Source organism: Bartonella sp. MR63HLJHH (assembly GCF_042194155.1).
GTDB classification, from domain to species: Bacteria; Pseudomonadota; Alphaproteobacteria; order Rhizobiales; family Rhizobiaceae; genus Bartonella; species Bartonella grahamii.
Genome location: NZ_JBHIMN010000003.1, coordinates 173,015 through 219,552 on the forward strand (window position 1 = coordinate 173,015; position 46,538 = coordinate 219,552).

Annotated in this window: 36 protein-coding genes; 14 read left to right on the forward strand and 22 right to left on the reverse strand. The window is 36.9% G+C overall.

Going from position 1 to position 46,538, the window contains the following annotated elements; genetic code table 11:
* Positions 1 to 59 precede the first annotated feature (59 nt).
* Positions 60 to 992, forward strand: a complete 933-nt coding sequence (locus ACFIKQ_RS03285; protein WP_375635718.1) for a ribose-phosphate pyrophosphokinase — start codon at positions 60 to 62, stop codon at positions 990 to 992.
* Here the strand turns inward: ACFIKQ_RS03285 and ACFIKQ_RS03290 are convergent.
* Complete coding sequence (locus tag ACFIKQ_RS03290; RefSeq protein WP_375655915.1) at positions 989 to 2,488, reverse strand: helicase HerA domain-containing protein; 1,500 nt, start codon at positions 2,486 to 2,488, stop codon at positions 989 to 991. The genes ACFIKQ_RS03285 and ACFIKQ_RS03290 overlap by 4 nt on opposite strands.
* Before the next feature lie 292 nt (positions 2,489 to 2,780).
* Between ACFIKQ_RS03290 and ACFIKQ_RS03295 the strand changes: the two genes are divergently transcribed.
* Both ACFIKQ_RS03295 and pth read left to right on the forward strand, forming a co-directional pair.
* Entirely contained in the window at positions 2,781 to 3,410 is a 630-nt protein-coding gene (locus ACFIKQ_RS03295) for a 50S ribosomal protein L25/general stress protein Ctc (RefSeq protein ID WP_012754886.1), read from the forward strand.
* Positions 3,411 to 3,486: 76 nt separating this feature from the next.
* Complete coding sequence (gene pth / locus ACFIKQ_RS03300; protein WP_375655917.1) at positions 3,487 to 4,068, forward strand: aminoacyl-tRNA hydrolase; 582 nt, start codon at positions 3,487 to 3,489, stop codon at positions 4,066 to 4,068.
* Positions 4,069 to 4,234: 166 nt separating this feature from the next.
* Here pth and ACFIKQ_RS03305 read toward each other — a convergent pair whose 3' ends face one another.
* Positions 4,235 to 4,978 (reverse strand): L,D-transpeptidase, encoded by a 744-nt coding sequence (locus ACFIKQ_RS03305; protein WP_375635721.1) that lies wholly within the window; start codon positions 4,976 to 4,978, stop codon positions 4,235 to 4,237.
* Between the two features lie 267 nt (positions 4,979 to 5,245).
* Between ACFIKQ_RS03305 and ychF the strand changes: the two genes are divergently transcribed.
* Positions 5,246 to 6,349 carry a redox-regulated ATPase YchF gene (ychF, locus tag ACFIKQ_RS03310; protein ID WP_012754883.1) on the forward strand — a complete coding sequence of 368 codons (1,104 nt, stop codon included), beginning with the start codon at positions 5,246 to 5,248 and terminating at the stop codon, positions 6,347 to 6,349.
* A 158-nt stretch (positions 6,350 to 6,507) separates the two neighbouring features.
* On the opposite strand, the gene ACFIKQ_RS03315 is transcribed toward ychF, so the two are convergent.
* The 4 genes from ACFIKQ_RS03315 to petA all read right to left on the reverse strand — a co-directional run bounded on the left by ACFIKQ_RS03315 (position 6,508) and on the right by petA (position 9,747).
* Positions 6,508 to 6,948 carry a PRC-barrel domain-containing protein gene (locus ACFIKQ_RS03315; protein ID WP_012754882.1) on the reverse strand — a complete coding sequence of 147 codons (441 nt, stop codon included), beginning with the start codon at positions 6,946 to 6,948 and terminating at the stop codon, positions 6,508 to 6,510.
* A 102-nt stretch (positions 6,949 to 7,050) separates the two neighbouring features.
* A complete protein-coding gene (locus ACFIKQ_RS03320; protein ID WP_375644864.1) occupies positions 7,051 to 7,944 on the reverse strand; it encodes a cytochrome c1 in 894 nt (297 codons plus the stop codon).
* Complete coding sequence (locus ACFIKQ_RS03325) at positions 7,938 to 9,194, reverse strand: cytochrome bc complex cytochrome b subunit (protein ID WP_375655919.1); 1,257 nt, start codon at positions 9,192 to 9,194, stop codon at positions 7,938 to 7,940. Before ACFIKQ_RS03325 ends, ACFIKQ_RS03320 begins: the two co-directional genes overlap by 7 nt.
* A 4-nt stretch (positions 9,195 to 9,198) precedes the next feature.
* Positions 9,199 to 9,747: a ubiquinol-cytochrome c reductase iron-sulfur subunit gene (gene petA, locus ACFIKQ_RS03330; protein ID WP_375644862.1), complete on the reverse strand. Its 549-nt coding sequence runs from the start codon at positions 9,745 to 9,747 to the stop codon at positions 9,199 to 9,201.
* A 692-nt stretch (positions 9,748 to 10,439) separates the two neighbouring features.
* Between petA and ACFIKQ_RS03335 the strand changes: the two genes are divergently transcribed.
* A complete protein-coding gene (locus ACFIKQ_RS03335) occupies positions 10,440 to 10,916 on the forward strand; it encodes a tRNA (cytidine(34)-2'-O)-methyltransferase (protein WP_375635724.1) in 477 nt (158 codons plus the stop codon).
* 594 nt (positions 10,917 to 11,510) lie between these two features.
* On the opposite strand, the gene ACFIKQ_RS03340 is transcribed toward ACFIKQ_RS03335, so the two are convergent.
* The gene (locus ACFIKQ_RS03340; protein ID WP_375635725.1) at positions 11,511 to 12,764 is read right to left on the reverse strand and encodes a CCA tRNA nucleotidyltransferase; all 1,254 of its coding nucleotides are present in this window, start codon (positions 12,762 to 12,764) and stop codon (positions 11,511 to 11,513) included.
* Between the two features lie 249 nt (positions 12,765 to 13,013).
* On the opposite strand from ACFIKQ_RS03340, the gene ACFIKQ_RS03345 reads away from it, so the two are divergent.
* The 5 genes from ACFIKQ_RS03345 (at position 13,014) to ACFIKQ_RS03365 (ending at position 21,632) form a co-directional block, all read left to right on the forward strand.
* On the forward strand, positions 13,014 to 14,045 hold the full coding sequence (locus ACFIKQ_RS03345) for an AAA family ATPase (RefSeq protein WP_375635726.1): 1,032 nt from the start codon (positions 13,014 to 13,016) through the stop codon (positions 14,043 to 14,045).
* Positions 14,046 to 14,957 (forward strand): DUF58 domain-containing protein, encoded by a 912-nt coding sequence (locus tag ACFIKQ_RS03350; protein ID WP_375635727.1) that lies wholly within the window; start codon positions 14,046 to 14,048, stop codon positions 14,955 to 14,957.
* Positions 14,954 to 17,752, forward strand: a complete 2,799-nt coding sequence (locus ACFIKQ_RS03355) for a DUF4159 domain-containing protein (protein ID WP_375647055.1) — start codon at positions 14,954 to 14,956, stop codon at positions 17,750 to 17,752. Before ACFIKQ_RS03350 ends, ACFIKQ_RS03355 begins: the two co-directional genes overlap by 4 nt.
* Positions 17,749 to 19,845 (forward strand): glutamine amidotransferase, encoded by a 2,097-nt coding sequence (locus tag ACFIKQ_RS03360; protein WP_375635729.1) that lies wholly within the window; start codon positions 17,749 to 17,751, stop codon positions 19,843 to 19,845. Before ACFIKQ_RS03355 ends, ACFIKQ_RS03360 begins: the two co-directional genes overlap by 4 nt.
* A gap of 896 nt (positions 19,846 to 20,741) precedes the next feature.
* Positions 20,742 to 21,632 carry a metallophosphoesterase family protein gene (locus ACFIKQ_RS03365; protein WP_375635730.1) on the forward strand — a complete coding sequence of 297 codons (891 nt, stop codon included), beginning with the start codon at positions 20,742 to 20,744 and terminating at the stop codon, positions 21,630 to 21,632.
* Positions 21,633 to 22,956: 1,324 nt separating this feature from the next.
* Here ACFIKQ_RS03365 and ACFIKQ_RS03370 read toward each other — a convergent pair.
* The 12 genes from ACFIKQ_RS03370 to ACFIKQ_RS03425 form a co-directional block, all read right to left on the reverse strand.
* The gene (locus tag ACFIKQ_RS03370; protein WP_375635731.1) at positions 22,957 to 23,775 is read right to left on the reverse strand and encodes an outer membrane protein; all 819 of its coding nucleotides are present in this window, start codon (positions 23,773 to 23,775) and stop codon (positions 22,957 to 22,959) included.
* A gap of 708 nt (positions 23,776 to 24,483) precedes the next feature.
* On the reverse strand, positions 24,484 to 27,429 hold the full coding sequence (locus ACFIKQ_RS03375) for a bifunctional [glutamine synthetase] adenylyltransferase/[glutamine synthetase]-adenylyl-L-tyrosine phosphorylase (RefSeq protein WP_375635732.1): 2,946 nt from the start codon (positions 27,427 to 27,429) through the stop codon (positions 24,484 to 24,486).
* Positions 27,430 to 27,506: 77 nt separating this feature from the next.
* Positions 27,507 to 28,889, reverse strand: coding sequence for an ATP-binding protein (locus ACFIKQ_RS03380; RefSeq protein ID WP_375635733.1), 1,383 nt, complete (start codon positions 28,887 to 28,889; stop codon positions 27,507 to 27,509).
* Entirely contained in the window at positions 28,886 to 29,572 is a 687-nt protein-coding gene (locus ACFIKQ_RS03385) for a response regulator transcription factor (protein WP_012754868.1), read from the reverse strand. The genes ACFIKQ_RS03380 and ACFIKQ_RS03385 overlap by 4 nt, the downstream gene beginning before the upstream one ends.
* Positions 29,573 to 29,644: 72 nt before the next feature.
* Positions 29,645 to 31,156 carry a Do family serine endopeptidase gene (locus tag ACFIKQ_RS03390; RefSeq protein ID WP_375655921.1) on the reverse strand — a complete coding sequence of 504 codons (1,512 nt, stop codon included), beginning with the start codon at positions 31,154 to 31,156 and terminating at the stop codon, positions 29,645 to 29,647.
* A 170-nt stretch (positions 31,157 to 31,326) separates the two neighbouring features.
* Positions 31,327 to 31,794: a cytochrome c-type biogenesis protein CcmH gene (locus ACFIKQ_RS03395; RefSeq protein ID WP_375635735.1), complete on the reverse strand. Its 468-nt coding sequence runs from the start codon at positions 31,792 to 31,794 to the stop codon at positions 31,327 to 31,329.
* A gap of 1 nt (position 31,795) precedes the next feature.
* Positions 31,796 to 33,775, reverse strand: a complete 1,980-nt coding sequence (locus ACFIKQ_RS03400) for a heme lyase CcmF/NrfE family subunit (protein WP_375655923.1) — start codon at positions 33,773 to 33,775, stop codon at positions 31,796 to 31,798.
* Positions 33,776 to 33,782: 7 nt separating this feature from the next.
* Positions 33,783 to 34,262: a cytochrome c maturation protein CcmE gene (ccmE, locus tag ACFIKQ_RS03405; protein WP_375635737.1), complete on the reverse strand. Its 480-nt coding sequence runs from the start codon at positions 34,260 to 34,262 to the stop codon at positions 33,783 to 33,785.
* A 297-nt stretch (positions 34,263 to 34,559) separates the two neighbouring features.
* On the reverse strand, positions 34,560 to 35,333 hold the full coding sequence (locus ACFIKQ_RS03410) for a tetratricopeptide repeat protein (protein ID WP_375635738.1): 774 nt from the start codon (positions 35,331 to 35,333) through the stop codon (positions 34,560 to 34,562).
* A gap of 246 nt (positions 35,334 to 35,579) precedes the next feature.
* The gene (locus ACFIKQ_RS03415; protein ID WP_012754862.1) at positions 35,580 to 36,998 is read right to left on the reverse strand and encodes an ATP-binding protein; all 1,419 of its coding nucleotides are present in this window, start codon (positions 36,996 to 36,998) and stop codon (positions 35,580 to 35,582) included.
* Positions 36,998 to 37,663: a response regulator transcription factor gene (locus ACFIKQ_RS03420; RefSeq protein ID WP_012754861.1), complete on the reverse strand. Its 666-nt coding sequence runs from the start codon at positions 37,661 to 37,663 to the stop codon at positions 36,998 to 37,000. The genes ACFIKQ_RS03415 and ACFIKQ_RS03420 overlap by 1 nt, the downstream gene beginning before the upstream one ends.
* Positions 37,664 to 37,684: 21 nt before the next feature.
* The gene (locus ACFIKQ_RS03425; protein WP_375628179.1) at positions 37,685 to 37,921 is read right to left on the reverse strand and encodes a hypothetical protein; all 237 of its coding nucleotides are present in this window, start codon (positions 37,919 to 37,921) and stop codon (positions 37,685 to 37,687) included.
* Between the two features lie 348 nt (positions 37,922 to 38,269).
* Here ACFIKQ_RS03425 and ACFIKQ_RS03430 point away from each other — a divergent pair, with 348 nt between their 5' ends.
* The 4 genes from ACFIKQ_RS03430 to ACFIKQ_RS03445 all read left to right on the forward strand — a co-directional run bounded on the left by ACFIKQ_RS03430 (position 38,270) and on the right by ACFIKQ_RS03445 (position 42,881).
* On the forward strand, positions 38,270 to 40,420 hold the full coding sequence (locus ACFIKQ_RS03430; protein WP_375635740.1) for a transglycosylase domain-containing protein: 2,151 nt from the start codon (positions 38,270 to 38,272) through the stop codon (positions 40,418 to 40,420).
* 17 nt (positions 40,421 to 40,437) lie between these two features.
* Entirely contained in the window at positions 40,438 to 41,034 is a 597-nt protein-coding gene (locus ACFIKQ_RS03435) for a DUF1214 domain-containing protein (protein WP_375635836.1), read from the forward strand.
* Positions 41,027 to 41,566, forward strand: coding sequence for a hypothetical protein (locus ACFIKQ_RS03440; protein ID WP_375635741.1), 540 nt, complete (start codon positions 41,027 to 41,029; stop codon positions 41,564 to 41,566). Before ACFIKQ_RS03435 ends, ACFIKQ_RS03440 begins: the two co-directional genes overlap by 8 nt.
* A 529-nt stretch (positions 41,567 to 42,095) precedes the next feature.
* Positions 42,096 to 42,881 carry a DUF1499 domain-containing protein gene (locus ACFIKQ_RS03445; protein ID WP_375655925.1) on the forward strand — a complete coding sequence of 262 codons (786 nt, stop codon included), beginning with the start codon at positions 42,096 to 42,098 and terminating at the stop codon, positions 42,879 to 42,881.
* Between the two features lie 1,086 nt (positions 42,882 to 43,967).
* Here ACFIKQ_RS03445 and ACFIKQ_RS03450 read toward each other — a convergent pair.
* The 3 genes from ACFIKQ_RS03450 to ACFIKQ_RS03460 all read right to left on the reverse strand — a co-directional run bounded on the left by ACFIKQ_RS03450 (position 43,968) and on the right by ACFIKQ_RS03460 (position 46,279).
* Positions 43,968 to 44,159 (reverse strand): hypothetical protein, encoded by a 192-nt coding sequence (locus tag ACFIKQ_RS03450; protein ID WP_375655927.1) that lies wholly within the window; start codon positions 44,157 to 44,159, stop codon positions 43,968 to 43,970.
* 71 nt (positions 44,160 to 44,230) lie between these two features.
* Positions 44,231 to 44,509: a hypothetical protein gene (locus tag ACFIKQ_RS03455; protein ID WP_375655929.1), complete on the reverse strand. Its 279-nt coding sequence runs from the start codon at positions 44,507 to 44,509 to the stop codon at positions 44,231 to 44,233.
* 1,482 nt (positions 44,510 to 45,991) lie between these two features.
* Positions 45,992 to 46,279, reverse strand: coding sequence for a hypothetical protein (locus ACFIKQ_RS03460; RefSeq protein ID WP_375655931.1), 288 nt, complete (start codon positions 46,277 to 46,279; stop codon positions 45,992 to 45,994).
* Positions 46,280 to 46,538: the final 259 nt, after the last annotated feature.

Sequence of the window (46,538 nt, forward strand, 5' to 3'; positions counted from 1 at the left end):
AATAAAAAGAAATTAAAAACCGTGTCGCATTCCCACCATGATAATTCAGAGGTTCTACTATGAAACTTTTCTGCGGAAATTCTAATCCACGCCTAGCTGAAGATGTTGCAAATTATTTGAACATCCCCTTAGGAAAAGCCACCGTAAAACGTTTCGCTGATCAAGAGATTTTCGTAGAATTGCATGAAAATGTGCGTGGACAGGACGTGTTTGTTTTGCAATCTACATCCTATCCAGCCAATGATCACTTGATGGAATTACTCATCATGATTGATGCGCTTCGTCGTTCTTCGGCACGTCGCATCACAGCTGTTATCCCTTATTTTGGCTATGCCCGCCAAGACCGTAAACCTGGTCCGCGTACTCCCATTTCCGCAAAACTTGTTGCCAACCTGATTACTGAAGCAGGGGCCCATCGTGTTTTAACATTGGACCTTCATGCAGGACAAATTCAAGGTTTTTTTGATATCCCTACGGATAATCTCTATGCTGTTCCTGTTATTTCTCGCGATGTCAAAGTACATTATTCTCTTGAAAATGTTATTGTTGTTTCACCTGATGTGGGTGGTGTTGTACGCGCACGCTCGCTCGCCAAGCGTTTGAATAGTTTGCTTGCTATTGTAGATAAACGTCGTGAACGTCCCGGTGAATCAGAGGTTATGAATATCATTGGAGATGTATCGGGAAAAGATTGCCTTTTGCTTGATGATATTGTTGATTCAGGTGGAACTTTATGCAATGCAGCAAGTGCTCTGCTTAAACATGGTGCCAATAGTGTCACGGCTTATATCACGCACGGCGTTCTTTCTGGTAATGCAATCGAACGAATTACCAATTCAGAGATGAAAGAATTGGTTATTACAGATTCAATTATGCCAACACAAACTATTGAGAAAGCCCATAATATTCGTGTTTTGCCCATTGCCGACCTTATTGGGGAAGCAATTGCAAGGACAGCAGCAGAACAATCGGTTTCCAGCTTATTTGGTTAAAGGGGTTCCTTGGGGTCTCCTGGTGCTGTTTCAACACCAAGATCAGGAAATGCAACAATACGTTGGCCACTAAAATGCGTATGAATAACAATAAGACCACGCTCTTCAAAGTAGGTTAAAAGTCGGCGTGCACGGCTTAAAGAATGAGTCCCATAAAGACGTGCTAAAAATGCATCGGATGGACATGGCTTTCCCCCTAATGCAGCCTGTGCTACATTCAAGAAGACTCCTTGGACATCTTCTTCTAAACTTTCTGATATCTGCAAAATATGTTTCCAATGTTCACTGACAGCCGTTTGTTCATCAACAAAAGCCTGAGCAATAGCCAATTTACGCCGAAATTGTGAAAGATTAAAAGGAACCTTTGACATACCATGGATACGACAACGAACTGAAAAATCTTGATAAAGCACCGCTGTTGAACGATAAAAAGCCTCAGAATCCTCAAGAATTTCCCGAATAATATGTTCTGCTTGGCCGTCATGCTCAACATCAGAAAGTTCAGGAAATAAACTCGGGGTTTCTTCCAACAACTCTTGTTTTTTATGCACTACCTCCTCTAATATCTCGTGCATTGATTTTTCCCTCATCGGCTCTCGTGTTTGTTTAAATGGCTTTAAAATTTCCTCTGGTGAAGCAGTAAAAACGAGCTCTTGCACATCATCCCGCTCTGTTGGAAGTGGCATTAATTTAGGGCTAGAAGAGCGTGCCAAAGTTTCAACAGAACCGATAATGATTGGTAAGGGACGTCGTGATAAAGCGGGGCCTAAAGCTATAAAATTCCCCCGCTCAAGATCTCTAAACATTTCCGCTTGGCGGCGCTCCATTCCCAAAAGATCAGCAGCGCGCACCATATCAATATCTAAAAAAGTCCGCCCTATTAAAAAGTTTGAAGCTTCAGCAGCAACATTTTTGGCCAACTTAGCCAAACGTTGTGTCGCAATAACACCAGCAAGACCACGTTTACGCCCTCGACACATAAGATTGGTCATAGCACTAAGAGAAATCTTACGTGCTTCATCAGAAACTTCTCCTGCCGCAGTTGGAGCAAACAATTGTGCTTCATCGACAACGACAAGCATAGGATACCAATAATCACGTTCCACATCAAACAGTGCCCCAAGGAAAGCCCCTACAGCACGCATCTGTTGTTCAGTATCCAAACCTTCAAGATTAAATACCACTGAAACCCGATGTTGTCGAATGCGATGGGCAATACGAGTCAATTCTAATTCACTACGTTGAGCCTCTACAATAACATGACCAAATTTATCTGCCAAAGTTACAAAATCGCCTTCTGGATCAATTACACAATGCTGAACCCACTTAGCACTTTGCTCCAAAAGACGGCGTAAAAGATGTGATTTCCCTGAACCGGAATTACCTTGTACAAGAAGACGTGTCGCCAATAACTCTTCCAGATCAAGAAGTGCTGGCATCGATTTATGCAAAGCACGACTTTCTGACATCTCACCCAAGGCAATCTCAACCTTCATAACATCTCCAGTGTTTGATTTTGAACATATCAGTGCCAGCGCATATTGGCTGATTCTCCATCCACACCGTAATTTGTAACATTTCCTCCTTTTTAACGGTAGAAATCATCGATTTTTCCCACAACTCTTGCATCTATGAATAGTTTGAATTATAGAACAAACTTCTGTGTAGACACCCTTGGAGGCAACGCAGAATGGAGCGATCGCTGTTGGTTAGCGCATATCTTCATATCCATGCAAAAACTATTACTGTTTTTGAAGGATCTCCAATCATGTAAAAAGGACTTAAATTATGAGCAAAAGCTACACTCTTAAGGCCGAAAAACGCGAGCGGGTTGGTAAGGGGTCCTCCCGTGAACTTCGCCGCAACGGTCTTATTCCTGCTGTCATTTATGGTGAAAAACAACCTCCTTTGGCAATAACAGTTCCCTATAAAGAAATTTTCTACAAAATTCATGCCGGTGGCTTTCGTACCACCATTGCAACGATTATTCTTGACAAGCAAAAAATTATGGTTTTGCCAAAAGATTATCAATTAGATCCCGTGCGTGACTTTCCCCTCCATGTAGATTTCTTACGCATTTCAGCAAAATCCGTTGTAGAAGTGAATATTCCTGTCCACTTCCTCAATGAAGATACAGCACCTGGACTTAAAAAGGGTGGTGTCCTCAATATTGTTCGGCACGAAATTGAATGTACGGCTCCAGCAAGTGCTATTCCTGAAGCTATTGAAATTGATCTCGCCAGCTACTCTATTGGTGACTCTATTCACATTTCAGCAGTGCAACTGCCAAAAGATGTGACTCCCATCATCCAAGATCGAGATTTTACCATTGCAACCATTGCAGCTCCTGCTGGCATGGATGTCAGTGATGAAACTTCTGAACAAGAAGATGAAGAAGAAGACACGCAAACTTCATAAAACTCAAAAGGCGGGAATTTTTTCCGCCTTAATTTATGAGACATTACCCTTACTCATACTTTGACTGAAGATACACATGTGGCTTATTGCTGGTCTTGGCAATCCTGGTTTACAATATCAAAATAACCGCCATAATATCGGTTTTATGGCTGTTGATGCCATCTATCAGTCCTTCTCTTTTTCTCCATGGTCGAAGAAGTTTCAAGCAGAAATCTCTAATGGTTTCATAAATAATGAGAAAATTTTTCTTATAAAACCGCAAACTTTCATGAATCTCTCTGGTCAAGCTATCGGTGAAGCTTTGCGATTTTATAAATTAGATCTGAAGAATTTGATCATCATTTATGATGAGTTAGACCTGTCACCGGGAAAAGTTCGTATAAAAATTGGTGGAGGAAATAATGGGCATAATGGTATTAAGTCTATTGATGCCCATTGTGGCACTGACTATTGTCGTATACGCATAGGAATTGGTCATCCTGGAAGCAAAGAACTTGTTCATCAGCATGTTCTGGGAAATTTTACCAAATCTGATCAAGAATGGTTATCCCCTCTCTTAGAGACAATTGCAAAAAATATCGCTCTCCTTATGAAAGATGACAAATCCCTCTTTATGAATGAAATTTCACAAACGATAAAAAACAATCAAAACCATTGACTTGCGTGTCACAGTCGCGTGAAGCATATGGATAAGAACTCTTGAAAAAAATGTCTCTTATACACACTTTTGAAAAAGAAAGGCTTATATTCTCTTTTGAGAGAAAGAGAAGATTGAACAGCAAACCAAAATACTCAAACAGTTCTCTTCAATTTTCTCCCCCAAATTAAAAAAATTCATTTGGCTGAATGGTCGACTGTAGCGGATCATAGCCATTTGATTGTTGACTATAAACTGTAGGAATACTCCTATTGTTTTGTAAGACCACAACACGCGAACCAACGGGAACACGATTATAAAGATCAATAATATCTTGATTAAGCAAACGAATACACCCACTTGAAATAGCACGCCCAATTGACCACGATTCGTGTGAGCCATGAATACGGAAAAGTGTATCTTTCCCATTTTTGAACAAATAAAGTGCCCGCGCACCTAATGGATTATCGGGTCCTGGTGGCATTCCTTTCCCAAGATGACCATAACGTTCTGGTTCTCGAGCCATCATAGCTGCAGTAGGAGCCCAATTTGGCCAACGACGCTTGCGCTGTACAACCCCTTCACCTTCAAATGCTAAACCTTCCTTACCGACCCCAATCCCATAACGTAAAGCCTTTCCATTTTCACCAATAAGGTAAAGAAAACACTCTTGCGTATCTACAACCAATGTTCCAGGTGGATAAGATGTATAATAAATCACTTCTTGTCGCCAAAACTTTGGATCAATTGTCGCAAGATCAACAGCAGGTAACAAATAGGTCTCATTCGTTACAGGACCGTACAAAGCCTGTATTTCTGGTGGAATGTATCGAACTTGTTGAAAAGGAACTGATGACATATCTGACTGATGTGTAGCACATCCAGCTAAAGCCAAAAGTGCTGCAATTAAAAAGACACAACGAGATAACACTCTTCTATTTTCTCCGATTAATTATTTATGCAGATTTGCATACCATGAAAAACTTAGCACATTATTAACATTAATTCGAAGTTTTCTTATCCTTGAGACTAAGGAGAGCATTAAGATAAGAAGAACTAAGGTAAAAAAAGCAAATTATCTGTTACTTTAGACTTTTTTCTCACTTATCGCAACACAAAGACTATAACTCTTCTAAAAATATGCTATAAAAAAGAAGCTTTATCTTGACTATAAAATCAAAAGAAAAGAAAGACTCTCATGGGCTTTAAATGCGGTATTGTCGGATTACCTAATGTTGGGAAATCAACTCTTTTTAATGCATTAACAAAAACAGCCACTGCACAGGCTGCCAATTATCCTTTTTGTACCATTGAACCCAATACCGGTGAAGTTGCTGTTCCAGATTTACGAATGGAAAAAATTGCATCAATCGCTGGTTCAAAAGAAATAATTCCTACACGCATTAACTTCGTCGATATTGCGGGGCTTGTACGAGGAGCTTCAAAAGGCGAAGGTTTAGGAAACAAATTTTTAGCCAATATTCGCGAAGTCGATGCCATTGTCCACGTTTTACGCTGTTTTCAAAATGAAGATATTACCCATGTAGAAGGACGTATTGATCCTGTTTCTGATGCCACAACCGTTGAAACCGAACTCATGCTTGCCGATCTTGAGAGCCTTGAGCGACGAATCGTACAAATCCGTAAACGTGCGACCGGAAAAGACAAAGAAGCTCTCACAATTTTACCCATTATGGAAAAAGCATTAAACATACTGCAACAGGGAAACCCTGTCCGGTTATTACTCAAAGATATCTCTTCCGATGAACACCACATTCTTAAGAGTTTGAATCTTTTAACCTCCAAGCCTGTACTTTATGTTTGTAACGTAAGCGAAAATGACGCCGCTCATGGAAATAGCTTTACCCAAACAGTTGAAAAAATGGCAACAGAGCAAAATGCGCAAAGCATTATCATTTCTGCTTCTATCGAAGCGGAAATCACACAACTGAGTGATGCTGAAGCATCAGAATATCTCAATGCTCTAGGACTCTTTGAACCAAGTTTAAATCGCCTTATTCGTGCTGGTTACCATTTACTTGATCTCATTACTTACTTCACCTGTGGGCCTAAGGAAACACGAGCATGGACAATTACGCGTGGTACAAAAGCTCCCCAAGCAGCTGGCGTTATTCACTCAGATTTTGAGCGCGGTTTCATTCGTGCCCAAACCATCAGCTACAATGACTATATTGCTCTGGGTGGAGAAAGCGGTGCAAAAGAAGCAGGAAAAGCCCGCGATGAAGGAAAAGAATACATTGTGCAAGATGGCGATGTCATGTTATTTAAACATAATACTTAAATCTTCACTCTGTCTTAATAGTTTATCTTGAAAACTTTGTAATAGGTCCTTGGAATCTTGTCGCAAAAGCTCCCAAGAATTTTTTGAACAAAAAAAACGTTGCTAGCATATTATTATGATAGCAACAGTTTTATCCATTAAAGAATGGGAATATAAAATTAGCGCGTCCAACGCCCTTCGTATTTAAATGTTGGAGCGTCCTTTAAAGAATCCTTTGTCGCATTTGTAATGAGTTTCCATTTACCATAATCATTTGTCATCTGGATTGTTTCTGGAGAAACGACCACATAACTCTCACCTATGCCAAGAAAACCACCAACAGCAACAACAAACCCTGCAATATTATTTTCACGTAAAATAATATCTTTTACTTCACCAATATTTTCATCTTCTATATTATATACATTGGCGCCTATAAGGCTGGAAGCAACAAAATCCGTTGCTAAAGGTGTCACATAACGCACAGACTTATCTACCCCCACCTGTACAATACCCGTCGAAGAGATCATTTCAGGTTTTGAAGGCACTTCAAAAGACTGGGCGTAAGTACTAGAAACCATCAAAATTGACATAAGAGTAGTACATGCAATTTTTTTCATTTTAACATCTCCGTTTTTACTTTATAAAACCTCAATGCATCATAAACAGATTTGTTCCTTATGCTCTTTATACTCTATACTCTTTCAAGCCTTGTCGCTTTATCATTTTCTCTTTATTTCGTCTTTTGTTTCTTTCTCTAACTCTTCTTCTAAACCACACCAAATACGATTTTTTAAAATATAAACAAGCCCAGCAAAAATGATTAAAAATAAAATAACACGAAAACCGGTTTTTTTACGAATTTCCATATGAGGATCGGCAGCCCACATCAAAAAAGCAGAAACATCGCGCGCGTAGTGTTCAATGATTTCTGGGGTTCCATCTTCATAAACAACCATACCATCACTCAAAGGAGGAGCCATAGTTAAAGAATTACCGGCAATAAAATAAGGATTATACCAATAACCATCCGCAATTTTTATCTCCTTCGGTGCCTTCTGATATCCTGTTAAAAGAGCTGTAATATAATCTGGACCAGCTGCATCATAATGAGCCAATACATCAGTAATTAAAGCAGGAAACGGCAAAGATACACCACGTGCACGTGCCATCAATGACAAATCTGGAGGATAAGCACTATTCAAAATAAATCTTGCTTCTTCTTCATGTGCAAAGGGAGAAGGAAAATAATCCGTTGCAACCCCAGCACGTTTAAAAAATTTTCCTTCTCGATTAGGACCATCGCGCACTTCATATTGCCGCGCCAAAGCTTTAATCTGTTCTTGATCATACCCAAGAGCTTTTAAATTGCGAAAAGCCACATATTTTAGTCCATGGCAGCTGGAACAAACTTGTTTATAAACCTTTAATCCACGCCTCAATTGCGCCTTATCATAAAGCCCAAATGGACCTGAAAAACTCCATTCTTGTTTTTTAGGAATCCTTAAAGGAAAAGAAATAAATTCCTCCTCCTGATCAGAGGCATCCCTCGCTAAACTCTGAGCAGAAAAGCTCATAGCAACGATAACAATCAGTCCGACAAAAACTTTTACCATAGTCTCTTTTTTTTCTGTTTTAAATCTTGCATAATTGAAGAAGGAAGAGAACAATTTTTTTCAAACGCTGGCAAAGTCGGCAAAATAACCAAAAAAAATATAAAATAATAAACCGTAGCCAATTGCGTCCATAAAAGGATTTTGTCATTTATTTCTCTTGATCCCAACCAACCAAGAAAAACGACATCAATAACCAACGCCCAAAAGAAAATTTTATAAACAGGTCGATATCTTGCTGAACATATTTTAGAGCGGTCTAACCATGGCACAAAAATTAAAATGCAAATCGAACTGACGAATAAAACAAAGCCCACAAAAGTTGAAGGGAAAATACCAATATCAAAAGTTATAGCACGAAGTATCGCATAAAAAGGCAAAAAATACCATTCTGGAACCACACGAAGAGGTGCCTTTAAAGGATCTGCCACACTATAATTTTCAGCCTGCCCCATATAATCGGGCATATAAAACAAAAACCAGGCAAAGAAGATCAAAAAAACAGTAATAGCAAAAATATCTTTGATAAGCGCATAAGGTGAAAATGGAACCGTTTCCTTATCTGATTGTATAGCAAGACCCGTTGGATTGCCTTGCCCAACACAATGGATTGCCCAAATATGCAGCCCCACAAAAAGAAGCAAAACAAATGATAAAACATAATGGAAAACATAAAAACGATTCAACGTTGGTTGTCCTATGCCATAACCACCCAGAAGTGTCTCATGCAACCATGTCCCCACCAAAGGTATCGTTTTTAAAAGCCCTGCAATCACTGAAGCCGCTGAAATAGACATCATCCCCCAAACAAGCACATAACCAAAAAATGCTATTGCCATCATGATGATATAAATAAAAATACCTGTAACCCACACCATTTCTCGCATATTTTTATAAGAACCATAATAAAGTCCACGTGCCAAATGGATATAAACAGCAATAAAAAAAAACGAAGAGCCTACAGAATGCCATGGACGAAAAAGCCAACCAAACTGCCCTTCACGCCGAAATCGTTCACTAGTTTCAAAAGCCAAATGAATATCTGGAACATAATGCATAGCCAAGACAATACCAGTCAAGAGCTGTGATAAAAGCATAATGGTCAAAATACCGCCAAATGTGTAAAAGTAATTAAGATTACGCGGAACAGGAAAAATCACAAATGTATTATAAAAAAAACGAGGAAGAGGAAAACGCTTATCAAACCAACGAGCAAGAGCATTTTTAGGACAATAAGGAGGAAACCTTGTCATAACCTTATCCTATTTTGAGCAAAGTATCAGAAAGAAATTGGTAAGGTGGAATAGCCAAATTATAGTTAGCTGGACCTGACCGCACTCTTCCAGCGGTATCATAAACAGACCCATGACAGGGACACAACCATCCTCCAAATTTACCCGACTGCCCAAGTGTTACACAGCCTAGATGCGTACAAAGATTAATAACAATAAGCCAATTTTCACGTCCTTTACCTGCTGAACGCGCAAAATCTGTTGCTTCTTTTTCACCTTCAAGATTAGGATTGCGCGCTTGACGATCTTTTAGAAGACTCAATTCAGTAGCGCGCGCATCAGCAATTTCTTTTGTCGTACGGTTTCGAATAACAACAGGCTGTCCTCGCCACTTTACCGTCACCGACATCCCCTCTTCAATACCAGAAAGATCAACCTCAACAGAGGAAGATGCCAAAACAGCTTGATCTGGACGCAACTGACGGATAAAAGGCCACGCAACCGCTCCCATTCCAACTGCTCCTGCAACAGCTGTTACCAAAAACAGAAAATCCCGCCTCGTTTGCTCACCCATGGACTTAACTTAAAGAGACTATTTGCTAAAACATTCTTCTACCATACCCTCTCCCATTGTACAATGCTTGATCACTCAGTTGCATCAACCATAAAAACATCCCCGTAAAAAACTTCTGCCATTTGTATGGTCTATACAAAAAACTGTTTTATAATGATAATTCATCGTTTTACAGAGTGAATGAAATCCTGAAACACCGTAAGTTTCTTTCATTTCAAACCTATTCATATTAATCAATCAAAATTACTCCCCCGCCTGGGAAAAACGGAGATAGCGTGTAAATAAACACTCCTAAAGAAAGAAACATAGTCTTATTATGACCAGATCTCAGTAAATAAGTTGAGCTTATCGGTTATTTCTTTAACACATTTACAGCATCTCTCCCTCCCTCAATTCCAACTGGTTGAATGAGTATTTTTTCCGCTTCTGCTTTTGCATAAAAAGCATATTTTGTTGATTTTCATTAAAATGGATGATCTAACCTCATTAAATATCCCGCTTTTCAACATAAGGAAGTCCCTAATAGGGAGATTCTCTCTTATCCCAAACAAACCTATGTACATAACTTTTTCCCTGAAATTTAAAGTGAATAAAAATAAAACATAAAAAACATGTATTTCTCAAAGCATATTTTTCGAATAAATTGTAACGCTTCTTTACAAAGTTGAAAGAAAAATCATATTACAGAGAACATGACACTTCATATAGCTCTTTTCCAACCTGATATCGCTGGTAATACTGGAACGATTTTACGTCTTAGCGCTTGTTTTGGTTTACATGTGCACATTATTGAACCCGCAGGCTTTAATCTGTCGGATCGTAATCTCAAACGCGCAGGATTGGATTATCTCGAATATGCTTCCTTAGAACGACACATTGATTGGCAACATTTTATAAGCTCCATGAAACACTTTAACCGCCGTCTGTTGCTTTTAAGTACAAAAGCAAAAACATGCTATACGCAGATATGCTATCAAAAAAATGATGTTTTACTTTTTGGTCGTGAAACAGCTGGCGTTCCCGATTATGTTCATGAAACGGCCGATTACACATTGAAAATTCCCATGCAACCACAGGCACGCTCTCTAAATCTCGCCATGTGCGTAGCCATAACAACGGGAGAAGCATTACGCCAAATTGGTTATCATGAAAGAAACTGTAATCTATAAAAACACAACAATTCCATTAAAATCTTTAATAGAACAATAAAAATACATGAAATATGGTTTTAAATAATTAAAAAAATCTTTTTTATAGAATATAGATAGTAATTAAAAGCGCATAAAGTTCAATAATACTTTTGGAATAACTTATAGAATGCCTATAAAAACTCATAAATTATCACGAAAAACAATATACAACATATCAAGAATAGTTAGAGCGTATAACGCTTATCATTTTCCAACAATCAAGTGCTGATAAAATAACATTTCTTAGTGCCCATCACATCCATTTCATATCACCACTTATGAATGATTAAATACTCCTCATAGTAAAAATCCATTGGACATCCCCCTCTTTATGCTCATACAAAGTGAAAACTACTATCATTATTCTCTTTATCCGTTTTCACTTTCGAGAATCCTTATCTTTGAGATGGTTCATAAGAGACATTTTTTCTCTCTGTAATCATTTTTCCTCACACGGCTTCCCCCACTTGTAACGTGTAAGGCTATAATTTGGATTTATGTAATATGAACAGGTTTGAAATAACCTCACAATATTCGGAGCTCTTGTTTCACATGACGAATAATGAATTATTATTATAAATCAATTTTTTCTAATAATGCATGACGATCCATTAAAAATCCGCTTTCGACCCATATCATTTCTAACTCTTTAAGCTTTTTTCCTAAAAGCACACCTTTAGCAAAACCTTTCTTTATTAAATCGTTACCATTAATGGGAAAAGTTGGAATCTGCCATTTTTTGGCAAGCTGATGAAGCTTGACATAATCCTCTGCTCTTTGCAAAGCATCACTTTTTTCCAGATTATCGAGATGTGATGCAGCGACAGACAACGATAATTGATCTAAAACTGGCTGTCGTCCATGAAAATAAATCAGTTTTTGCACAAAATGATCAGAACAGTTTTGGTTTATTATTTCTAACTCTGCCCATTCTTTTAATCGTGTTGTTTCTTTATGGGAAAAATGCAAGCGCTGTGCCATTTCATGAAGACGTATGGGGTCAGGAGGAAGAAGGCTTTCTAGCCGTAACAATGGATCAACTTTCCAACCAAAAGCGTGTTCTGTCTTCACCAATGCGTGAATTGCATCAATACCCCATCGTTCTGTTTCAGGAAAAATAAGTGCCAAAATTCTGCTTTGTCGCATCCATAAAAGAGCACGCGTTGGATCAAACGCCGCAAGAAGCTTTTTCATTTCTGCCCAAATACGTTCAGAAGAAAGTTTTTTTAAACCGTGTTTTAAACTAACACATGCCTTCAATCCTTGTACATCAGGTCGCCCTGCTCCATACCATGCAAAAAAGCGAAAAAAACGTAAAATACGCAAATAATCTTCGCAAATACGATCTTCTGCAATCCCAATAAAACGAACTGTTCGGCTAGCAATATCACTCAAACCTCCCACATCATCATAAAGATTGCCAGCAGCATCACAATAAAGCGCATTTATCGTAAAATCCCGCCGTTCAGCATCTTTTTTCCAATCACGACCAAATGCCACTTTTGCATGACGACCATCTGTTTCAATATCGCAGCGAAGCGTTGTAACCTCATAAGAACATGAATGAGCAACTACTGTTATTGTACCAAAAGCAATCCCTGTAGGAATAGCTTTAAATCCTGCTTCTTCTACACGTGTAATAACCTGTTGCGGCAAACAAGTTGTTGCAATATCAATATCACTAATAGGCTGCCCTAGCAGTTGATTGCGCACTGCTCCCCCTACAATACGCGCCTCTTCTCCCTCCAAAGACAAAACACGAAGAAGTGTTTGGATATCCTTTTGTTGTAACCACGCAACCTGTTTGAAGTCCTGTCTTATATTCACCCTTTAACCTTTCAAAAAAGTTGTCTTCATTGCTTTAAAGAACTCTCTTCATAAAACAAAATTTTTAAGACATCCCTTATAAAACACGTCTATTCCTTCCAAAAAAAACTTTTCTCTTCTTGTATACGAATATGAAAAAAATGGCATATGATACTTCATTTCTTCTCATTTTCTGTTACAAACAATAAAATATCCATTATCATGCAGAGAAAATTACCATTTTTGCGACAAACGCCTTAAGGAAGAAATATGAGTCAACATGATCTATCATCCAATTCTGTAAAAAAGGTCAATATCAATCATGAGGCTCAAGTCATTATTGATGATATTGATATGGCACACAAAGAATTGGATATTTTACAACAAGAAATTGACAAAGTTATTTTTGGGCAAAGTCAGGTAATCGAATATGCTTTAATCTCTATTTTTGCTGGTGGTCACGCCCTTCTTGTCGGTGCTCCAGGACTTGCAAAAACACGTCTTGTTGAAACATTGGGAACAGTCTTAGGGCTTGATGAAAAACGCATCCAATTTACTCCTGACTTAATGCCATCGGATATTATTGGTTCTGAAATTATGGATTCCGATAAAGACGGTAAACGTTCTTTTCGGTACATTCAAGGTCCTATTTTCACGCAACTTCTCATGGCCGATGAAATCAATCGTGCTTCCCCACGGACACAGTCAGCCCTTTTACAAGCTATGCAAGAATATCATGTTACTGTTGCAGGTATCCGTTATGATTTGCCACAACCTTTTCATGTTCTTGCAACGCAAAATCCTCTCGAACAAGAAGGGACTTATCCACTTCCTGAAGCACAACTGGATCGCTTTTTGATGCAAATCGATATTGACTATCCTGACCTCACAACAGAGCGACGGATCATTTTAGAAACAACAAAAGAAAAGAAATCAAATGCAAAACCAATTTTGTCCGCCAAAAAATTGCAAAAAATTCAAAATATCGTTCGCAAAATGCCTCTTTCAGAAAATGTGATCGAAGCTATTTTAAAAATTGTCCGCTCAACTCGCCCTCATAAAGACAATAGCCTTGCTAATACTTATGTTTCTTGGGGACCTGGTCCACGGGCATCACAAGCCCTTTCACTTTGTGTTCGCGCCCGTGCTCTTTATTATGGACGCTTAGCCCCCTCACTTGATGATGTTGAAGCATTGGCCTATCCCGTATTACAACACCGCATGGCTCTTAATTTTTCTGCCCGTGCTGAAGATGTAACTGTAAAAGATATTATCAATAACCTTGTGAAAGATGCTCTTTGAATGGCTATTGGCAAAAAAGTTTTACAAAAGCCTCCATTGTCGCTGGCAAATGAACTGGATAAGGATACTGGCAAAATGCCATATTTCCTTTTACAAGCACGTCATATCGCTAATACACTGATAACCGGATGGCATGGACAACGCAAACGCGGTAATGGGGAAAACTTTTGGCAATTTCGTCCCTATGTTGAAGGAGAATCCATTACCCGCATTGATTGGCGGCGCTCAGCGCGTGATGAAAATACATATCTCCGCGAACACGAATGGCAAATGACACAAACCGTTTGGCTCTGTCCTGATCAGAGCGCATCAATGCATTACTGTTCGCGCTTTTCTAAAATCTCTAAAGGTAATCATGCCATTATTCTTACCCTTACCCTAGCATCACTTCTTGCTCGCAGTGGCGAACATATTGCTATTCCAAACTTAATGTCCCCCACAATGACATCCAATGTCGTAGAGCTAATAGCCTTTGCTTTAGAAAATCATTCAGATGAAAATTCATTTCCGGATTTTTCAACGATTACACGCTTTTCACATGTCGTTATAATGAGTGATTTTCTCGACTATCCTGAAAAAATCATCCAACATTTAACCGTTTTAACTACAAAACAGGTGACAGCTCATTTAATTGAAATTTCTGATCCCGCAGAAGAAAGCTTTCCCTACGCAGGTCACACAGAATTTTTTGATCCTGAAACGAAAGAGAAACATGTTTCCACAAAAGCAGAAGATCTTCGTAAGAGCTATTGTAAACTATATCACGCAAGGCGACAAGAGTTGGCAAATTTTTGCGCACGTCAAGGATGGTCTTATCACGTTAGTAAAACGGATCAACCTTTAACAGAGACCATTTTTCATCTTGCAAATACAATGGGCGACTCTCCATTGCAAAAAAGGAGGGCCCTTTGAGTTTTGCTGCTCCCTTTCTGTTACTAGGGCTTTTGTTCCTACCGGTCATTTGGTGGCTGTTGCGGATAACTCCTCCATCTCCGCGTAAAGAGCTTTTTCCTCCGTTACGCTTCTTACCCAAACCAACTCATCAGCAGGAAACAGCAAAACATACACCTTGGTGGTTGCTCTTGTTGCGTTTAACCATAGCGGCACTTGTTATCATAGCGTTAGCACGCCCCACGTGGGATCAAAAACCAATCAGCTTTTCCGGATCTCAACCCCTTGCACTCATTATTGATAATGGTTGGGCTTCTGTAAAAGAATGGAAAAAGCGCATCTCTATCGCTGAAATGCTCCTTGCTCAGGCAGAAAAACAGCAAAAAAATATTTATCTTATTGCAACGGCTGAAAATGATATCTCCAATATAGAGCCGCAACCCGCCAAGATTATAAAACAGCATTTAATGCATTTGCAACCGCGTCCTTGGCCTGTCAACCGTGTGCACGCACTGAAAAAACTCAGAAAAATAACCAAAGGAAAACCTCTTGATGTTGCTTATTTAAGTGATGGATTACAAACAAATGAAGATGAGCAAGCTTTTGCTTTGCTTGAAGAATTAAAACCTGAAAAATTCTTATGGTATTTGGCTGATATTTCCGATTTAATCGGCATAACATCCGTAGAAAATAACGATGGAAGCATGGTCGCGCGTATTATCCGCTCAACAACACACGGCAAAACTTCCGCTACACTCAACCTCTACGATTCAAACAATCAACTTCTCGGTCAATTTACGAAAAATTTCTCTGAAGGAGAAACAACAGCTCTTGTTCCTTTTGATGTACCACTTGAACTACGTAATGATATCGCTTGGATAAAAATGAATAATCAAAACCATGCTGCTGCAACTTTCTTGGTAGACAGCCATAACAAGATAAGCCGTGTTGCTCTTCTATCACCCGATACCAATGAAATGGCACAGCCTTTACTTTCTCCATTTTATTACATTATCAAAGCATTACAGAAATATACACAGCTTATAACCGCCGGTGGAAGAGAGCTTTCAACGGATATTGATTATTTGCTTAAACAAAATCCATCTGTTTTCATTATGAGCGACATGGTTAACATGCCTGAAAAAGCAGAAAAAAAACTTTCTGATTTTGTGAATAAAGGGGGAACACTCATCCGCTTTGCAGGAGAAAAACTCAGTAGTGCAGAACATTATGATAGTCTCCTTCCGATACCGCTACGTCAGGGGCAACGTTTCCTTGGAAGTATTATGTCTTGGACGAAACCACAAAAGCTTGCCCCTTTTGCAAAAAATAGCTTTTTCTTTGATCTTCCTTTTCCAGAAGATGTCACTGTCTCGCGCCAAATCCTCGCAGAACCAACCCCAGATCTTTTTGAAAAAACGTGGCTTAGCCTTTCGGATGGAACCCCTCTTATTACCGCAGCAAAACGTGGTAAAGGAACCCTCATTCTCATTCATGTTGCTCCTGACCCCACATGGTCTAATCTTCCTCTTTCTGGCTTTTTTGCACAAATGTTGCAAAAACTAATCACATTAGGGTCTAACGAAAACACAAACCTAACACACAGAGAAAAAAGAACAATGGTACAAAACCCGTGGCGAACCATAACCGCTGACGGACAATTACAAGTACCGCCCTCTCATGTTGTTCCACTGGTCTTTGACTCTCAAAATCCACCCCATCCTTCCTATAATACTCCCCCAGGACTTTATGGTGTCAAAAGCGATTTTTATGCACTCAATCTCTTAACTCGTTCGTCGCACTTGATGAAACAATCATCATTGCCAACTTCTCTTAATAAAAGCCCTTTATCTTACGATACAAAAGAAAAAAATCTTATCGGTCCACTTTTAGGATTAGCCATCTTATTATTCGCCTTTGACAATTTTCTCATTTTATGGATGGGAGATATTTTTTCTTTCATGAAACGGCGTAATATGTTTCTCCTCCCTTTTATAAGTCTTATTGCCTTGTTTTCATATGATCCAACTCTTTATGCACAAACGAAAGAAAATCATCATGATAGTGTACAAGCTGCTGGTGCAACACATCTTGCCTATGTTATAACCAATAATCATGAAATTGATACAACGAGTAAAAGTGGTCTAGAAGCGTTAAGTCAATTTATCGCAGAACGTACAATGCTTACCCCAGGCTCTGTTACAGCACTTGATCTCGATAAAGATGAACTCTCTTTTTATCCTCTTATTTACTGGCCAATTGATGTTAAGAGTCCTATACCTACTCCCAAAAGTCTTGAAAAAATAAATAACTTTATGAAACATGGGGGAACAATTTTATTTGACACACGCGATCAGATAAAGAGCAATCTTAATCTTGAAGGAGATGCCACTCCAGAAACGCAACGATTACGAGATATCTTAAAAGAGTTAAATATTCCATCCATTGAGCCAGCATCAACGGATCATGTTGTTGCACGTTCTTTTTATATTATGCCAGATTTTCCTGGTCTCTACCGTGGTTCACCTTTATGGATTGAATCCTCATCAACAAACAAAAAAAATAAAAATTCTCTTGCTAGCGGTGATAATGTAAGTTCTCTTCTCATCACCGCCAATAACTTTGCCGGTGCTTGGGCACTGGATGAAAAAGGGACATGGAAATATCCCCTTGTTCCCAATGATCCAATGCAACGTCTATGGGCATTTCGTGCAGGTTTAAATATTGTCCTTTATGTTCTTACAGGAAACTATAAAGCGGACCAAGTTCATGTTCCAGCACTCTTGGAACGCTTTAAAAGAGAAAGAAGGCAATGATATCATTTTTCACTTTTCAGCCTTTTTTACCACTCATTTGGATTCTGTTCTTAAGTGGAATATCGATGCTTTTTGTCGTTGTTGGTCTTGTTACGCAACGTCAAGGTTCTTTATTTCGTCTGATGGCATTAAGCGCCCTCATCCTTGCTTTGCTCAATCCAATGATCATAAAAGAACAGCGCGAACCACTGAAAAGCACAGTAGGTATTGTCATTGACCGCAGCAAAAGCCAAACATTTGGAACACGTACAAACGATAGTGATGAAGCGCGCGCGCAATTAACGCAAGCATTGGCGCATTATCCACAATTTGAACCACGCTTTATTGAAGCTGGAAAACTTGCTGATAATCAGTATGCGCCCTCAACGAATTTGTTTGATGCTTTAACACAAGCAGTATCTGATGTGCCGTCCTCTCGTTATGCAGGAACCATTTTTATCACCGATGGACAAGTACATGACATCCCTTCCATTTCAGACCTTCATCATAAAGCACCTCTCAATGCTCTGATTACAGGACACTCAGATGAATTTGATCGCCAAATCAAGTTTATTTCTCCTCCACGCTTTGCCCTTGTCAACAAACCACAAACGCTCTCCATTTTGGTAGAAGATAAAGGCCCCGCCAAAAAAACAATACCACAGAAAGCAAATATTACACTAAGCGTCAATGGACAAAACATTGGCCATTATTCTGTAACTCCTGGCGTGATTTTTCAAACTGAAATTACCCTTCCTCATGCTGAAAAAAATATTATCCAAGTGATAACCGATCCACACAAAGGTGAACTAAGCTTTGAAAACAACCGCGCCATAACAATCATTGAAGGAATCAGAGAAAATTTACGCGTTCTTCTTATTTCAGGTGCTCCTTATAATGGAGAACGGACATGGCGAGACCTTTTGAAAGGTGACTCCAATATTGATCTTGTTCACTTTACTATTTTACGTCCTCCCACCAAAGCAGATAATACGCCCTTAAGCCAATTATCCTTGGTGGTCTTTCCGACAAGAAAACTCTTTGTTGAAGAGATTAATAACTTTGATCTCATTATCCTTGATGGCTACCAGCACTCTGCTGCCCTACCCTTAATCTATTATGATTATATCGCCCAATATGTACAAAAGGGGGGTGCATTGCTGATGGTAACAGGACCTGAATTTACAAAAAACAACTCACTTGCGAAAACACCTTTAATAAGCATTCTACCGGCATTGCCCAATGGAACTATTATTGAAAAGCCTTTTCGCCCCACATTAACCAAAGAAGGTGAACGCCATCCTGTCACAAGGGGCCTTGCAACACTTAACCTTCCAGCTTCTCAATGGGGGCAATGGTTGCGACAAATTGCTATTCAAAACATAAATAACGGAATCGCCCTCATGAAAGGAGCCGATGAACAACCACTTTTACTTCTCGCGCATGTTGATAAAGGACGTGTAGGCATGTTGCTCTCCGATGAAAGTTGGCTTTGGGCACGAGGTTTCGAAGGCGGCGGTCCTTATGCAGCTCTTTATCGTCGTATTGCCCATTGGCTCATGAAAGAACCAGAGCTTGAGGAAGAAAAATTAAGTGCAACTAGCAGCCATCATCATTTAACAATTCACCGCCAAACTCTAAAAGACCATCCAGAACCCGCTGAAATAACCTTTCCTTCTGGAAAAAAAGAACATATCACTCTCACCAAAGAGCAAGAAGGTCTCTTCAGCGCAACTGGGACCACTAATGAAACAGGAATTTTTACCATTAAAAATGGCGATTTAACAATACTTTCTTCTGTAGGGATGCTCGATAATCTTGAATTGTTTGACTTAATTTCAACACAAGAAAAACTAGCCCCCATTATTAAACACACCGGTGGTTATATCGGACGGTTACATCCTGAGGGAAAAGAAAACATTCATCTTCCTCCATTCAAGCTGATTCAATCAAAAATAAACCCGTCTTCTTCCCCAGCACATTCAATTATTCTGAAAGAAGCGACAGAAACCCGTTTAATTAATACCTTTTATTTTTCGATATTTTCTGGTTTCTTGGCGCTGCTTGCTTGCCTTTTACTGTTGAGCAGCATGTGGTATCGTGAAAGCCGTTGAAAAATCTGAAATTTCGTATAATAGTCTTAAAATTTAGCTTATTTTTTTGTGTATTTTCTTGTCTTTTACAATTAGATAAAAACATTGATCTATAATGATAATTTATCATTATAGTCATATTGAGTCATTATTCCCTGTAGGATTTTTCTTTTTTGTAATACTTTCTATATTAAATTAATTAAAATCACTCGCTTGCACATCATTAAAAGAGGTCTGTATGAATAAAAACCATTGAAGAAAAGAGTAAAGTACCTCTTATGAATCCTCTTAAAGCAAGGATTTTCACAAAATTGGGAGGGGAATAGTATAATGGTTTTACTTTGCACCTTGTATAAATGTAAAATGGTGGCGCATAATAAGCCTTATAAACGGGGCTTTTCATAGTATTGAGAACTTTCGTGAAATGGAATCAAGCGCACTGGGAAATATCTCTTCAAAACAAATATATGAATGTACAGCACAATGATATTTTATTTGGGATATTCCTCTTGAATCGTTCTGTTTTGCGTGAAAAAATCTCCCATTAAAAGCAATACATGGCAGCCCAAAACCGTAAAAATTCCTGATAAATACAATACATTCTTTTGCATTTTATACTGAATAATTAGATTTTTTATGATAATGTGTAGTCGTATAAAAGCTATTTAAAAGTCTTAAAACTTTATGATCATCATTTTAAAGTCTATCCCATCATACAAAAGACATATCAATTGCCAAGAATGATATGTTGTATTATGTTGCTCTTTTCATAAAAAATACAATACAGCGTTAATTCTTCAAAGAATTTTCTCATATTTTCAACAAGCTATTTTTCATTTTACAATCCTTCTTGCCTTTAAGTATCAACTTATCTTATGCTTATGCTCTAAATCATTTTTAATACTCTACGAGCTTTTATGTTTTATCTTGCCCATATATCGGATGTACATCTTTCCCCTCTCCCGCAACCTTCCCTTTTTGAACTTTCTGGAAAGCGTCTTACCGGTTATCTGAATTGGCAAAGAAAACGTAAGAGTCAAATGGTAACAAATGTCCTAGAAACTTTAATAGATGCCTTAAACAAAAAAAAACCTGATCATCTTGTGATCTCTGGTGATCTTGTGAATCTTGCTCTAGATAAGGAATTTGAACAAGCACATCGTTGGCTACTTAACTTAGGACAACCTCAAGATATTTCCTTGACATTTGGAAATCATGACGCCTATGTCCGCGGTGCTTTCCAAAAAGCATGTACTCTTTTTAAACCTTGGATCACAGGTGACGTCCCTCAAAAAAGCGCCTTTCTTTTTCCTTATATGCGCATTCGCAAAAATGTCGCCATTATAGCAACTTCTTCAGCCATCGCGACACCACCTTTTCAAGCTTCTGGTTATTTTGGTAAAATACAAGCGCAAACTTTACCACTCTTTTTAAAGGAAGCAGCACAGCGTAACCTTTTTCGTGTCGTCATGATTCACCATCCCCCCTTTCCCAAGGCAACATCTTGGCATAAAAAACTACGAGATATAAAACGTTTTCTAGACGTTATCAAATATCACGGTTGCGAACTTATTCTTCACGGACATACTCATTTACCTACATTGAATTACATTGAAGGACCTATAAAAAAAATTCCTATTGTTGGTGTTCCTTCCGCATCACAAGCTTTTGGTGATAAAAAACCACCCGCAGGCTTTAATTTATTTTCCATTGAACGCTTACAAAATCAATGGCACTGCCAATTGCAACGTTATAGCATTATAACCCCCCAAAACGAGATTGCATGTACTGAAACAATTAATCTTTAAACACCTTCATAGTTGCCAAAACAACCAAAAACGAAAGTATTTTTATTTCATATCCCTTTGGAAATCATAATTCTTATTTCTCTTTAAACGACAAAGTTCCACTTTCTCTGTCGATAAATCAATTTCTCTCAGAGAATTCCATCTGCTACCCCTCTTATATGACTGGCTTTACAAACTCATTGGTTTACTTCCTTCCCGTCCTAAAGGACGAAAATTTCTACCACACCTGATCTATAAATAATCCAGATTCTTGTCGCACGGATTCCACCTGCTAATTGTGCATGTGATTTGCTTCACAAAGCTCTACACACAAATCCCGCCTTGAATTTCATCATACACTCCTCCAAAAGCATCTAATGCATAAAATCCTTATATCACTACAGTGATGATATTTTATAGAATAATAGAGAAGCTTATTCAGCTTCTATACCTGAAAATCAATGACTAAAAAATCCCAATAATAACTAAAGTATATAATTTCAATAACCCAACCTATTTGTAATTGATAAACAAACGATGCTGATTGATTTATCGTAAATAGATTTGAAATTATTCTCTCTTATTTCACTCGACATTTATTATCGTACATTTAAAAGATTTATAAAAAATTATAGATTCTATTTCGATAACAGGCATAGGTAACAATGTTTTTTATGTCTCGATAAATTTCTAATTTTCTATCTATTTTTCCTATAAATCACTTTATAATACTCTTTATAATTATTTTATTACTATAAATTATTATTTATAATATTAAATAAAATATTTTACGATAACGAAAAACAGAAAAGTCGATTGTATGAAAGGTATTTCAAATAAAACAAAACGCCATTAAGTTGCCAATTCATGTGTTTGTTAAAAAAGCATCTTTTAAAGCACCCAAATCCATTTCCCCATGGCACCTATGAATAATGTGATGATAAGTCCATTTAGTAGCACCATCTTTACATTTATGAAAAAGCAAACTAGTATCAAATCTCACACTTTGCCACCCCCAATCTAGCGACAGCCTTTGGCACTTGAGATGGTTCATAAGAGGCATTTTTATTCTTTCTTTAATGTTTTTTATCTCACGGCTCTCCCTCCTTTGACGTACAAAAAACATGGTTTTGATTGGTTCAACATGGTATAGGTTAAAAATGAGAAAATCTTATGATACTTGGGGCTCTCACTCAACATAAAAAGGTAAATTATATTTACAAATCAAAGTATTGTTCGAATAAAATAGTAGCTCTTTTGAGTGAAGGATATTTTCCAGCACATATCTAAAAAATAAAAGCCTCATTCGAAAATGAGACTTTTGAATTTTTAATTCTGCAAAAATTTAAAATTTATAAGCTACACCTACGCGGAAATCGTTTGTCTTGTAGCCCATTTCAAATTTATCATGCACGAACTTCTTTTTACCAAAATCTGAATAACGGTATTCTGCACGCACAATAACATTATCAGTCATTGCAAAATCAACACCACCCCCGAGGGTATAACCAATCATGGTCTTTTTTTCATCATGCAACCAATCAGAAAAATTAACTGCTCTGTTGTTGCTATCAGCAACTAACCCAAAAATATTCTGAAGCTGCGTATAAGCAACCCCACCAGAAACATAAGGCATCACACGCTCAATCGCAAAACCAACTTTCACCCGCGTAGCACCAGCCCATTTTTGTTTTAAAGTATGGCGTACAGCTTCAATAGGTATTGCCGAATCCTCCTCATGAGAATCTCTTGTTAGATTTGTTTCTTCTGAAGAAGCTTCTTCAGTTTGACTTTTTTTTGGTCGATTAATGTCTTTTGTACTCTTTTTATCAGCCCACATAATATCCGTATCAATACCTATAATAAAACCATTATCGATATCAATATTGGAACCTGCATAAACTCCCCCTATAAAACCAGAAAGTTTAGGTAAATCCTCCTTTCCAATTGGATTCCATATCCCCGTCTCATCTTTTAAATAACTTGCAGTTGTTTTACCTGAAAAGCTACCAATCTGTCCTCCAAGATAAAATCCTGTCCAAGAAAAAGCAGGAACTGCAATAACAGGAACAGGCTGTTCAGGAGTAATGACATCCGCCGCTTGTACTACAGAAATTGAAATTAAAGAAAAGATAGATGTTGAGACTAAATACTTTGTAATCATAATTGCTCCCCTAAAAGCTAATGTGATACATAAATAATAGTAAATCGTTTCACATTTTTTTTAAAAAATCTATAGCAAAAATGACACAGTTACAAAAAAATAAAAGTAGTTTTAATAAATAATATTATAAAAAACTTTAAATATGCTTTGTATTTCCATTAATTATTACATATTATCTTTTATAGCTTCATATTAATCATTATTATCCATAATTATACAAATAATTATACAAATAATTATAATGTCATTTTTTTGAAAAAATGAGGTATGTAATCAATAAAGCTTTTTATCATATTGATTTCAATATGTTGGTATTATTAGTGTAATGAGACATAATCTCTATAAGTTTTTATATAAATCTGTACGATCAAATACGATCAAAATACTCTTGCATATATTCTTGTGTTGAATATCTCTTAATTCATAAATGTATCTGATATACTGCTGCTTAATAAATGACCCATATGCTTTTTCATATACAGGAGATAAGATTCATAAAGAATATCATTCACTAAACTCGTCACTCATCGCTTTTTGTATAAAGAATGACACCTAGAATGGCACATTTAACAGAGAATTTTTTTCATCACACTTGAGAAATCAGTAGAGAACTTCACTCTAACCCTCTCAAGCGTGTAATGAAATAAAAGACAAAAATTAATATATAAAAATGGAATTAATAATTTTTATTATTCTTATAGAATTATTTTAATGTTTCATGATTTTTGTAAAAACTGAACAGACCAATTGCCCAGTTTCTGCAATTAACTTTTCAACACGAAGCAAATCAGGTTCCCCAACACTATTTAACAAAAGGTCACTTAATCCAGGTGGCATATTATTGGGATCAAGAGAATCATTTAAGCAAAGCCGTATAATTTGACTCAAATTTGTATAAAGACGATAGGCATAATGTAAATCAGCAATACATGACTGATTAAGAAAACTGTTTGGTAAGTGATCTAAAATATCAGCTGTTGTTGCTCCAATTTGAAACTCAATGACATGCGTAATAAGAGAAAATTGAGCAATAAACTCCAAATCCATAATGCCACCAGACATCGTTTTTAAATCCCATTGATTTTTTGGCGGCTTTTCTTTTGCAATCAAGGAACGCATTTCACATACTTCTTTTGCAACTTCCTTCTTATCACGAGAAATAGCAATAATTGCACACACTTCATTTTCTAGCTTTTGTAAAAAATCAGGATCTCCTGCAATGCCTCGAGCCCTTGTTAAAGCAAGATATTCCCATATCCATGCTTCTTGGCGATAATACTTTTTAAAAAATGGAAAAGAAACAGCAACAGGTCCTTTATTGCCTAACGGCCGTAACCTTAAATCAACGACATAAAGAACACCTTGGCTTGTAAGAGTGGATAAAGCAGAAATGAGGCGCTGTGCTAAACGCGTATAATATTGAGAGATATAAAGAGGCTTTTCTCCATCAGATATTTCTGCATCATCATCGTGTTCATAAAGCAAAACGAGGTCAACATCGGAATCTGCCGTCAATTCGCGACTTCCAAGCTTCCCCATACCCAATATGCCAACACGCCCCCCTTTAACACTACCATGAAGACGAGAAAATTCCTCTTGAACGGCAGCAAATGTTTTTGTAATCATAAGATCAGCAAGCGCAGTAAAAGCAAAACCCGCTCTTTCTCCTGTAATTGCACCATTCAAAATTCGAATACCAATCAAAAAACGTTGTTCATCTGCAAAAATTCTTAAATGATCGAGAATTTCCTCATAAGGAAAGATATTTTCAAGAAAATATTCAAGCCGTTTTTCTAAATACGTTTTTGTTGGTAATTCTGAAAGAATATTCGGATCTAACATTCCATCAAAAACATGGGATCTGCGTGTAATAATTTCTGCAAGACGTGGAGCAGCGCCCATAATAAGGACAAGCATATCCAAAAGAGAGGGATTAGACTGCAAAAGACTAAAAAGCTGAATTCCTGAAGGTAAGCCCTGTAAAAAACTATCAAAACGCAACATCGCCTCATCAGCTCGTTTTGTCCCACCAAAAGCTTTCAAAAGAGCTGGTGTTAATTCCGTTAATCTCTCGCGTGCTTCGGCTGATTGCGTTGCTTTATAACGACCACAATGGAGAGTACGCATAATACGACAAATATCACTTGCTCTTTCAAAGCCTAAACGGCTTAACGTTATTAATGTCTCCGGATCATCTTCTTCACCTGTAAAAACTAAATTACCAATTTCTAAACCAAGTTCTTGCTCATTCTCAAACAGTGCTGCATAATGTTTTTCAACAACCTGAAGTGTTTTTAATAAATCACGGATAAAACTGCTGCTGTCTTGATAACCCATTAAATAGGCAACACTTGTGAATTGAGCAATATCATTTGGAAGAAGGTGTGTTTGTTCATCGAAAAGCATCTGAATACGATGTTCCACATTTCGAAGAAAAGCATAACTTTTTATAAGGCTATTTCTGGTTTTCTCACTGATCCAACCAAGCGTGTGAAGTTCTGCTAACATTGCAACTGTCTGGCGTCCACGTAATTGAGGAAAACGCCCACCAGCAATGAGCTGTTGTGTCTGAACAAAAAACTCAATCTCACGAATACCACCACGACCTAACTTTATATTATGCCCATAAGCTGCAATTTGACCGTAATTTTTATGCGCATGAATTTGACGTTTGATCGAATGAATATCAGCAATAGCAGCGTAATCTAAATATTTCCGCCACACATAGGGAAAAAGCTCTTTAAGAAAGTTAAAACCTGCCCTCTTATCGCCAGCAACTGGACGTGCTTTAATCATGGCTGCTCGTTCCCAATTTTGCCCACGCCCTTCGTAATACCGCAAGGCAGTCCTTACTGGTAAAGCCAAAGGAGTTGATCCTGGATCTGGACGAAGCCGAAAATCAAGACGAAAAACATATCCTTCCGCAGTGCGTTCTTGAATGATACGGATTAATCGGCGTACCATTTTAGAAAATACGTCAACACTTTCAGAAAGATTACCAATATGAGGTGATGTTTCATCAATGAAAACAATAAGATCAATATCAGAAGAATAATTAAGTTCCCCTGCTCCTAATTTTCCCATCCCTAAAATAATTAAACCACAGTCTTTTTCTGGATTTTCACGGCTTAATAAATTGATCTTACCATGATCATGCGCTTCTCTTAATAGAAAACGCAGCGCTACACTTAATGCTGCTTCGCCCAAACGTGTCAACCAAACACATGAAACTTCGTAAGTAAAAACACCACTCAAATCAGCTAAAGCAATGAGAACATGCGCTTCTCGTTTTTTGCGCCTTAAAGCAGCCATCAATGAAGTTTCATTTATAGATTCATCCTTATCAATAGCCGTAATATCATCTATAATTTCGCTCAGCCTTGTTTCTATATCAACATTTAATAAAGCACTAAGATATGATGGATTGGCAATTAAAACCTCACGCAAAAAAGGAGATAAGGTCATAACCGAACTGATAAAAACTATCTGCGTTCCACTCTCTGAAATAAGGGAAACAAGCGATTCTAAACCTTCTTTCCTTGCTTGTTCTTCCATGTCTTTTAACCATTGGGAACCACTTTTATCGAGAGGGCATAAAGGGAGAAGCTGTGTTTTTAAAAAAGCTTGTTTCGTCTGCGCTCCCTTGAAAAGCATTTTGCCTTCCTTTCTATTGCTTTATACTTTTAAAATAGTTGTTACGTATGAAAAGAGAAAAGTGAAGAAAAATGTCTTTAAGGAAATAACAAAACAGCCCTAAGCCCTGGATTTGCATTTTCAAGTAACAATTCACCCCCGTGAAGCTTCATAACTGCTTTTGCTATACTTAAACCAATCCCAAACCCAGGTTGTGTACGGCTTTCTTCAAGACGAACAAATCGTTCTGTCACTTTTTCAAGTTTATCCTCTGCTATTCCTGGTCCATTATCACTCACAACAACTAACAAATGTTCATCACGATATTCCATTGATAAGCAAACCTCCGCTTTCCTTTTACCTTTAGAAGCATATTTAATGGCATTATCTATAAGGTTAAAAATTGATTGTGCAACAAGCTCACGATTCAACTTAAGCTCTTTATCAAATATATTCCCCAACCGAAGTAAAACACCTGACTCTTCAGCAAAAGGTTCGTAAATCTCAACAGCATCTTCAAGGATCAGTTTCATATTCATCATTTCAAGATGCTCAATTGCACTGCTGGCCTCAATACGTGAAATCATTAAAATCGCATTGAACGTACAAATAAGTTGATCTGATTCTGCAATAACCCTATCAAGGACCTGACGATATTCAAGCTTTGTCTTATTTCCTGAAAGCGCTTCTTCAGCGCGATTTCTAAGACGCGTTAACGGCGTTTTCAGATCATGAGCAATATTATCTGATACTTGACGTAAACCAATATTTAACTCTTCAATGCGGTCTAACATAACATTAAGATTAGTTGACAATCGATCAAACTCATCCCCTACTCCAGAAACAGGTAAACGCCCACTGAAATCACCATCCATCAGGCGCTGTGATGCAGCCGTTACATGATCAATCCTTTGTAAAGCTCTCCTGCCAACAAAAAACCATATGAGTAAAGCGCCTCCAACCATCGCAGCAAGTGCAATGATCACAGCTTTACGAATAACCACTGCAAAACGTTCTGGCTCATCCAAATCGCGTCCTATAAGAATCTTCATAGCATTAGGTAAATCAACAATAACCGCCAAAGCGCGATGTTCACTTGTTTTGCCATGTTCTCCAAAACGAGAATACAAAAAAGAGGTAGAAATAAAACCACTCTGATTCAAAAGACCTAATTCAATACGTGCTACATTTCCTGCTAAAATACGCCCCATAGAATCCGTGACAAGATAAAGAAATGCTCCTGGTTGTCTTGAACGATAATCAATAGTGCGCATTAATAAGGATAATCCCCCATAATTATAAGCATTTTCAATATACTTTAATTCTTCATGTAAAGCCTGTTCAGTTTGCTCTGTTAACAATGAAGCAGAAAATGCCGTCATATAAATAGAAAGCCCTGTTGCCACCAAGCCAAACAATAAAATATAAAGTGCTGAAAGCCTTAGCGCCGTCGTGCGCATTATATTAATCAAACGATTCATGCTTTGTTATCTGGTGCTTTCAGCATATATCCAGCTCCACGCACGGTATGGAGAAGGGGAACATCAAAATCTTTTTCAATTTTGGCTCTCAAACGGGAGATATGGACATCAATGACATTCGTTTGTGGATCAAAATGGTAATCCCAAACATTTTCCAAAAGCATAGTGCGTGTAACAACCTGCCCCGCATAGCGCATCAAATATTCAAGTAAACGAAACTCTCGTGGTTGCAATAGGATGTTTCTATCACCCCGTTTTACCGTATGTGCTAGCCGATCAAGTTCAAGATTACCTACACAATAAACAGTTTCTGCTTCTTTAGGATTTTTCCGCCGTTGTAAAACTTCAACACGCGCAAGAAGTTCAGAAAAAGCATAAGGCTTTGTCAAATAATCATCTCCCCCTGCACGCAACCCCGTTACACGATCATTAACTTGCCCTAAAGCCGAAAGGATAAGAACCGGTGTTTCATTGCCTTTAGCACGCAATTCAGCAATAATAGAAAGGCCATCACGATGCAAAAGCATTCGGTCAACAACCATAACGTCATAATTTTCCGTGGTCGCTAAAGCGTATCCCGTATCCCCATCATAAGCAACATCAACAGAATGCCCTACTTCCAAAAAAGCCTTTTCGAGATAATGCCCCGTCTCATGATCATCTTCAATAACGAGTATCTTCATAAAACGTATCTCCATTATTTTATTATGTTGTAGGACAAACATTTAATAAACATTTGTCCTACAACTAAAGCCTTATTTTTTCAAAATTGGAAGAGCAACAAAACGATTTTGATCATTTGTTCGCACTTGTAAGAGTATAGCCTTTCGTCCTAACTGCTGAGCATTTTTGATTGTGTTAACAATATCAGAGACTTTTTTAACCGGTTTATTATTTACTGTCACAATGATATCACCAGGGCGTATCCCTTTATCTGCAGCATCTGAATCTGTATCGACATCCGTTACCACAACCCCTACACCATCATCAGAAGGTATAACAATCAGACCATAATCTTCCAATGTTTCATCTAAATCACCCCGTTCATTTGAATGTTTTGAAGCCTCTTTCTTACTTTCATCTTCAGACATTGAAGCGAGTTTAACCTTGATACTTTCCTCCTTACCTGATCTCCAAATCCCTATGGTTACCGTTTCTCCTGGTTTAATATTTGCAATACGTTTCGCCAGATCACGTGCATCAGCAACCTTTTCATTATTCACGGAAATAATTACATCACCCGCTTTAATACCAGCCTTTTCTGCCGGCCCTTTTAACGGATCAGTGACCAAAGCACCTTTGGCTTCTTTCAAACCTATTGAATCGGAAATCTCCTTTGTTACCGGCTGAATCTGAACACCTAACCAACCACGTTGAACTGAACCTTTTTCAATAAGTTGTTGTACAACCTGTTTTACAGTCGCTGCCGGAATAGCAAAAGCAATCCCAACATTTCCTCCAGAAGGAGAAAAAATTGCTGTATTAACCCCAACAACCTTTCCATTAAGATCAAATGTTGGGCCACCAGAGTTTCCTCTATTAACAGCAGCATCAATCTGAATAAAATCATCATACACACCAGTGCCAATATCACGTCCACGTGCAGAAACAATACCTGCTGTCACAGTTCCACCAAGGCCAAATGGATTCCCAATGGCAACAACCCAATCCCCAACACGAAGCTTTGAATCATCACCAAAATCAACATAGGAAAATTTTCTTTTATCACTTACTTTTAATACGGCAAGGTCGGTTTTGGGGTCTTTCCCAATAAGCTTTGCGTTCAATTCTGTACCATCATCAAGAACAACAGTATAACTTGTTCCGTCAGAAATCACATGATCATTGGTTACAATGTAACCATCAGACGAAATAAAAAAACCCGATCCAAAAGCAATAGGACGGAGTCTCCGTGATTGGTGGGGAAATTTATTTTTAGGTTTATCAAAATCATAAAACTCTTTAAAAAATCTTTTCAAAGGATGCTGGTCTGGTAATTGATCAAATCCTGGACCACTAAAAAAGTTGCTAAAGAACCTATCTTCTTTCTTTTTATTGCTCTTTACTTGTACTGCTACAACTGCTGGTTTCACTTGAGCAACAATATCGGCAAATCCCTGTTGTTGCATTAACGAAGTAAATACAGAACTTGCATGAGCCTTTGTCATCAACAAGCTTGATGTACATCCACTAAAAAACAGTGCACTTTCCAATATCGCAGAAAAACTCACTGCGACAAACGTTTTAAAGAAAGCCTTTTTAACCATTTACTCTATGCTCCTATTCAATTATACCTTTATTCCAATTGCGATCACTTATAAAATACTAGACCTTACCGTTTTCTGTCTAAATTATTAAAGTTTTGTAAGGTTTCAGTATCCCCTAATATAATTATAATAAGATTGTATGCTCATTGCAGATGAGCCGATTTTTTCTTTTATGTAACATCTTTTTTAATGCAATGGCATTTTTGACTGTCTTTTTCATTCAGATAACTCATTATTTTCTCATGATTATTCCGTTTTAAGTGGAAAAATATGATATTTGTGCCAATGATGATGATGATCAAAGGCGAAAACCATAAAAACCAAGTTATTTTATTCAATGGTGGTTTCAAGAGAATAAATTCACCATATCGTTCAACAAGAAAGTCAGTGACTTGCTGGTTACTATAGCCCATTTTTAGCCTTTCCCGAATTAAAAGCCGTAAATCACGTGCTAGAGCAGCATCTGAATCATCAATTGATTGATTTTGACAAACCGGACAACGTAAATGTGATGAAATATGGCGTGCTCGCGCTTCAAGAACCTTATCCTTTAAAATCTCATCCGGCTCTACTGCTATTGCTAATCGAAAAGGAAACGTTGCAATTAAAAAAAATAAAATCCAAAGATTTTTTTTCATCTCAATGTCTTTTCCAAAAATTTAAAGCAAGCAGTACCCTATTGTACATGCCAATGCGAAACCAATACCCCAGAAGAGAAAGACATCCGCCTACAGCCATCATGAATGCCCCTAACCAAATACATATTACATAAGGCTTCCACCATATGTGTACAACAAGGCCCCGATTATCGGTATGCCCTGGTACAATATATAGCTGCGATAAGCCATGATTTTGAAGACCAACTTCTGTTGTTGATGTATTTTGGCTTGAATAAAATCGCTTTGAGGCTGTTACATGACCCACAATGTTTTTATTTTCATATATTTTAAAATAAAACTCCATTGCCGAATAATTCAAACCAACACCTTCATACACTGCATCAAAATGAAGCGTTTTATCCGCTATCGTCACCCTATCCCCTACGTTCATGATTAAAATACGTTCTTGCCCAAAACTTGCCACACAAACAATACCAAATAATGTAACACCTAATCCCATATGTGCTATTGCTGCACCAAAAGTAGACCATGGCAATCCAAGAAATCTCTTAACGCGTATTGAAAAAGCTCTCTTGCCATATCCACTCTTTCCCCATAGATCCGCTAAACTGCCTAGAAAAACAAACGCTGAAAGCCCAATCCCTAAAACTGCAAAGATATCACGCAAAGATGTCGCATAAAATATTATAAAACAGACGATAGTAGCCAATACAAAAACAAACCATAACCGTTCAAAAACTGCAAGAAAATCACCGCGTTTCCATGCCATCATTGTTCCAAACGGAACAAACAACAACAGCAAAATCATTAGCGGTCCACAGGTAAGGTTAAAAAAAGCAGCCCCTACAGAAATTTTTTGTCCTGTTAATATCTCAATAAAATAAGGATAAAGCGTACCAATCAATACTGTTGCTGTTATTGTTGTAAGTAACAAGTTATTTAAAACAATAAACCCTTCACGTGAAATTGGTTGAAAAAATCTTTCTGTTTTTAAAATAGGGGTGCGCAAAGCAAAAAGAAGAAAAGCCGCTCCCGTAAAAAAAAATAAAAGCGCAAGAATTGCTTGCCCCCGTGCTGGATCAACAGCAAAACTATGAACAGAAACTAAAAGCCCCGAACGCACAAGAAAAGTTCCCATCAGAGAAAGAGAAAAAGTAAGCAGCGCTAAAAACAAAGTCCAACTTTTCAATATTTCTCGTTTTTCGAGAACAAGAGCAGAATGTAAAAGAGCCGTTCCTGAAAGCCAAGGCATAAACGAAACATTTTCAACAGGATCCCAAAACCAATAGCCCCCCCATCCTAGCTCATAATAAGCCCAATAGGAGCCAACCATAATACCCAATGTTAAAAAACACCAAGAAAGTAAAAGCCACGGACGAATCCCACGCGCCCAAACTCTATCAACATGTCCCATAATCAATGCCGCAACGGCAAAAGAAAAACAGAGTGAAAAACCAACATAACCTAAATAAAGTAGCGGTGGATGAATTGCTAATGCGATATCTTGTAAAAGAGGATTGAGACCATTTCCCTGCAATGCTGGTGGATTCACACGTAAAAATGGATTGGATACAAAAAGAATAAATAAAAGAAAAGCACTTGTAATCCAACTTTGGCAAATTAAAACAAGCGTCTTAAAATCTTCTGGCAAATGTTGGCTAAAAAAGGCCATCAATGCACTAAAAAAAGCAAGACTTAAAACCCATAACAACATAGAGCCTTCGTGGTTGCTCCAAACACCGGTAATTTTATAGAGCATCGGTTTTTCTGAATGAGAATTCTCAACAACGTTCAAAACAGAAAAATCAGATACAACATAAGCATAAATTATCACTAAAAAAGATAAAAGCAGTAATGTAAAAGTGATATATGTTAGAGGAACAGCTGTTTGCATTAACAAACGCTCTCTCCACCAAAAACCTAAAGCAGGTAAGAACGCCCCTAATAAGCTTACTGAAAATGCTGCAGCTAAAAAAATATGACCCAGTTCGACAAGCACACTCGAATTATTTCTCCATAATGTAATGTTTTTTTAAACGATCAGCTGTTTCTTTAGGCATATAAGTTTCATCATGTTTTGCTAAAATACGCGTCCCTACAAAAAAACCCTGTTTATCGAAATGCCCTTCTACAATCACCCCCTGACCTTCACGAAAAAGATCCGGTAAGGCACCGTTGAAAACCACTTTTTCATGTTTTTTGTTATCCGTTACAAAAAAAATAACGCCTCTCTCTCCAACATATTGAACAGTCTCCTTTTCAACAAAGCCACCCAAACGCAAAGGGCGCCCCGTTAAAATATCTTCTCTTGTAATTTCAGAGGGCATTCTAAAAAAACTGACCGCATGACGCATTGCATACACTATAAGACTTGCTGCAACTGTCATAACCAAACAACATAATAATATGATCAGCAAGCGCTTTTTTTTTCGCTGCTCTAAAATAACCTTCAACGAAGAAGAATTCTTTAAAGATTGACTTTTCATAGACACTCTACGAAAAAATTAAATATGTTATAATGAGTATCGATATTTCATTTTTTAAGAGCTTTGCACATCTTCTACATAGGTGCAACTTTTTATCCAATACCTCACCTTTGCTAACAAGCTTATCAATATCTTTCTTCCTTTTTTAGTTTTACAACCAATTTTTATTTAACCTATAACCACTTATATCACGCTCTTTACATTCTTCATTTCTGTTCTTCAATCTTCTTCACAAACACCTACTTCTAAGAGATTACTTCTCTTGTCTTTCTAAACAGCATTTCTCTTTATATTTCATCATCTCAATTGGCGATGATTGCTTTTCTTTGTATGCTCACTCGATAAATCATGTAACTGAATCATCATTTTTTTAACACGTGATTGTCCTGAAAAATTTTCAGGCATTGTATCAAGAAAGCTTTGTAAAAATTGCACTGCCTGCGCAGTTTTTCCTGCTTGATGCAATGCATCGGCCAACAATAAACGTGGATAAAAATCTGTTGGCGCTAAATCTGCTGCTTTTTGAAAAGCATTTTGTGCTTCTTGTGTTATCACTCCCCCTTCATAACCAACCAATGCTAAACCATATCCTACAAGCCTTGGAGCTGTTTCTCCATTCAAACGAAGTGCGTCTAAATAAGTATTCACAGCCTCTTGAAAAAGGCTTTCTTCGAGATACCCTACCGCTAACGCATCTGCTAGCTTGCCATCATGAGGTGCACGGAAAAAAAGCACTTGTAAACGAATAAGCTTTTCTTGCTTACTAAGAGTTTTAGGATCCTTATCCATTAATTCGCTAAAAAAATAACTTTTCACTTCTGGACTGCCTGTCAGCCCATAAATATTCCATGTCATAAGAAGAACAAATAAAATACTTAAAGCCTTAAGAATATTTCTTTTTTTATAATGCATATAAAGCTTGTTAAACTCAATCGTATGCTTATGACTTCTATAACCATCCACGGTTTGAACTTTCCATTCTTTCTTTATCTCATCGTCAAAACGTAGTGAACGAAAAAGAATACTTGCCAGAAAAGTCAGAAAAAATGCTGCAAAAATTAATAAGAGCATATCACTTTTTTCCAATACGAACAGAGAATGTCTCGCTTACATTTTACCCTCTTCATGAGAAGAGTGATGTGAATTGATAAAAATTCATTTTTTCATGGAAAATATTATAAAATCTATTGTCCATTTTTCTTATATATATCAACTAAACAAAGAAACTAAAAACAATGTTTCCCTACTCTTTATGTATTATCTGAAAATACTGCTTTACAAACTTTATAGACATTTCTTGCTTAAGGAGAAAATATGTTATTCTCCCATCTTAGGTAATAAAACTTTTGCATACAACCCACCCAAATCAGAACGTGATAAAAAGAGCTTGCCACCATATTCACTGACCATATCTGAAACAATTGCTAGCCCTAAGCCTGCCCCTAGTTTACTTTCATTAAACCGCCGCCCTCTTTTTAATGCTTCCTCCATTTTGTCTTCTGTTAAACCAGGGCCATCATCTTCTACAAAGATACTAAAATATTCTGTTTCTTCAACATTTTCTTCTAAACAACAAGAGATCAAAACCTTTGCTCGAGACCACTGAGTAGCATTTTCAATCAAATTCCCTATAATTTCTTCTAAATCTTCCTTCTCTCCAGAAAAAACAATATCATCAACATCCATAATAAATTGAATTTGTTTTTCAGGATTAAGCTTTTTCATAACCCGCACCAAACGTTCAAGCACACTGCGAACAGACGTATGATAGACAATACTATCGCATTGTGCTGCAATCCGCGCACGCTGAAGATAATGATTGATTTGAGCTTGCATTATTTGCGTTTGCTCTCTCAACAAACAAGCCTTTTCTCCGCGCATCTTATCTGTCTCATTCATAATCACGGATAGAGGCGTTTTCAATGAATGCGCAAGATTACCAACCTGTGTGCGAAATCGCTCAATAATACGCTGATTATTATTAATGAGAGCATTCATCTCTTGTACAAGCGGCATTACTTCGCTTACTAAATCCGTATTCACATAGTGAACTTTTCCTTCGCGAATATCATTCAATGCGCGTCGAATAAGCTTCAACGGTTGAAAACTAAAGAAAATAATAGCAATATTAATAAGGACACTCCCGATACCAAAACTCCAAAGAAAAATTTGCAAAGTTCGCTTAAATTCCTTTACCTGGGCATGAGCTTCATCGATATTCCCAACAAGCCGAAAACGTGCAATATGATTTTCATTATCAAGAACAACATCACTCTCTATCACTTGTAGCTTTTGACCATTGTTCCCCTTTATCCGATAAGAGCGAAAGAACTTATTGTCAAAAGGTATATCAACATCACTTGGTGTAAATATCTCGCCTGTTCCCAATGAGGGGGATGTCAATCTTCCTTTTAAATTATGAGATATCGCAACAACTTCCCAATACCATCCTGTTGTTGGATCAGAATAACGAATATCATCAATCCCAGCCCCTCCTCTCAAAGTACCTTCCGATGACACCGTCACTGTTGCAATAAGACTGTAGAGTTGAGCAGAAAGAATACGCTCTAGGCTTTGTTCAGTTGAACGTTTATAAAATAAAATACTTACTGCAGAAATCGATAAAAGAGAAATAACAACCCATAATGTTGATAAGACCATAACACGTAAACTGAGAGATCGAGTAATTACAAAAAAGAACCTCCTACACCAATTATTCTTTTCGAAAGTATTCATTAATCACCTAGCGTTCTCACGCGATACCCCATTCCTCGAATAGTTTCAATCAAATCCACTCCAAGCTTTTTCCGTAACCGACCTACAAAGACTTCCACCGTATTCGAGTCCTTATCAAAATCCTGATCATAAAGATGTTCAGTAAGTTCTGTTCTTGAAATGACCCTGTCACAATGATGCATGAGATACGAAAGCAGTCTGAATTCATAAGATGTTAGTTTAATCAACTGACCATCCACAAAAACACGGGACGTCTTCGTATCCAACAAAACATTTCCGCAACATAATGCACTTGTCGCATGTCCCGTAGCGCGACGAATTAATGCTCGTAAACGCGCCATCACTTCCTCCAAATGAAATGGCTTCACAACATAATCGTCAGCCCCAGCATCAATACCGTGCACCTTATCAGACCAACGGTCTCGCGCCGTTAGCATTAAAACAGGCATGGAGTGCCCTTCTTGACGCCATTTTTCAACAACACGAATACCATCAATATACGGTAAACCTATATCAAGTATCACCGCGTCGTAAGACTCTGTGCTCCCTAAAAAATAAGCCTCTTCACCATCGAAAGCACTATCGGAAACATATCCTGCACGTCTTACAGCTTCTGCTAATTGATGATGAAGATTCCGATCATCTTCAACGATTAAGATACGCATCACAACACCATCTGCCAAAGACTAATCAGCAGGAACAAAAAACTCAACACGACGTAACTTTTCCCCATTACGGGCTGGTACAACAATCACAATTGCACACATGCCCTTTCCATCCTGAACAACTGGGTTTGAACGGACGAGAACCCCGCTCTCTTGCGCAGCAACCTTCTTACCTACTTCAGCACACCCAGAAGCTAGAACAGAATCTGCTCCTAAAAAAGCTGCTATTATTACGAACAAGAATTTTTTTTTCATCATAAATATTTCACTAACCCACCTCTTCTCTTCCTTGATAAAGGATAAAAGAAATAATGGCTTTTTTGGGTCGATTTAAAAATCACAAATGGAAATAATTTATCCTCTATCTTACAGAAGAATGCATTAACATTACTTTAAATTTTTAAAAACTCAAAATAAAATATTTTTAATAATGAGAATAAAATTTATTAGATAAAATAATAAAATCTTAATACACTATCTTACGAAAAATGAATAATTCTAAAATAAACTCTTTCTCTGTTAGCACTATAGCAAAAAAATACTTCTACTCCATATAATTATTGTAGATTTGTTTGGTTGTATTTCTTTGCCATAGGCTCTCTTTAAATGTTTGATTTTTTTAAAAAAAAGAAAAGGCAACACCGTAAGCCATTTCACAGTCCTGCTCTCATTGAATTAGACGCACGATTAGATACAGCGCTTTATCACATTCGTTCTGCTAACAGTTTTTTCTGGAAAAAGGCAAAAATCATCTCACAAAATTTTCATCTTCAAGGATGGAAACGTTTTATCGTTGAAGTTCTCGATGAAATACTGACATTAGGGTTGATGGGATTTACTCTTTTCACTATTTTGGGCATTTCTGTTTTTGAACTGACCAAAACAGATTGGTCTTCTCCTAAAAACTTTTCCATTCTTTTTCTAGATCGCTATGGAAATTCCATTGGGCACCGTGGTGCACTGCCGGCAATCTCTGTCCCCGTTGAAGAAATGCCTGACACTGTCATTAAAGCGGTTCTTGCTACAGAAGACCGTCGTTTTTTCGATCATTGGGGTATTGATTTTCAAGGACTTACACGGGCAATTTCACAAAATATGCAAGCTAAAGGTGTAGTGCAAGGTGGTTCAACTCTCACACAACAATTGGCTAAAAATTTATTCTTAACAAACGAGAGAACCATAACACGTAAAATCAAAGAAGCTTATCTTGCTCTTTGGCTAGAAGCAAATTTTAGCAAAAAACAGATTTTGCAACTTTATCTTGACCGCGCCTATATGGGAGGAAACAATTTTGGTATTGCAGCAGCTGCAAAATTTTATTTTGGAAAAAACATACGTCATGTATCTTTAAGTGAATCTGCTATGTTAGCAGGACTCTTTAAAGCTCCAACAAAATATGCTCCTCATAGTCATCTCTTTGCAGCTCAAACACGTGCCAATGTAGTCCTTTCTAATCTTGTTAATAGTGGCTTTATGACGAAGAGCCAGATTATCAATGCGCATCGCCACCCTGCTAGGGCACTTCCCCAAATAGAAAATAATCAGGCTGATTATTTTCTTGATTGGGCATTCGAGGAAGTCAAAAAAATGCGTAATCAACTTCCAAGCCATAGTTTAATTATTCAAACGACCCTTGATCCGAATATTCAAAAAGCAGCAGAAGAATCAATTGCATATCATTTACATCAATATGGTCAACAATATCGCGTAACACAAGCTGCCACTGTTATACTCGATAATAACGGTGCCGTATGCGCAATTGTTGGAGGACTAGATTATAAAAAGAGCCAATTTAACAGAGCGACACAAGGCGGACGGCAAACTGGTTCTTCATTCAAACCTTATGTTTACGCAACCGCACTGGAACACGGACTTTCTCCCTCAACAATCGTTTTAGATGCTCCTATTAATTGGGGAGGTTGGACACCAAAAAATAATTCTGGTCGTTATTTGGGGAAAATTGATTTAGCAACAGCTTTAGCTTTTTCCATTAATACAGTCCCTGTGTATCTCACCTATCAATATCTTCACCGCGATACCAAACCCATTATAGATCTCATCAAGAATATGGGGATTAACGCGCATATTTTATCACACAAAACGATGGTTCTTGGCACTTCCAACATGACCCCCATGGATCAAGCAACTGGCTTTAATGTCTTTGCGAATGGCGGGATAGCTGGTAATCGGCATGGGTTCATGCAAATCAGAACAATCGATGGGCATGTGATATGGGATTTCGAGCATAACGGAAATAAGTTACACCGAGTTCTCAGCAGACAATCAGCTGCCTATATGAACCAAATGATGGTGGGTGTCACAACACGAGGGTCTGGTAAGCGTGCTGCTCTGCCCATGACTCTTGTCGCTGGGAAAACTGGAACATCACAATCCTATCGTGATGCTTGGTTTGTTGGCTTTACAGGCAATTATACTGGAGCGGTATGGATGGGAAATGATAACTTTTCACCGATGAATCGTGCTTTTGGAGGTGGCGTTCCTGCCATGATATGGCAACGCATCATGCTTGCTGCACACCAAAATATCATGCTCAAACAGCTCTATGGTGTTAAAGATTCTCTTCTTCCTTATCATTCCCCAATACTTTCCTCCCATGTAGATTCTGAATTTTTTCCCCAAACACCCTCTACGCTTTCTCCTGAAACATTAAATATCGTGCGATTGATTAACAAAGATCTGAAAAAAACATCTGCAATTTCTTTGAAAATGAAAACAACTGGAGATTCAACATTTTGAATTCAAGATATTCTATGATGTTTTTTAATATCACCATTTTCTTTTTTATCTTCGCTTTTTCTATTTTATGTGGAAAATTGAGTGTCGATTATGTGCTCAATTCCTTTCATCATTTTGGACTCTTTAGAATTGGAAAATGGAGTGCTTATCCACAAATTGGAACCGCCAATATGGATCCTTATACCCGCGCCCGCACCGCTAAACAAGGCATTGTTTCACTCGGACGCACTGAAGGCATTCAATTCCAGATTTGGCAAGATAACCAAGGGCGTCCACTCCACTCTCGCTGTCATTATTTGCTCAAAGGCACCATTCCTGAAACCCGTCTTTTTACCCTTTATACAGCTGATAAGTCCCTAAAGCCCTATACTTCATCGAAAGAAATACCTTTTGAACTCCATACGAACGCTGTTACTTATGAGCATGATGGCTCATTGCACATCAATATTTCACCTACACCGCAAGCCGGCAATTGGCTTGCAACAGTTAGTCAAAAAGAATTCGGGCTTATTCTTACCTTATATGATACCTCAATCATCTCTGCAACGGCATTACAAAAGCTTACAATGCCCTCAATAGAACAAATTCCATCAGGACAAATAAATTGTGACTAGATTCATTTATATCGCACTTCTTGCAATCATTGGCGCTATTATCGTTCATATTTGCGTTCTCTTTCTGATCCCCTATTGGGCACAAAATAATATATGGACAGCACTTAAAAAATCCGGAGCCCCTTATCAATTTGTTGCTTTTACTCCCGATAATCCTATTCAACAATCTGCTGATCCACTCTTTCTTCTTAAAGTCTGCAGATTTAATCTTGAAAATGGACCTGTTCATTTAAAAGCTTTGAAAACACGACAATTTTGGACATTAGCAGCTTACACACACAACGGAATTATTTTCTATAGCCTTAATGACAGAACAGCCCCTGATAATATACTCGATCTTATTATTGGAAAACCAATACAAATAATAGAACTCAAAAAATCAAAACCTAAAAAAAATGCTAATTCAGTTTTGCTTGCTAAAAATTTGAATGAAGGTTTTGTCATTTTACGTATTTTTGCTCCTTCTTCACTTGCAAAAAAGGAAAGTGAATCTTTCCTTTCATCTGCGACCTGCCGCATATTTTATGAATAAAAACGGACTAACCTCTCATTTGTACAACACCTTACTTTCTATACAAAATAAACAAAGCCTATCAAAATGGTTATCTTTTTCCTCTATTAATCGAATATTCGAATTCAGGTTTGTCTGATTGTAGATCCCTAAATTTTTTATTGAAGTAGTATGAAATCTCTGTTGCACATCATCATATCCTATTTGATACACATTATCTGACAGAAAATACTCCCCGCAATCAGAAGAGAAAAATCAAAATTCTAAATAAATATGCTACTAACAACCGTAAAACTTGTTATTTGAATTTATTTCTTTTTATTTACAAACATTCCCATAAAATTCGCATCAATGACATGATAAACTATAGAAGAAATACTGATTACCTTCAATGAAGTGCCAAAATAATCGCTGGAAACTTATAAGACATTACGCATCCTTGACCTCAAAAATAAGTGCTTTATTTTTGTTTTATGAGCATAAGCTTTTTGTAAGGTATACACTCTGAAAAAACTTGGCTTATAGTTTACAATTGAGGGGAAAAAACTTCATGAAGAAGAGATATGTTCGGTTCGTTTCAAGAGCAGCAGTATGGTCCCCTCGATTTGGTGGATTGGCGTTCTTTATTTTATTATTTTCAGTCATTTTACAACGTTTTTCCGTCATTAACGTAACCGACTTCATAATTTTGATAGGTATCTCTACTGGCTGTGTGATTATTTCTCTTTTTCTTGCTGTAAAAACACTTTACAGCTTATGGGTCTATGGAGCCCTAGGGGGAATGAAAGCTTTAAAAGGGATCATTTATTCATTAATAACTGCTACACCATTGATGTTATTTTTTGGACTTTGGTTTACCTTACCGGCTCTTTACGATATTTCTACCGACACACAAAGCCCGCCAGCTTTTTTTCGCACAATACGTCCCAGCGATGCTTTACCGCTCAAGAGTGTATTGACTGAACAAGCAGCAATACAGATCTCACAATGGCCAGAAATGTCAGGGCGCCGTTATGATGGTTCACCTGATCGTATTCGCGAATCTGTTCTCAATGTTTTAGCAGCCTATGATTGGCCTGTTGTGGCACAACGAGAGTTTAAAGGTGAAGAAAATGCGCTTTATATTGAAACAATGGCAAAAACTTTTTACCTTGGTTTCATTTCAGACATTATCATTCGTTTAACTGATGAAGGGGATACTACTTTCGTTGATATGCGTTCTGCTTCTCGTTATTTGCCAAGAGATTTGGGGACAAATGCTGCTTTTATTATCGATTTTATGGATGCACTTGATACAGAAATCGCCTCATTTCCTCTTTCTGAAGATAATGAGTAGAGGCTAGAAGTATAGTAAGTTACATTTACTAAATTAGCTTATTTCAAAAATAAATTTTGAGACGTGCGGAAACGAACAAATCAGTTATCGTCTCTCGACGGCCATAAGCATTACTGACAAGTTCTTTGACCACCCAAAAGCAACTTATAGCCTCTTTTTAGCGCGTGACATATAGATAAAATATTTGAATTCAAATTCTAAACTTAAATACTATAATTGATTTTACATATATTTTTTATACTCAGAAATCTCATCATAAGAGTAGTCAAGAAAACTTCTCTAATAAGGAAATTAATCATTTCTTACAGGCTTATTTTTCCAATAAAAATAGAAAAATAAATCTTCATCAAGAAAGATGAAATACATTTATTATAAAATATGATGCATATGTAATATAGTTACAGAAAATATCAACAATAAAATACACATAAATTCATCTGTATTTTACAATAAATGATTATTTCAATTTCATAATAATAAAACAAAAATTATATATAATTACAAATAATATAAACTTATTTAAATGAAAATCATTTTTTATAAAACATAATTTAAATATAAATAATAAAAAATACAGAAAACAACCCAAATGTCTTAATCGCTTCCTTTATACTATTTTTCCAACTGTCACCACTGTATCTATAAATTAATGAAAATATAAAAATAAATATTGAAAATAAAATATCAAAAACATTATTATATAAATATAATAAATAATCATTTTTCATATAAATAACGTATACAAATAAAAACTGTTATAGAAAGTAATATAACGAATATAATGAAAAAAAATGTTCTTAAAAAAATTTTTTTCACAATTTCTTTGTTACTATAACCTTTAAATTTATACTGTAAAAACATGTCATAGAAAAATATAAATAAAGCACATGTAGAAGATAATAATTCTGCAATAATACGAATAAGATCATTCATAAAAAAATCCAAAATAAAATATCTATTATCATACACAAAAATATCCCTGAAATCAGTTTAGCCATAGCTTTAAAGTATGTTTACAATATCACTGATCTCAGAAATATCTTACTAGCTATCTTCTAAATAAATTAGAAACAGCCTCCCTCTACTTTACGGATGACATTGATTGTACTTATCTTTAAAACCGTTAATAGCTCCTCCTAATCCGCCTGCTACTGCTGTTTCCGGACCACCTAATAAACCAATTAATGCTCCTACGCCTCCCTTTATGGCTGTTGATACAACATAATCGCTTACTTCACAACTTGGATTCGGATGGCATTCATTGTACTTATCTATCAAACCGTCAGCAGCTCCTTCTAATCCGCCTATTGCTGCTCCTCCCAGACCAAATAATGCACCAGATGCTAGTCCTATGCCTCCGTGTATGGCAGCTGCTTCAGCATAATCGCTTGTTTCACAACTTGGTGCCGTATGGCTGCATTGTATTTATCTACCACAGCGTCACCAGCTCCTGCTAGTCCACCTCCTATTGCTCCATTGACAAAGCCAGAACCGACACCTTTCGGTCCAGAAAAAAGACCTCCAACTGCACCAGCAATACCTCCTATTACTTCTCCTATGATGCCGCCTGCACCTTCTGCTTGGGAATGAGCGCCTGCGCTACAATTATCTTCTTCTGGAAAAAGCAAAATTTTTAGATGTGAGTTAATAATTGAATCATGTAATGAGCATGCTATTTAGCAAAAAATCAAATATAATTTGTAAAAATATATAACTCATAATAAATAATAAAATAATGATAATAACGTAATTCTATATTATTTTAAAATTCCTATATATTTAACTAATAAAATTCCAAAATAATATAATATAAAAAACGTAATTGTTTATAATATTTTCCTTTTTATACTCCAGTTCTTACCTTTAGATCTATTGTAAAAAAAATTGAAAATCCATATATAAACGTTACCAATAAGGCGCCAGTAAAATTATTCATAACAAAAAAATCCAAAATAAAATATCTATTGTCTTAAACAAAAATATTCCTGAAATCAATTACCATAGCTTTAAAGTATGTTTACAATATCACTGATCTCAGAAATATCTTTATCGTTATTTTCTAAATAAATTAGAAACAGTGTTCTTCCACTTTACGGATGGCATTGATTGTACTTATCTATCAAACCGATAGCAGCTCCTAATAATCCGCCTCCTACTACTCTAGGTAGACCAGCTACTGCACCCAGCCCCTCCTCCTAATAAGGCTCCCACGAGACCGCCTGTGCCTACTGTTTGAGCATAAGAGCCTGCGCTACAACCATCTTATTCTGGAAAAAGCCAACTTTTGGGATGTGAGTTACTACTTTAATCATCTGATGATGCATGCTATTTAGCAAAAAAATCAAATATAATTTGTAAAATGTATAAATTATGATAAATAATAAAATGCTGATAATAACGTAATTCTATATTATTTTAAAATTCCCGTATATTCAATTAATAAATTTTCAGCATAATATAGTATAAAAAACCTAATTGTTGATAATATTTCCATTTTTATACTCCAGTTCTTACCTTTAAATCTATTGTAAAAAACATGCAAAGTCCAAATCCAATTGCTGTCATTAAGGAGCTAGTAAAAGTATACATAACAAAAAATCCAGACTGAAATTTCATCCACTTTATGAATGATTTAATAGAGAGAGAGCAATAGAGTATAATTCAAATAATAAACTTAACTCAAATAATTATAATTTTATATATAAATAATTTTTATAAAATTCCCATATATTTAACTAATAAACTTCCAGAATAATATATTATAAAAAATATAATTGTTGATAATATTATTCTTTTTATACTCCAGTTCTCACCTTTAAATCTATTGGAAAAAAACATGAAAAATCCAAATGCAATTGCTGTCACTAAGGAACTAATAAAAGTATACATAACAAAGAATCCAAAATAAAATATCTATTATCATAAACAAAAATATCCCTGAAATCAGTTTAGCCATAGCTTTAAAGTATGTTTACAATATTAACTGATCTCAGAAATATCTTTATAGCTATTTTCTAAATAAATTAAAAACAGTGTCCCTCCACTTTACGGATGGCATTGATTGTATTTATCTATAAAACCGGTAGCAGCTCCTGTTAGTCCGCCGCCTACTACTCCACCGAGAAAGCCCGTACCTGCACACCTTCTAGCCTAGCAATAGAACCTCCGACTGCACCAGCACCTCCTCCTGTTACTACTGGTATGATGCCGCCTAGGTGGAAATTAGTACCTTTACTAAAATTTGGGATACTAGCATTAGCATCTGTAATCCAACTTTGGAAATTATTACTACTAAAAATTTGGATATTATCACCTTTACTCAAATAATCTCCTGAAACAAACAAACTTGATAAATGTGAACCGCTAACTGGATCATGTGATGAGCCTGAACTAGCCATTTTTAGTCTCCTTTTAATTATTAAAAATAACTGTATCACAACGATACAGCGACAATTTCATTATTGTGCTGTTTAAAAAATGTCAAATATAATTTGTAAAAATAATAATAAAATACTGTATAAACAATAAATGCATTATGTTTATAACTCATTCACACAAAATGTATACTTTTTATTTAGTAATAATACTATTTACAATACTGTTTAAATATGCGACATCCATCGCTCTTTCTCTTAAACAAAATCATAAATTCAAATG

Bases quoted from the DNA above. Each gene is read 5' to 3' on its own strand.
- ACFIKQ_RS03335 (WP_375635724.1), top strand. From the start codon at position 10,440: ATGACACTTCATATAGCTCTTTTCCAACCTGATATCGCTGGTAATACT.
- pth (WP_375655917.1), top strand. From the start codon at position 3,487: ATGTGGCTTATTGCTGGTCTTGGCAATCCTGGTTTACAATATCAAAAT.
- ACFIKQ_RS03430 (WP_375635740.1), top strand. From the start codon at position 38,270: ATGTTTGATTTTTTTAAAAAAAAGAAAAGGCAACACCGTAAGCCATTT.
- ACFIKQ_RS03435 (WP_375635836.1), top strand. From the start codon at position 40,438: ATGTTTTTTAATATCACCATTTTCTTTTTTATCTTCGCTTTTTCTATT.
- ACFIKQ_RS03350 (WP_375635727.1), top strand. From the start codon at position 14,046: ATGGCTATTGGCAAAAAAGTTTTACAAAAGCCTCCATTGTCGCTGGCA.
- ACFIKQ_RS03385 (WP_012754868.1), bottom strand. From the start codon at position 29,572: ATGAAGATACTCGTTATTGAAGATGATCATGAGACGGGGCATTATCTC.
- ACFIKQ_RS03360 (WP_375635729.1), top strand. From the start codon at position 17,749: ATGATATCATTTTTCACTTTTCAGCCTTTTTTACCACTCATTTGGATT.
- ACFIKQ_RS03285 (WP_375635718.1), top strand. From the start codon at position 60: ATGAAACTTTTCTGCGGAAATTCTAATCCACGCCTAGCTGAAGATGTT.
- ACFIKQ_RS03380 (WP_375635733.1), bottom strand. From the start codon at position 28,889: ATGAATCGTTTGATTAATATAATGCGCACGACGGCGCTAAGGCTTTCA.
- ACFIKQ_RS03425 (WP_375628179.1), bottom strand. From the start codon at position 37,921: ATGATGAAAAAAAAATTCTTGTTCGTAATAATAGCAGCTTTTTTAGGA.
- ACFIKQ_RS03345 (WP_375635726.1), top strand. From the start codon at position 13,014: ATGAGTCAACATGATCTATCATCCAATTCTGTAAAAAAGGTCAATATC.
- ACFIKQ_RS03375 (WP_375635732.1), bottom strand. From the start codon at position 27,429: ATGCTTTTCAAGGGAGCGCAGACGAAACAAGCTTTTTTAAAAACACAG.
- ACFIKQ_RS03315 (WP_012754882.1), bottom strand. From the start codon at position 6,948: ATGAAAAAAATTGCATGTACTACTCTTATGTCAATTTTGATGGTTTCT.
- ACFIKQ_RS03290 (WP_375655915.1), bottom strand. From the start codon at position 2,488: ATGAAGGTTGAGATTGCCTTGGGTGAGATGTCAGAAAGTCGTGCTTTG.
- ACFIKQ_RS03325 (WP_375655919.1), bottom strand. From the start codon at position 9,194: ATGACAAGGTTTCCTCCTTATTGTCCTAAAAATGCTCTTGCTCGTTGG.
- ACFIKQ_RS03370 (WP_375635731.1), bottom strand. From the start codon at position 23,775: ATGATTACAAAGTATTTAGTCTCAACATCTATCTTTTCTTTAATTTCA.
- ACFIKQ_RS03410 (WP_375635738.1), bottom strand. From the start codon at position 35,333: ATGCTCTTATTAATTTTTGCAGCATTTTTTCTGACTTTTCTGGCAAGT.
- ccmE (WP_375635737.1), bottom strand. From the start codon at position 34,262: ATGAAAAGTCAATCTTTAAAGAATTCTTCTTCGTTGAAGGTTATTTTA.
- ACFIKQ_RS03460 (WP_375655931.1), bottom strand. From the start codon at position 46,279: ATGGCTAGTTCAGGCTCATCACATGATCCAGTTAGCGGTTCACATTTA.
- ACFIKQ_RS03395 (WP_375635735.1), bottom strand. From the start codon at position 31,794: ATGAAAAAAAATCTTTGGATTTTATTTTTTTTAATTGCAACGTTTCCT.
- ychF (WP_012754883.1), top strand. From the start codon at position 5,246: ATGGGCTTTAAATGCGGTATTGTCGGATTACCTAATGTTGGGAAATCA.
- ACFIKQ_RS03320 (WP_375644864.1), bottom strand. From the start codon at position 7,944: ATGGTAAAAGTTTTTGTCGGACTGATTGTTATCGTTGCTATGAGCTTT.
- ACFIKQ_RS03415 (WP_012754862.1), bottom strand. From the start codon at position 36,998: ATGAATACTTTCGAAAAGAATAATTGGTGTAGGAGGTTCTTTTTTGTA.
- ACFIKQ_RS03420 (WP_012754861.1), bottom strand. From the start codon at position 37,663: ATGCGTATCTTAATCGTTGAAGATGATCGGAATCTTCATCATCAATTA.
- ACFIKQ_RS03365 (WP_375635730.1), top strand. From the start codon at position 20,742: ATGTTTTATCTTGCCCATATATCGGATGTACATCTTTCCCCTCTCCCG.
- ACFIKQ_RS03295 (WP_012754886.1), top strand. From the start codon at position 2,781: ATGAGCAAAAGCTACACTCTTAAGGCCGAAAAACGCGAGCGGGTTGGT.
- ACFIKQ_RS03390 (WP_375655921.1), bottom strand. From the start codon at position 31,156: ATGGTTAAAAAGGCTTTCTTTAAAACGTTTGTCGCAGTGAGTTTTTCT.
- petA (WP_375644862.1), bottom strand. From the start codon at position 9,747: ATGGGTGAGCAAACGAGGCGGGATTTTCTGTTTTTGGTAACAGCTGTT.
- ACFIKQ_RS03445 (WP_375655925.1), top strand. From the start codon at position 42,096: ATGAAGAAGAGATATGTTCGGTTCGTTTCAAGAGCAGCAGTATGGTCC.